The organism is Micromonospora sp. NPDC005237, assembly GCF_040607775.1.
Lineage (GTDB): Bacteria > Actinomycetota > Actinomycetes > Mycobacteriales > Micromonosporaceae > Micromonospora.
Genome location: NZ_JBEXHJ010000002.1, coordinates 664,335 through 719,716 on the forward strand (window position 1 = coordinate 664,335; position 55,382 = coordinate 719,716).

The following is a 55,382-nucleotide window of genomic DNA, read 5'->3' on the forward strand; positions in this document are numbered from 1 at the left end:
GGTCGAGCACCGTGCCGTCGAGGGTGCTGATCTGGTAGCCCCGCGAATCGTCAGTCGGCGGGTGGCCCACCAGCGCGACGACCTCGGGCAGCAGCAGGCCGAGCGGCTCGTCGGCGGGCAGCACGAGGTCGATGCGTCGGTGTGGCCCGGCCAGGGTCACCCGACTGAGGTGACCGGCGGAGGCGAGGGTCCGCGGTTGGGTCATCGCAGACCCGTGGGTTGGATCGGTGCCGGGTTGCGGGCCCTCTGCTGCTCGGCGACGACGTTCTGAAGGAAGGACCAGCCGACACACACGGCGCAGGCCACCGCCGCCAGCACGAGACCGGTACGCAACCACCGGAACCCGTCACCCGTGGCGCGGACCCGGCGCTGCCTGCCCCACAGCAGCAGCTCACGCATGCGGGCGCGACGAACCGCGACCGACTCGATGAGCTGCGTGTCGAATTCCCGAGCCACGGCTCGATTCTATCCACGGCCGCTAATCCGATCGGGGGACGTGATCTCGCGGGTGCCGGGTCGGCACGCCGCGACTGCGCGCTGATGGTGACTGTCGCAGCCGCGTTCTATGGTGGCCATACCTCAGAGATCCCGGAGCGTCAGCCCATGACATTTGCGCCCCTGACCATCAGTCTGCCCATCGCCGACCGCACGACCTCGTACCACTTCTACCGCGACGGTCTCGGCCTCGAAGCGGTGGGCGAGCTGGCCGACGACGGAATCCCGGAGCCGTTGCAGTTCGTGGTCAACGACGGGCTGCGCCTGATGCTCGTCCCGACCGGCGGCTTCGGGTGGGTGATCGGCCCGCGCGAGGTCGCCCCGAGGGGGCAGAGCGAGTGCCTGCTCGCCCTGGGCGCCGCCACCGAGGCCGACGCGGGGGCGATCGTCGAGCGGGCGGGCGCCGCGGGCGGCGAGGTGGTCGCCGAGCCGACCACGCGACCCTGGGGGTACGCGGGCGTCTTCGCCGACCCGGACGGTCACCTGTGGATGGTGTCGGTCACCCCGGGGTGACCGGCGCGGAGGCTCTGGCGCTGCGGCGAGCCCTCGTCGAGCGCGACCCGGGAGGACATCCACGAGTTGACCGCGCCCGGTTCGGTTCGTGGCCGGAGACCGGCTCCGGCATCTCCCGCGAGTCGTTCGGCAATCCGTCCGGCTGGTCGAGCTGACCGGCCTGCGTCAGACGTAGATCTTCGTGGCGTACTCCGGGCCGTAGTGCCTCTCCAGGTCCTCCAGGCTCTCGGAGGGCGTCTCGACCTCCTTGATCAGGCGGGCGCGGGACGGCAGCACGTCGGGCTGCCAGGTCTCCGGCTGCCACAGCGCGGACCGCAGGAACGCCTTCGCGCAGTGGTAGAAGATCTGCTCGATCTCCACCACCACGGCGAGTACCGGTCGGTGCCCCTTGACGACCATGTCGTCGAACCAGGGCGCGTCGCGTACCAGTCGGGCCCGCCCGTTGATGCGCAGCGTGTCGGTGCGACCCGGGATCAAAAAGAGCAGCCCGACGTGCGGGTTGTCCAGGATGTTGCGGTAGCCGTCGGCGCGCTTGTTGCCTGGCCGCTCCGGCAGCGCGATGGTCGTGTCGTCCAGCACCAGCGCGAACCCGGCCGGGTCGCCCTTGGGCGAGACGTCGCAGCTGCCGTCCGCGCCGGCCGTCGCCATCAGGCAGAACGGCGCGGCGGCGAGCCACTGCCGGTCCCGCTCGTGCAGGCGGGCGCGATCCTTGTTGGCGGCGCGCGCGCTCGGCGTGCCGAGCAGCTCGCGCAGTTCCTCGTGCGAAGTGATCTCCACCGTCACGCGATCCTCCCCCAGCCGTTGACCCGGGTGGCGGCGCCACCGTCGCCAGCCTAGGCCCGCGTGGCCAGCGCGAGGTTTGCCCCCGGTCGCCCGGGGTACGGCCTCACCCGACACGCCCGCCGCTCGTACCGTCCGCAGATGAAGCCGACCAGTGGAGGCCGGGAGATGGAGAGCCGACTCAAGGTGCTGGGGCACCCAGTCCACCCGATGCTGGTCATGTTCCCGGTCGCGCTGCTGGTCACCGCGGTGCTCTTCGACATCATCGACACGGTCGGCGGGCCGGACTTCCTCGGCGAGGTCGCGTACTGGAACATCACCGTCGGCCTGATCGGCGGCCTGCTCGCCGCGGCGGCCGGCTCGTTCGACCTGCTGGCGATCCCGACCGGCACCCGCGCGAAGCGGGTGGGTCTGCTGCACGCGGGCGCCAACGTCGCGGTGATCCTGCTCTTCGCCGCCGTGTGGGTGGTCCGGCTCAACGCCGACTCGCGGGCCGCCGGCGGCGCGCTGATCGCCATCGAGGTCGTCGCGGTGGCGATCCTCGGCATCAGCGCCTGGCTCGGTGGCGAACTGGTCGACCGGCTCGGTGTGGGCGTCGACCGCGACGCCGGTCTGGATGCGCCCAGCTCACTGCGGCCCACCACGGCCACCCGGCGGATCGGAGACGTGCGATGAGCGAGCAGCAGCAGACCGGCGGTTTCGGCCGGGGGTGGCGCGGCCGGCAACAGGGCTGGGACCCGATGGGCGAGTTGCAGTCGCTGCGCGCCGAGCTGAGCCGGCTGGTCGGCGGCCGGGCCGGGTCGTCCGACGTCGAGCTGACCGAGACCGCGGACGGCTGGCAGGTCGTCGTCCGGCTGCCGGGCGTCGCGCCCGAGGAGGTGGCCGTCGAGCTGGACGACCGCGAGCTGTGCGTGCGGGCCCGCTCCGAGGCGGAGGTCAACGCCGATCAGGGCATTCCCGGGGGCTTCGAGACGCGCGGTTTCGAGTACCGCATCGACCTGCCGTCCCGGGTCGACCCGGAGGGCATCGACGCGGTGATGGACCACGGGCTGCTGCGCGTCCGGCTGCCCCGGGCGGCGCGACCCACGGCGCGCACCATCACCGTCGGCCGCGCCGGGCCGCGCTCGGGCGGCCTCTCCGGTGGTACGCCGATAGCGGCCGATCCCGCCGCGGACCGGGAGCTGCACCACCCGGACAGCGTCGGCGAGATCGACCGGGAGTAGCGCGCCACGTGGTCACCCCGTCCCTGCTCGGCCCGACGGCGGGGCGAGTCGAAGACGTGCGCCGGATCGCGGTGCTGCGCGCCAACGCCCTCGGCGACTTCATCTTCGTTCTGCCGGCGTTGGACGCGTTGCGCGCCGCGTACCCCTCGGCGGAGATCGTGCTGCTCGGGGCGCCGTGGCACGCGAAGCTCTGGCGCGACCGGCCCGGCCCAGTGGACCGGGTGCTGGTGGTGCCGCCGGGCCCCGGCATCCGGGAGCCGGAGGCCGGTGAGCCGGCGTCCACGATCGACGACTTCGTGGCGGCGGCCAGCGGCGAGGGTTTCGACCTGGCGGTGCAGGCCCACGGCGGTGGCGCGAACTCCAACCCGTTGATCAGCCGCCTCGGTGCCCGGGTGACGGTCGGGTTGCGCGCCGAGGACGCGCCGCCGCTGGACCGGTGGGTCCGCTACGTGTACTACCAGCACGAGGTGATCCGCTATCTGGAGGCGGTGGCCCTGGTGGGCGCTCCGGCGACCACCATCGTGCCGACGCTCGCGGTCACCGACGCGGACCGGGCCGAGGCCGAGCAGGTGCTCGGTCCGCCGGCCCGCCCTCGGGTGGCGCTGCATCCGGGCGCTTCCGACACCCGCCGCCGCTGGCCGGCCGAGCGGTTCGCCGAGGTGGCCCGTGCGCTGCACGGCGACGGGTACGAGGTGCTGGTGACGGGTACGCCCTCCGAGCGGGAGGTGGTGGACCAGGTGGCCGCGGCGGCGGGGGTGCCGGTCCGGCCGCAGGTGGGCACGCTCAGTCTCGGCGGGCTGGCCGGCTGCTACGCCGGTTGCGCGCTGGTCGTCTCCAACGACACCGGCCCGCTGCACCTGGCCGCCGCGGTGGGCACGTCGACGGTGGGCATCTTCTGGGTCGGCAACCTGATCAACACGGCGACGCCGTTGCGTGGCCGGCACCGGCCGATCAGCTCCTGGACGGTGCACTGCCCGGTCTGCGGCGTGGACTGCACGCCGGGCATCTACCCGCACCGGCCGGGTGACGGCGAGTGCCCGCACCGCGACTCGTTCGTCATCGACGTGCCGGTGGCCGAGGTGCTGGAATCGGCCCGCGAACTGCTCAGCCCGTAGGCGGCGCTCAGGCCGGCTGTGGGGTGTCCTCGTCGGCGAGGACAACCTCCCACGCCTCCACGTCCCGTTCGGTGACCGTGGTGGGGGTCTCCAGGTGGTAGGCGCCGCTGGGCAGGATGCCCGCCCCGCCGTGGCGGGCCAGCACCGCGAGCTGGGCGGCCACGTCCTCGCCCTGGTGTCTCTCGTGCACCCGCCGCCAGAAGTCGAAGCCCCCGGAGTCGACGAGCTTGGCCCGGTCGTAGAGCACGCATCCGCCGATCCAGGACACCTTGTACGCCCGCCACGCGCCCGGCGGCAGCGCCAGCTCGGCGGTGACGTGCAGCAGGTTGGCCGCCGAGTGGATGCGGGCCCGGTCCCACTCGGCGGTGCCCGGCCGGATCCGCTCCGGGACGGGCCGCCCGGCCCACTCCTCGTAGTGCCGGTGCGTGTCCGGTCGTACGTCCTCGGTGTACGACAGGCCGTGCACGCCGTTGCCGACGAACCCGCAGTCCAGCTCCTCGATCGCGGTGACCAGCCGGTGCAGCGCCCCGGGCTCCAGCCAGACGTCGTCGTCGAGGTTGAGCACGTACCGGGCGGAGGACGCGGCGAGCAGATAGGCGCGGTGCTCGGCCAGCCCGCGGCGCGGCAGCCGGCGGGTCAACAGCACCGGGTGGCCCGCGTGGCGTAGCGCCCGGACCATGGTGGCCGCGGCGGGGTGGGCGTACGCCGGATCGCCGTCGGACTGGTCGCTGACCACCACGCCGAAGCCGGGAACCCCGCCCTGGGCGGCGAGCCCGGCCAGGGTGACGGCCAGTTCGGCGGGCCGGTTACGGGTCGGGACCAACACGTCGACCAGCCGGTCGGCACGGAACTCCGCCGGGGTGCCGAGGGCGAGGGGCCGGTTCACGACGCCTGGGTGCGGGGGCTCAGCGACGGGTCGGTGGCGTGCGACGACGGGTCCTGGCTGTGTGACCGGATCCGGTCGATGATCGCCGAGGTGGACCGGTCCGGCACGTACCCCAGCGTGCGCACCTGACCGCCGAGTCGGCGTACCAGCGGCGCCTCCGGCACCAGCTCCGGCGGATAGTCGCCGCCCTTGACGTACACGTCGGGCCGGACCGCCTCGATCAGCGCGGCGGGCGAGTCCTCCTCGAACACCACCACGTGGTCCACGCAGGACAGCGCGGCCAGCAGGGCGCCTCGGTCCTCGACCGGGTTGACCGGTCGGTCCGGCCCCTTGAGCCGGCGTACGCTGCCGTCCGAGTTGACCGCCACGATGAGCAGGTCGCCCAGGGCGCGGGCCTGTTCCAGGTAGCGCACGTGCCCGGGGTGCAGCACGTCGAAGCAGCCGTTGGTGAACACCACGGACCGGCCCGCCTCGCGATGCTCGGCGACGATCGCGTCCAGTTCGTCGGTGCCGACCACCGCCGGGTGCCCGACGGTCTCCGGTGGCATGTCGAGGGCGGCGAGCAGGTCGTTGCGCAGGCACACGCAGGTGCCGGTGTCGGAGACGGTGATGGTGGCCGCGAGCTGGGCGAGTTGCGCGGCGGTGGGCAGCGGCGCGTCGGCGGCCAGGGCCAGCGTCATCGCCGCCAGGTACGCGTCTCCCGCGCCCACCGCGTGGCTCGCGGGGACCGGGGTGCTGTGGCTGCGTCGCCGTTCCCCGTCCGCGCCGCCGACCACCGCGCCGTCGGTGTCCAGGGTCACCGCGACCACGTCCGCGCCGGTGTGCGCGCGCAGCTCGGCGAGGCGCGACTCGGCCAGTACGGCCCGGTCCACGCCCGCTCCGGCCTCGGTGTTCACTGTGACGCCGGTGCCGGTGACGCTGAGGCCGTCGCCGGTGAGGGCCACCCGACCCTCGCTCGGGGTGGGCTCGCCGACCGGGCCGGGCCGGTCGTCCGCGCGGGCCCCACCCGGAGCGGCGCCGACGCTCAGCTCGGACGGCCCGTCGGCCGGATCGTTGTCGGGGTGTTCCAGGTGCAGGTCGGTGCCGGCGGTCGAACGGTTCGGGCCACCGGCACGGGCCAGCAGCCGGGTCGCCTCGGCGAAGCTGGGGGTGACCACGGTCGGCGCGAGCCCTCGCCAGTCGGCGAGGTCGTGGGCGTCCAGCGCGACCGTGGCGTACCGCTCGCGCTGTTCGACCAGCCACGCGCGGACCGGCGCGGACAGCGCACCCAGACCGTAGTCGCAGACCACCAGGGTCGGCGCCTCTCCGCCGGCAGCGGCGCGCAGCTCCTCGGTGGCGCAGTCCAGCGCCGTGAGCAGCTGGTCCACCCCGTCCGGGTCGAGAGCGTCGTCCGCGTCGCCGGAGTCCTCCCGGAGCAGGATCTGGTTGCCGGCGAGCATCCGCCGCTTCACGGGGGTGGGCCGACCGGGCTGGTTGACCGTACGGTCCCAGACGCCGGCCCGGTCCAGACAGTCGTGCAGTTCGTCACCGGCGACGTCGGCGCCGACCGGCGCCACCAGCACGGCCCGACCGCCGAGGGTGGCGACGTTGACCGCGGTGTTCGCGGCCCCACCGGCGGCGGAGATCCGTCGGCGCAGGGTGAGGACCGGGGCGGGCGCCTCCCGGCAGAGCCGGTCGGAGTCGGCGAACCGCCACTCGTCCAGCATGGCGTCGCCGACGATCAGGACCGGGCGCCCGAGCCAGCTCTCCACGACGGTGGCGAGCCGGCGCTGTTCCGCTGCTGCTCCTGCCATGCCTCCCCGGGTCCCCAGCGGCCCTCCGGACAAACCCCGCGCCGGGACCGGCTGCGCCGCGGGTCCGCGACCTTTCGTCCCACCCTCGTCGACGGGGTGCCCGTCGTACCGACGTGGGGTGTTTCGGGCGTTGGAGGCCGGGAAGGGAATTGCGGTACCCCGGAGAGGAGATGTACCGAGATGGCAGCGACACTGCAGGGCAAGAGGATCGCCTTCCTGGCCGCCGACGGCGTCGAGGAGGTCGAGTACGTCCAGCCGCGCGAGGCGGTCGAGAACGCCGGCGCGACTGCCGAGCTGGTCTCGCTCAAGGCCGGTTCCATTCAGTCCTTCAACCACCTGGACCAGTCCAAGACGTACGACGTGGACGTCACCGTGGACAAGGCGGACGCCGCCGGGTACGACGCGCTGGTGCTGCCGGGCGGGGTGGCGAACCCGGACTTCCTGCGGTCCGACCCGGACGCGGTGCGGTTCGTGAAGGTGTTCTTCGACGCCGGCAAGCCGGTCGGGGTGATCTGTCACGGCCCGTGGACGCTGATCGAGGCGGACGTGGTCCGTGGCCGGCGGATCACCTCCTGGCCCAGCCTGCGCACGGATCTGACCAACGCCGGCGCCACCTGGGTGGACGAGGAGTGCGTGACGGACGGCAACCTGACGAGCAGCCGCAACCCCGACGACCTCCCCGCCTTCTGCGCAAAGATCACCCAAACCTTCGCCACCCCCTGACCCCCCACCCCCACCCTGTTGATCATGAAGTTATTGCCGGCTCACCCGGCGTGTCGTGGCAACAACTTCATGATCGACCGGGGTGGCGGCGGGGTGGCGGCGGGGTGGCGGCGGGGTGGGGGTATGGGACCGGTGGGGTTTTTCTCGGGTATCGGGCATGTTCTCCGGTGGTCGGGAAAGAGGGCTTGATGACCACCGAAGCCTCTGCCGCGCCGGTACTGAATCGCCAGCAGATCCGGCTGCTGATGCTGGGCCTGATGACGGGCATGCTGCTGGCCGCCCTCGACCAGACCATCGTCGGCACGGCCCTGCCGACCATCGTCGGTGAGCTGGGTGGAATCAACCACTACTCGTGGGTGGTCACGGCGTACCTGCTCGCCTCGACCGCGTCGACCCCGCTGTACGGCAAGATGGCCGACCTGTACGGGCGTCGCCCGGTCTTCCTCTTCTCGATCGGCACGTTCCTGCTCGGGTCGCTGCTGGCCGGCCTGTCGCAGAACATGACCCAGCTGATCGTCACGCGGGGCATCCAGGGGCTCGGTGCCGGTGGTCTGCTGACGCTGGCGTTCACGATCATCTCGGACGTGGTCTCACCTCGGGAGAGGGGCCGCTACCAGGGTCTGTTCGGGGCGGTGTTCGGCATCGCGTCGGTGGCCGGCCCGCTGGTCGGTGGGTACTTCGCCGAGACCGACTGGCGGTGGATCTTCTACATCAACGTGCCGCTGGCGATCCTGGCCATCGTGGTCTGCTACCACGTGATGCGGCTGATCCCGTTCGAGCGCCGGGACCACGCGATCGACTGGCTCGGCGCCGGCCTGCTGGTGGCCGCGGTGAGCTGCCTCCTGCTCGCGCTGAGCTGGGGCGGAAACGAGTACCCGTGGGGTTCCGGGCTGATCATCGGCCTCTTCGTCGCCGGTGCGGTGCTGGCCGTGCTCTTCGTGCTCCAGGAGGCGCGGGTCGCCGAGCCGATCCTGCCGCTGCGGCTGTTCCGCAGCGCCACGTTCGCGCTGGCCAACTCTGCCGGCTTCGTGCTCGGTCTGGTGATGTTCGGGTCGATCATCTTCATCCCGCTGTACCTCCAGATCGTCAAGGGCGCCTCGCCGACCCGCAGCGGTCTGCTGATGCTGCCGATGATGGCCGGCATCATCGTGACCTCGATCCTCACCGGCCGGGCGATGAGCCGGATCGGCCGGTACAAGTGGTTCCCGGTGGCCGGGGCGGTCACCCTGCTGGTCGGCATGCTGCTGTTCACCCGGTTGCAGGTGGGTACGTCGCTCTGGGTGGCGTTCGGCTTCATGGTGGTGATCGGCGTCGGCCTCGGTCTGTGCATGCAGTCGCTCGTCCTCGCGGTGCAGAACGCGGTCTCCGTCCGCGACCTGGGCGCCGGTACCTCGTCGGCGACGTTCTTCCGGTCGCTGGGTGGTTCGTTCGGGGTGGCGATCCTCGGCACGGTGCTCTCGTCGCGGCTCAACTCGCAGCTCGCCGACCGGTTGCCCGGTGCGATCGCCCAGCTTCCACCGGAGCAGCGGGCCGCGGTCGCGGCGAGTGGCGGCACGAACATCTCGATCAACGACCCGGCGACCATCATGGCCCTGCCCGGCGCCGTCCGGGCCGCCATCCAGGCGTCGTTCGTGGAGTCGCTGCACCTGGTCTTCCTGACCACCGGGCTCGTCGCCATCGTGGCGGTGCTGGTCACCCTGGCGATGCCGAACAACGAGCTGCGGGGTGCCGGTCCGCAGGGCGCCAAGGGCGGGGCCGACCCGCTCGGCGGTGAGGCTCCGGCGCCGGGCGGCAAGCCGCTGACCCGCGAATCCAAGGACGAGGCGGCCGCCGACATGGAGGCCAAGTCCCAGACGATGATCTGACCGTCCTCGGCCGATCGCCGGGACGGCTCCGCGACGACGGGCACACTCCCGAATGAGCGGTGCCCCGTCGCGCTCCGACTCCAGCCAGATCAGACAGCTATTTCTGGAACATCACCGAAGCGACGGCCCACCGTGCCGTCAAGGAGTTGCACGAGCGCACACCACCGCCCTACTTGAGGATCAGCCGGTTGGTCTGCTCGAAGACGTCCAGGTCGGCCAGGGTTTCCAACACCGATCCGGAGAGCGGTGTGGGGAACCTGTCGCGGGGGAAGAAGCCGGCGTCGGTGGTCTCGTCGGTGACCCGGGTCAGCTGCCCGTCCCACTCCTCGACCTTGAACGCGGTGGTGAAGACCTGGTACGTGTGCCCGTACATGTTGGTGCTGGTCCGGTCCGGGCCGGTGTAGAGGGCGAACGCGCAGACCCGCAGCGCCCGCAGTCCGGTCTCCTCGCGGACCTCGCGGACCGCGCAGTCGGCGATCGACTCGCCCAGCTCCATGGCCCCGGCGGGCATGGCCCACTGGCCGTTGTCCGATCGTTGGATGAGCAGGATGCGCCCCGCGTTGTCGCTGACCACGGCACGGGCGCCGACGAACATCAGCGTCCGGTCCCCGGCGAGCGCGCGCAACTGCCCCACGTATGAGTCGGCCCAGGAGATGCTCACCTGCGACAATTTACGGGGGTTCCCAACGTGTGACCGCCGACACTAGCTTGTTACCCATGCGTAGCACGATGATGGACGCCCCCCTGCAGGTCTCCCGGATCCTCGACCACGGCGCAGGGGTGCACGGCACGGCCGAGGTGGTCACCTGGACGGGCGCCGAACCCCGCCGGATGACGTACGCCGAGGTGGGCCGCACCGCCGCCCGGTTGGCCCACGCGCTGCGCGACGAGTGCGGCGTCACCGGCGACGAGCGGGTCGCCACCTTCATGTGGAACAACAACGAGCACCTGGTGGCCTACTTCGCGGTGCCGAGCATGGGCGCGGTGCTGCACACCCTCAACCTCCGGCTCTTTCCCGACCAGCTCACCTACATCGCCAACCACGCGCAGGACCGGGTGGTGCTGGTCGACAGCACGCTCATCCCGCTGCTGGCCAGGGTGATCGGCGAGCTGAACACGGTGCGGCACGTGGTGGTGGTCGGCGGTGGCGACCCGGCCCCGCTGGTGGCGGCCGCCGGAGACCGGATCACCGTGCACCACTGGGACGCGCTGCTGGCCGACCGGCCCGAGGTGTACGACTGGCCCGAGGTCGACGAGCGCGACGCCGCGGCGCTCTGCTACACCTCGGGCACCACCGGCAACCCGAAGGGCGTGGCCTACTCGCACCGGTCCATCTACCTGCACTCGTTGCAGGTCTGCATGCCGGAGGGCTTCGGTCTCGGGCCGACCGACCGGGAGCTGGCCATCGTGCCGATGTTCCACGCCATGTCCTGGGGCCTGCCGTACGCGGCGTTCCTCTCCGGCGCGTCGTTGATCATGCCGGACCGGTTCCTCCAGGCCGCGCCGATCGCCGAGATGATCGCCGCCGAGCGGCCCACCCTGGCCGGCGCGGTGCCGACCATCTGGACCGACCTGCTGGCCTACCTGGACAGCCACGAGGTGGACACGTCCTCGCTCACCGAGGTGATCGTCGGTGGTTCGGCCTGCCCGCCGGCGTTGATGCACGCGTTCGACGAGCGGCACGGGATCGACGTCATCCACGCCTGGGGGATGACCGAGATGTCGCCGCTGGGGTCGGTCTCCCGCCCGCCCGCCGGGGCGACCGGCGAGCAGGCCTGGCGCTACCGCTACACGCAGGGTCGCGTGCCGGCCGGGGTGCAGGCGCGCATCGTCGGGCCGCTGGGCGAGCCGCTGCCCGCCGACGGCACGGCCGTGGGCGAGTTGGAGGTCCGCGGGCCGTGGGTGACCGCGCGGTACGTCGGTGACGACGCCCCGGATGAGGAGAAGTTCCGCGACGGCTGGCTGCGTACCGGCGACGTGGGCATGCTCTCCTCGGACGGGTACATCACGCTTACCGACCGGGCGAAGGACGTGATCAAGTCCGGCGGCGAGTGGATCTCGTCGGTGGAGCTGGAGAACGCGCTGATGGCGCACCCGGCCGTGCTGGAGGCGTGCGTGGTGGGCGTGCCGGACGAGCGGTGGGACGAGCGGCCACTGGCGACCGTGGTGGTCCGCGAGGGTGCGTCGGTGACCGCCGAGGAGTTGCGGGACTTCCTGGCCGGTTCGGTCGCCCGGTGGCAGTTGCCCGAGCGGTGGGCGTTCATCGACACGGTGCCGAAGACCAGCGTCGGCAAGTTCGACAAGAAGGTCGTCCGTTCGCGGTACGCCGACGGTGAGCTGACTGTCCGGGAGCTGACAGCACCGTAACGTTTTACCGGGCACTGTCGCCTGTTGGGCAGAGGAGTACTCCTGACATTCCTCCCCAGGGGCGGCCCCGGCGTTCGCACCGCGCCGGGGCCGCCCGCTCCACACGGGGTGATCCCGCACCGTCATTGTTGCGAAACTTGTTCGCGTCTGTCCTGATGACGGGGAAATCGGGTGTCCAGCGACCCGTTCAGGCGTCGCTGGTGGTGATCAGCACCTTGCCCACCGCCGAGTCCTCGACCGCCTGGTGCGCGGCGGCCGTGTCGGCAAGCGGATAGTGGTGCAGCGGCAGACCGGCGTCCGCGCCGACCCGGAGGCCGCCCTGGTTGGCCGCCGCCGCCACGTCGATCACACCCTGCGCCTTGGCCGCCTTCGGCTCCGTGTAGACCAGCACGAACTGCCAGCGGGCGTTCGGCGCCATCATCGGCCGGATCGGGATGGTCACCTCGCCCCCGCCGTCGTCGGCGTACATGCAGACCGCGCCGCCGTGCCGCAGCACCTGGGCGTCGACCGCGGCGTTCCGGCCGGGGGAGACCTCCACGATCGTGTGGACACCGTCGGGGGTGATCCTGCGGACCTCCTCGACCACGTCCTGCTCTCGATAGTTGATCACGTAGGAGGCGCCGGCCGCCGCCGCGAGCTGTGCCTTCTCCGCGCTGCTCACCGTGGCGATCACCGTCGCGTCGGCCCAGCGGGCGAGCTGGATCGCCGCGTTGCCGACCGCGCCCGCCCCGCCCTGCACCAGCACGGTGTGATCGGCCAGCGCACCGGCGCGCAGCGCGTCGGGCATGAACTCGCCGGCCGTCAGACAGCGGTGCGCGGTGAGGAACGGGATGCCCAGGCTGGCTCCCAACTCGAACGAGGCGTCGCCCAGGGGAACCGCCTGCCGCACCGGCACCAGCGTGTACTCCGCCGCGGTGCCCCACGGCCGCTGCCAGGCCGCCTCCCAGATCCAGACCCGCTCGCCGATCAGCTCACGGTCGACCCCCTCGCCGACCGCCTCCACCACGCCCGCGCCGTCCTGCCCGGGGATCTGCCACCCGTCCGGCGGAGAGGCACGCCGCGACTTCCAGTCCGTCGGGTTCACCCCGGACACCGCCAGGCGGACCAGCACCTCGCCGGCCCCCGGCTCCGGCACCGGCCGGTCGACCAGCTCCAGCACGGAAGGGTCGCCGGTGCGCTCGTACACGATGGCTTTCATTCGTGGCTCCTACCCCGCTCGGCCCGCGTCAACCCAGCCCCTCCACCAGCTCCGGCGTCAACTCACCGATCGACCCCAAAGTCACGACCGCGAGCCCGGCGGCGTCCGGGTCGAGGGGGTACGACCCGTGGGGCACCGCCACCACCTTCATCCCCGCCGCCGCGGCCGACCGCACGCCGTTGGACGAGTCCTCCACGGCCGCGCAACGGGTCGGGTCGACGCCGAGGCGCCGCGCGACGGTCAGGTACACGTCCGGCGCCGGCTTGCCCCGCTCGGTCTCCTCGGTGGAGAGGGTCGCGCCGAACGCGCCGGTCAGGCCGGTGGCGTCCAGCGCCGCCGCGATCAGCCGGGTCGGCGACGAGCTGGCCAACCCCAGCGGCCACCGCGCGGCCAGCCGGCGTACGACCTCGTCGGCGCGGTCGATCAGCGGTACGTGCTCGGTGTAGCGCCGGGCCATCTCCCGCACCACCTCGTCGGCGACCTGCTCGGGGCTGCGGCGCACGCCCAGCTCACCGCTGAGGTAGCGGGCCCACTCCCCGGTGCTCATGCCCATCAGCCGGCGCTGGGTGTCCGGCTGCCAGGACCCACCGTGTGCCGCCACGTACGCCCGCCGGACCTCCTCCCAGACCGGTTCGGAATCCACGATCACGCCGTCCAGGTCGAAAACCACCGCATCCACCACGGGCCCATCCTGCCCGAGAGGCGGACCGCCGGTCAGCCGGGCAGCGCGGGTAGGCCGATCGGGCTGTTCGGCGGGATCACCGTGTGGCAGGACCGGGCCATCGGCTCCAGCAGCTCACGCAGCCGGTCGGTGTCGTCCGGGCCGAGAGCCCGCCACGGATGTGCGGCGGCCCGGTCGGTGGCGTCCTCGATCGCCTGGAACCCGGCGTGACCGACGTCGGTGGCCGTGCCGTCCCCGGTCAGCCAGCCGCGCTGGGCCAACCGTTCGCGGGCGGCCCGCCACTGCTCCTCGGACCAGCCCCGGCCGAGCAGGTTCTCCGCCGACATGTCCACCGCGACCCGCCAGGCCAGCGTCTCCACCGGGTCCAGGCCGGCGGCCACCAGGGCGGCGATGTGCCCGTCGCCCCGCAGCTCCCGCAGCGTGGTCGCGGCCTGCCAGAGGCGGGCGAGAGGGTATTCCCCGACCGGCAGCGCCGCGTTGGCCGCGCCGAGCACCCGACCGGCGGTCTGCGCCGCCGAGGCGGCCCGTTCCAGCAGGTCGGCGGCCTCGGCCAGGTGCGCCTCGGGCAGCTCGTAGGTCAGCTCCGCGAGGGCCTGCACGGCGCCGGTCAGCCGGGCGCGCAGCGCCTCCTGCGGGGTGGCCAGCCGCCAGACCGCCGGCAGGGCCCGGCTCACCATGGGTGGTGCGAAGTTGAAGAACGCGGCGATGACCGGGGCGGCCTCGGCGGCGCCCAGCGGCGCGGCCCGGCCGGCGAAGTAGCCCCGCCAGTAGCCGCGCAGCCCGACCGCCTCGTGCGCGGCCCGGGCCCGAGGGTGGAAGTAGGTGACCGCGTGCACCGGCTCGAAGTGCGTCCACATCAGCCGGGCGGTCCGCCCGGGCTCGTCCAGCGCCGTCACGTGCACCTCCGCGTCCCGGGTCCGCATGGTCACCCCGGACGGCGGGCCGCCCGGGGTGACGCCGAACCTACTGCCGGAGGGTGACGGGCAGGAAGCCCCATGTGAACAAGTCCATCGCGCCGCGGCGACAACCGGGGCGATCCGGACGGGTCACTGGGCGGCGAGCACGTCCACCACGAAGCGCAGCGGACCGGTCGGACGCCCGTTGGCGTTGGCCTCGTCGTTGCCGTACGCCAGCTCGCCCGGGATGTCGAGCTGCACCCGGCTGCCCACGGTCACGCCCACCAGTCCCTGGTCCCAGCCCGGGATGACCTGGCCCACGCCGATGGGGAAGCTGGCCGGCTGGCCGGCGTTCCAGGACGAGTCGAACTCCTTGCCGTCCTTGAAGAAGACGCCCACGTAGTTGGTGGTGATGGTCTGGCCCTTCTTCACCGCCGGGCCGGTGCCCTTGATCACCGGGGTGACGGTGAGCTTCTTCAGCTCACCCTTGCCCGCGGCCACCGTCGGCTTGGTGCCCAGCGCCGGGTCGGCGCCCGCGGGCAGCTGCGGAGCCGGGGGCGCGGTGGGGGCGTCCGCGGCCGGGGCGGAGGCGGACGGGGTCGCGCCTGCCTGGTTGGCGGGCTTGTCGTCGCTCCGGTTCCGGTCGATCCACACGAAACCGCCGATCAGCAGCGCCATCACGGCGACGCCGGCGAGGCCACCCGCCCACGCCTGGCGGCGGCGCTTCGCCTCGGCGGCCTTCTGCGCCGCCAGCTGGGCGGCCAGCCGCCGACCCGCCTTCGTCGCCGGGCTCTGGCCCTCCGACCGGTTCTCCTGCGTGCGCTCGCTCACGTCGTCGACTCCCTGCTGCGAAGGTGTGGCCGGCACGCGGTGCCGGGGGGAAAGCCGACGCACACGGTACCCGCCCGGCGGCCTGCCGTGCCCGCCCCGGATGCCTCGGATCGCCCAGCGACGCCCTCGCGGGACGTTATTTCGGGATCACCATGAAGTCGGTCACGAACGACGTCACGGCCCCGTCGGCCGCGCGCCCGATCCAGGTGCCGTAGCAGCCGTCCCCCCAACCCGTGGCCACGGTGACGACATTGGCGCCGGTGGCCTCGTCGAGGACTGCGGTGATCAGACCCCGGACCGGCGACATGGGCAGCTCGTCGGGGATGAACACCTCCTCCACCTGGTCGTGGTCCCAGCCGTCGAGGACGGCGAGCGCCGTCGGGTCGGCGAGCGTGCCGGCGCCCGCGTCCACCCCGTACCCGAAGTAGTCGTCCGGGCCGAGCGCGGCGACGTCCTGGTCGCCCGCGACGGCCGGCTCCCAGCGAATCGCCGGCTCGTCGGAGACCACCAGTTGCAGCGCGGCCACCCGCCGGTCCACCTCGGCGCCCTCCCGGAGCACCACGGCCACCCAGGCGCGGGCGGGGTACCGCCCCGGCGCGACAGTCACCGTGTACGGCTCGGCCTCCGGGCAGACCAGCGGGTCGCACCCGACCACCCGGCCGGTGGGCAGCACGACGTCATCCACGGGATGGGCCTCGATCAGGTACGCGCCGTACTCGTCGGTGAAGCGGGCACCGGGCGTCAACAACCGGTCCAGGTCAGGGGTGTACGGCATGGGGGGCTCCTCCGGTGGCCAACGGCCGGCGGAGCGTACCCGGTCCGGCGGACACCCTTCGTCGCCGCCGTACGGTCAGGCGCTCTTGCGGGGTGCGGTCTTGCGCGCGGCCGTCTTCTTTGCCGGCTCGGCCTTCTTCGCGGCCGTCTTCTTCGCTGGCTCGGCTTTCTTCGCGGCGGTCTTCTTCTCCGCCGTCTTCTTCGCCGTGGTCTTCTTCGCGGGCGCCTTGGCGGCCTTTTTCTCGGCCGCCTTCTGGGCCGAGCGGGCCGACGAGATGGGCGTCGGCTCGCCGCCGCCGCCACCGCGCGCGGGCTGTTCGCCGCGTGCCGCCCGGGCCCGGTCCACCGATGCCTTCAGCGCGGCCATCAGGTCCACCGCCGCGGCCGGGGCCTCCTCGACCTCCTCCGGCTGGACGACCTCCCGACCCTCCACCTTGGCGTCGATGACCTCCTGCAACGCGGCCCGGTAGTCGTCGGTGAAGACGTCCGGCTCGAACTCGCCGGTCATCGAGTCGATCAGGGAGCTGGCCATGGCCAGCTCCGGTGGGCGTACCTTCAGGTCCTCGTCGAGGAAACCGAAGTCCGGCGTACGGATCTCGTCCGGCCAGAGCATCGTGTTGAGCAGCAGCACGCCCTCGCGGACCCGCAGCGTGGCGAGCTGTTCCCGCTGGCGCAGCGCCACCTTGACGATCGCCACCCGCTCCGAATCGATCAGGGCGTCGCGCAGCAGCACGTACGGCTTGGTAGCGGTGCCCTCCGGCTCCAGGAAGTACGCCTTGTTGTAGAGGATCGGGTCGACCTGATCGGCGGGGACGAACTCCAGCACGTCGATCGCCCGCGAGCTGGTCAGCGGCAGGTCGGCGAAGTCCTCGTCGGTGAGGATCACCATCTCGCCGCCGCCGATGTCGTAGCCTTTGGCGATGTCGTCGTAGGTGACCTCCTCGCCGCAGACCGAGCAGGTGCGCTTGTAGCGGATCCGGCCGCCGTCCTCGCGGTGCACCTGGTGGAACCGGATGTCCTTCTCCTCGGTCGCCGAGTAGAGCTTCACCCCGATCGAGACGAGCCCGAACGACACGGCTCCCTTCCAGATGGCACGCATCCTGCGCTCCCTTCCCCGGTATCGACCATGCTCGCATCCGTTGGAACTCCACGCGAGGTGTTCGGCCTGCTACTACAGTCGGGTCGTGCCCGGCGCGCCGCTCAAGCCGATGCTCGCGATGACCGGGCCGCTCCCGGCGGGTGACGGCTGGGCGTACGAGTTCAAGTGGGACGGGGTCCGCGCGCTCGCCGACATCTCCGGCGGCGTCCAGCACCTGTACGCCCGCTCCGGCGTGGAGATCACCGCCGCGTACCCCGAGCTGGCCACCCTCCCCGAGCAGGTCGACGACGTGCTGCTCGACGGCGAGGTGGTGCTGCTCGGCCAGGGCGGGCAGCCCTCGTTCACGGCGCTGGCCGAGCGGATGCACGTCCGGGATCGCAACAAGGCGGCCCGGCTGGCGGCGGTCATGCCGGTCACGTACATGATCTTCGACCTGTTGCGCCGCAACGGCGACGACCTGACCGGCTGGCCGTACGAGCGCCGGCGGGAGGCGCTGGACGCGCTCGCGCTCGGCGGCGCCCGGTGGGCGGTGCCGCCGGTGTTCGCCGACGGCCCGGCGACCTACGAGGCGGCCGGGGAGCACGGCCTGGAGGGCGTGATGGCCAAGCGGGTCGGCGCCGTCTACCGGCCCGGGGTGCGCTCCCCGGACTGGGTGAAGGTCAAGCTGGAGGTGACCGGGGACTTCGTCGTGGGCGGCTGGCGGCCGGGTGCTCGCCGCATCGGCGGGCTGCTGGTCGGGGTGCCCGGCCCGGACGGCCGGTTGATTTACCGGGGCCGGGTCGGTGGCGGGATCGGGGCGGCCATCGAACGGCAGCTCCTCGCCGAGCTGGAGCCGCTGCGCTCCGGCGTGTCACCGTTCGCGCCGGGAGTGCCGCGCGAGGATGCCCGGGGCGCCATCTGGGTAGAACCCCGGGTGGTGGTGGAGGTGAAGTACGGCCAACGCACCCCGGACGGCCGGCTGCGCTTCCCCCGGGTGCTGCGGTTGCGCCCGGACAAGCCGCCGGAGGAGGTCGACGATGCCGGCTGAAAAGGTGCGGGTGGACGTCGAGGGTCGCCCGCTGGAGCTGTCCAACCTGGACAAGGTCCTCTATCCGGCGGTCGGCTTCACCAAGGGCGAGGTGATCGACTACTACACCCGGATCTCGCCGGTGCTGCTGCCGCACCTGTGCGACCGGCCGGTGACCCGGATCCGCTTTCCCAACGGGGTGGACGACAAGTCCTTCTTCGAGAAGAACAAGCCGGCCGCGACCCCGGACTGGGTACGGGTGGAGACGCTGCCCGCGCCCGGGTCGACGAAGGGTCGGGAGACCATCGACTACGTGGTCGCCGACGACCTGCCCACCCTGGTCTGGCTGGCCAACCTCGCCGCGTTGGAGCTGCACACACCGCAGTGGAAGGTGGGCCAGGACCCGGACATGATGGTCGTCGACCTGGACCCGGGGCCGCCGGCCGGGCTCGCCGAGTGCTGCCCGGTGGCGGTGCTGATGCGCGACCGGCTCGCCGACGACGGCATCGACTCGTACCCGAAGACGTCCGGCAAGAAGGGCATGCAGCTCTGCTGCCCGATCGCCGGCACCCAGTCCGCCGACGACGTCTCCGCCTACGCGCGCCGGATCGCGCAGGAGCTGGAGAAGGCGCACCCGAAGCTGATCGTGTCGAAGATGGCGAAGAACCTGCGCCCCGGCAAGGTCTTCATCGACTGGAGTCAGAACAACGCGGCGAAGACCACAGTGGCGCCGTACTCGCTGCGCGCCCAGCGGACCCCCTCGGCCTCGACGCCGTTGACCTGGGACGAGGTCGAGGCCGGCGCGCGCGGCCGGACACCCGCCGTCCGCCAGTTCACCGCCGCCGAGGTCCTGGAGCGGGTCGAGGAGTACGGCGACCTGCTGGCCGCACTGCTCGACGGCGGCCCGGAACTGCCGGCCAAGGGCTGACCCTGGCTGGTGCTGTGGGCGCAGTCGAAGGTCGACGGTGACCGTCGGTCACCTTCGTGGGGGCGGATGCGGTGGTAAGCGGTATTCCTCAGAGTCATATTCATACCTCTGAGGTATGCCGCTCAACAGCGCATCGACACGGCGGGCCCGCCGAGCCGCCACCGGACGCCGCGACGGCGTTTCGTCGCTAGAGTTCGCCGATGCAGATGAGTGAACTCGTCGGCGCGCTGAGTGAGCTCCGCGCGCTGCGGGTTGAGCACGACGGCTCCGCCCTGCTCGTCACCGTGCCGGCGATCGACGTGAGCCTGCGGCTCTACCCCGAGGCGGTGGTGTGGCTCAACCACCGGACGCTGCCGCATGGTGAGCCGATCCTCCAGGTGGTGGTCCGCCAGCACGGCCGGGATCTGCGGATGATCCTGCTGAACGACGACGTCGCCTGGGAGCCGGCCGACCTCGACTCTCTGCTCGACTCCCCGATCCCGGTGCGTCTGACGGACCTGCCGGAACTGGTGGCGTACACCGAACTGGACCGGAACTCCGTCGGCGCCCTGCGGGCCTGCGACGAGCCGGGGGCGAACCTGGCGGCGCTCGCCGCAACGCTGCACCTGCACCGGTGCGTCCTCGTCGCAGCCATGCGGCTCGGCCTTCGACCGCTTGGCGCGGTACGGCTGTGGCACGAACTGTGGTGCCGCGTCGGCGAGTTCGCGCCGGCCCCGTACTGGCCCGACCCGGACTTCGACCGGCTCCTGGTCGAGGCGGGAGTGTCGTTGACGCCGTACGAGGAGGTCCGAGCCGGGGAGCGACCGGTCGAGATCGAGGCGCTGACCGTGGTCGACCTGCGGGCGGCGGAACCGGCGCTGACGGTCGGCCGGGCGGACGAGGCCGCGCTCGCCGCCTGGCGACAGTGGATGAAGCTGACGCCGCGGCAGTTCTACGAGGTGTTGACGGCGGAGCTGCCCGACGCGCGTGTCGAGATCTCGCTCTACGCCGACGGCGGCGCCGCGGTCTCGCTGCGCATCGCGCCGTCCGACGTTCTGCGGGTCCTGCTCGAACTGCGGCTCTCCTTCCCCCGGCGGTTGGCGATGCTGGACGAGATCCGCATCACCGAGGAGGCCACCGGCACCGGGCTCTTCCAGCGCATCATGTCCAACCTGGAAAGGCTCACCCGGTCGCTGGGCCTGAAAGCGATCAAGGTGTACGCCACCGGGGACGGCAGCGTCGCGTTCGCCCGCGCCGGCTTCGACTGGGACCGGGATCCGGGCGACTGATTGCGCTCAGCGGTGCTGCTGTCGGGGCGTCAGCGTCCGTCGTATCTGGGCGGTGGCCGCTGGACCGATGGCCTCCTGCGTCGCCGCGAGCAGCCGCGCGCACAGCGCCCGGGCGGCGGCCAGGTCGGCACGGGCCCGGCTCGCGTCCCGCAGCAGCGTGGCGCGCTCGTCGTCCGCGACGGCTCGGATGTCCGCCACCTCCCGCCGGCGAGCGCTGCGTACCTCGTCCGCCATCACCAGCACGAACTCCGTCCGGTTCCGGTCGATTTCGGTGGTGGTCGAGGCGGTCGGACTGGCCGCCACCACCCGGGTGACCGCCTCGGCGGGTAGGAAGAACAGCGTCGTGGTGGAGTACCGGCTGAGGGCTGCCTGTTGCTGCCAGCGGGTCAGCAGCCCCGACTTGCCATCGAGGAAGGGCGCCATCGCGAACGCGAAGTCCACGTCGACGGTGGCGAGCAGCGCGCGGGAGTCGTCCATGCTGCGCCGGAGCTGGTTGATCAGCACGGACTGCCGGTGCAGCAGCGCGGCGAACTCCGCCTGGTCGTCTGCCCGGGGGTCGGTGTCGGAGATCAGGGCGTCGGCCAGGCTCAGGAGGCGGTCGCCGTTGAGGCACAACTCCTGCAACGTGAGGACCACGTCCAGCAGGTGGGCGCCGACCTTCGCATCCTGGAAAACCGTCCGCCGATCCAGCAGTCTGCTGACGTACGAGTTGACGATCTGGACCACCGCCGACAGCAGTTCACCCACTGCGCCGCCCCCTCCAAAGTGGTGTGGGGGCGAGTGTAATCGCCAGGTCGCGCCACCCGGTCCGTCGCCGATCGTGATCAGCGTGCCGCCTGCGGGTGGCCGGCGGCGAGCGACGCGGCGGCCAGCGCCCGACCCATCGGGCCGAGCCCCAGGACGGCGACGATGGCGGATTGATTGTCCTGGTTGCGGTGAGTCACAGCGACGACGCTAAACCTTCACGTTGACGTGAAGGTCAAGCCCTGATCTGCTGTCGGTGTGCGGATCAGCGAACTGGCGCGGGAGGCGGGCACCACCCCACGTGCCCTGCGCTACTACGAGGAGCAGGGCCTGTTGCGTCCCGCCCGTCTCGCCAGCGGCTACCGTCACTACGACCCGCAGGCGGTCGGCACGGTGCGGCACATCCAACTGTTGTTGTCCGCCGGCTTGAACACCGCGGCGATCGCCGAGATCCTTCCCTGCATCCCCGACGACGTAACCGTGCTGGCCCCCACCTGCCCGGAGCTCCTCGACGCTCTGGCAGTGGAGCGCACCCGCATCACGACGTCCATGGATCGGCTCGCAGCCGCTCGCGATGTCCTGGATCGACTCATCCAGGCCGGCCCTGCTGCCGGCGACCGGTCCTGAGCATCGTCCGCTGCCGGCAGCCGCGTGGCGGTGCTGCTGCCGCCGCACTGGCAAACGGCCGCGCCCCGACCCGCTACCTCGTCGGCACCGGGCCGGCACCGCCAGGGAGCATCAGCTCGCGGCGACGTGAACAGCGGGCGAAGCGCGGCGCAGACGCCACCAGGCGCCAACGACCAGGGCCACGGTGATGACGGTGACCGCGACGTCGCCGGCCAGGGCCGCCGCCGGGCTCGCCGGGGAGTACGGCGGCACCAGGTACGCGAACGCGGCGGCGCTGACCACGCTCGCCGAGCCCGCGGCGAGCACGTGCCGCTGCCCCCAGCGAGCGCCCCCCGACAGGTACGCGAGCACGGCCCCGACGGTGGCGGCGAGCGCCAGCGCGACGGCCACCCCCGGCCAACCGGGCGTCGGGTCGGTGAAGAGGCGGGCGAGGACGACCAGCAGACCCACCCAGATCGGGTGCGGCACCCGGCGGACGCGGCGCGGGTGGGGGCGACGCCAGCGGGGCAGCAGGGCCGTCGCGACCAGGGTGAGGACCACCGCGGTGGCGAAGGCCAGTTGCAGCGGGCTGGCCAGGAAGTTCTTCCGGCCCTCGGGAGTGGTGAAGATCAGCAGGCTGCCGAGCAGGTAGAGCACCGCGACCACCGCCAACCCCTGTCGTCCGAGCCACGGCCGAAGCCGCCGTTTCGCACCGAGGAACGACTCGACGAACACGATCGGCGCGCAGATGGTCAGCAGGATGTGGTTGCCCACGTAGTCGAACGCCTGCCGGAGGCTGAAGCCGAGCCCCGGCACCAGCGACGCCTCGGCGGCGGCCCGGGTGTCGGCGTACTGGGTGTCATCGAGGTAGCCGGGGTTGAACAGGGACTGGTCCACCAGGCCGGCCTGGAGCACACCGAAGGCGGCGGCGAGCAGCACGATCGTCGGCCATCCCGCGCCGAGGTGCCGGGCGGTCTCCCGGATCAGGATCGCCGCCCCGCCGTACATCGGGCCCAGGAAGATCACCACCGGGAGGAAGCCGTCGAGGGCGAAGCCACCCCACGAGCACTCGGCCGCCCAGGGCGCGAGCAGCAGCAACGCGACCACCGGCACGAGCCGGCGGCGCAACGGGGGACGGTCGGCGAGGTCGGGCGCGGTCGGCATGGGCACTCCTCGGTGGCGCTGCGGGGGTCGTCCGTAGCGTCCGTGGGCCACCCGGCCAGCCGCTACGGCCATCGGCCGACGAGGGGTACGACCAAAGTCGTTGCGTAGGGTGGTGGCGACGTCGTCACCCGGGGAGCGCGCGGATGCAGCCACACGCCACGGCCGACCTGTCGGACCCGTCCACCGCCACCGAGATTCCGCTGCTCAGCTACCGCGACGAGGCGACCGGCGAGCGCGTCGACCTGACCGCGCAGCAGGTCGGCGCCTGGGCCGCGCGCAGCGCCAGCCTGCTGCGGGACGGCTGCGGACTCGGCCCCGGCAGCCGCGTAGCGGTGCTGCTGCCGCCGCACTGGCGTACCGCCGCGGTGTTGTTGGGCGCCTGGGCCTGCGGCCTGGCGGTGTCGTTCCGGCCGCGCGCCACGGCGGGCCTGCCGGTGCTGGAGCCCGGCGGTGACCGGCCGTTCGACGCGGTCTTCGTGACCCCTGAACGCCAGGACGACTGGTTGGAGGACGTGCCGGACGCCCCGCACCGCTACCTCGTCGGCAGCGGGCCGGGTCGGTTGGCCGACGTGCCGCTGGGCTGGTTGGACTGGTCCGCAGAGGTGCTTCGCTACTCGGACGTCACGCCCGACCACACCGCCATCCACCCGTCGGATCCCGCCAGCGCGGACGGCACGACCTACGGTCAGTGGGAAGCGCTCGCCCGGGAGGTCGCCGGGATGCTGGACCTGCGCGCCGGTGACCGGCTGCTGGTCGACGCCGCCGAGCACGAGCAGCCGTTGAAGTGGTTGCTCGCGCCGCTGTCGGCGGGCGCGTCCGTGGTCATCAGCGCCAACCTCGACCCGGCGCGACGGGATGCGATCGTCGCCGCCGAGCGGGTGACCCGGGTCCTGTAGACCGCTGCCGGGCCGGCCTAACAGCGCTGGCCGATTCTGTTCCGTTACCTCGGCATCTGCCCTGCTCAGAGGGTCTTTTGTCGATGCCGTCGGCATGTTCTCATACCCGAACAACGACGTCATCGACACCGCACCGCTCCCTCACTGAAAGGTGCACCGATGCACAGGAGATCGACCTTCCGACTGGCGGTTCTCACCGCCACCGCCGCCACGTTCCTGGCGTCCGGCGGGGCCTCCGGGGCGCTGGCACGTCTACGAGGCGAAATGGTGGACGCGCGGCCAGGAGCCCGGTGACAACAACGGCCCCTGGAAGCTGATCAAGTAGTCAGATTGGCGTGACGCCGGCCCGGGACCGTTTCTGGTCCCGGGCCGGTGCGCATCTCGTCACCCGTCCGGTGGAGCGGCAGTCTTCCGCCGGCTCTCACGTTTTTCCTGCTCATACGCTGCGCCGAAAGCAGGTGGCACTCTCACACCCGACGGAGGGCAGCGGTGGCGTCGAGGCGTACACGTCGGATGGTGGTGTCGGCGGTTGCCGGCGCCCTGTTCGCCCTCGGCGTGGTCGCGCCGGGTCCGGCGGCGGCGCCGCTGCCTCGCGCGGCCCGGGCGGACGGCGACGTGACCCCCGAGCCGCGCGAGCCGCGCCCGCCGCTGCTGCCGGCGGACTTCCGGGGCACCGGCCGGTACATCGTGCGGGACCTCGGCATCGACGTCCCGTTCACCTGGCAGGGCCGCGACGGCAACAGCCAGATGATCGCCGGCGGCCCGGAGTACCCGATCTGGTTCACGAACCTGATCTTCGAGAACACCCTCTACACGCTCACCTACAAGTGGCCGAACATCCCACTGTTCCCGCCCCGTGCGTGCAGCAAGGTGCCGGGGTTCTTCAACCGGCAGATCTTCAACGACAAGCTGAAGACCGCCCGCTTCGTCGGGCCGGAGATCCTGCAGGGGGAGAAGGACCGGCACGTCGACCACTGGCGGGTCGGGGTCGTCGGCGGCTCGACCGTGCCGGGAGAGTTCTTCCGGTTCCCGCTCGCGCTCGGCGACATCTACGTCGACCAGCGCGACTCGACCCGGTGGTGGCAGGTGTTGCAGTTCGGCCTGCAGAACCTCTTCGACCCGGAACTCGACGAGTGGTTCACGATGGACACCTTCGAGCTCCGCCCCGGCGAGGTCCAACTCCCCGACCGCTGCCCACCTCCCACGTCCTGACCCCCCGACCGCGTTGATCAAGAGGTTTGCGTCACCGATCGGCCCGTCGATGACGCAAACCTCTTGATCACCACATGCGGTGGGGGGGTCAGAGGGCGAAGAGCAGGGCGGCGTTCAGGAGGACCACTGCGGCCGTCGCGAGGTGGATGCCGAAGGCTACGGCCTTCGTCCCGCCGTTGCGGAGCACGATGAGGGTGTCGCCCAGCGGGACGAGCGCGACGATCAGCATGAACCACGCGACCGCGTCGGCCGTGGTGAAGGCGATCAGGGCGAGGCCGAGTAGGCCGTAGCTGAGATCGCGTAGGCCCTTGATCGTCAGGTAGGCGGGGTCGCCATCCGGCCGGGCCGGTACGCCGTACCCGGCGGCTGCGGCCTGCGGCACCAGCAGGAACCGCGCACCGATGAAGGCGACGAAGAGGCTGAGGACGACGGCGAGCCCGTAGGCGAGGGGTGACAACATGGTCCGCTCCAATTCCTAGCGTTGCTAGATATGGGAGCGACGCTAGCAGAGCAGCGGCAGGTTTGCTAGCGGTGCTAGGATTTTGTCATGTCGACTCAGACGCGCCGGGAGCGCGAGCGGGCGGAACGGGAACGGGCCATCGTCGCCGCCGCCCGCGACCTGGCCCTGGCCGAGGGCTGGGACGCGGTGACCACCCGGCGGCTCGCCGCCGAGATCGAATACAGCCAGCCCGTCCTCTACAGCCACTTCAAGGGCAAGGACGCCATCATGGCGGCGGTCGCCGTCGAGGGCTTCGCCGAGCTGGCCACCGCCCTGGCCGCGGCCCGAACCTCGGCCGCCGACCCCCGGCAGGCCGTCGCCGACGTCGCCGCGGCGTACACCACCTTCGCCGAACAGCGGCCCGCCCTCTACGACGCGATGTTCACCCTCGCCGTGGACCTGCCGTTCGCCAGCCAGGACGTCCCGACCGACCTGGCCCGGGGTTTCGCCGAGCTGGCCGACGCGGTGCGTCCGATCGCCGGGAACGACGACCTGGAGGCGGTCACCGAGACATTCTGGAGCGGCCTGCACGGGCTGGTCACGCTGATGCGCAGCGGCCGGCTCCGCCGCGCCGACCACGACCGCCGGCTCGCGGTCCTGGTGGACCGCTTCTCTCGCTGAGCGTTGCCGTTACGGCCGTGCGCGCCTGGCGCACGGCGCGAGGTGGTCGACCGGCAGGGCGCACCGCGCGCCGCCAGGCAGTGGCCGGTCACAGAACACCCAGTGTCGTACGCCCTGCTGGTCCTCCGCCGACACGGTCACCCCGCCCGGCTCGACCCGCGCGCTGAGCCGGACCAACACCCGAGCGGCGGTACGCGCGAAGATCCGGGCGCGCAGCAGGTCCGGAGCGATGATCGGCAGGTGGATCACCCAGCGCTCGCTCATCGGGGACGGTGGTTCGGGTCGCGGGGGCTCGCCAGCCCTCTCCTCGGGTAGCGCACGGTGACTGCCCTTCGTCGGATGGGATCGACGGTGAGGGGCGGCCCCCGCCGGTTGCGCACGGCGGAGGCCGCCCGCCCGCAGCCGTTCCGGAGGTACGGCAGCAGGGCCGCGCCGGGGGAGCGCGGCGGATGGGGCCTCGGTGGCGATGCGAGACCGGTACGAGAGGCGCCAACCGACCGCAGCAGCACCGCATCACCGAGAGCGACGCTATTGCCACCGAGTCACCTATGTCAAGCATGTCTTTGAGTCATTAACCCACCTATGTCATCCGCGTTACATGCGTTGCCTGTGCCGATGGAGTCGATCAATACTGGGCGAGCCAACCGACTGCAAGGGGCTCCCCGTGCCTATCCCGCCCACGATGGACGAACTGCTCGACGATCTGTTGCAAAAGATCAAGAGCGGGACCTACGCGCCTGGATCACAGCTTCCGTCCGGGCGCGTTCTGGCCGACGAGTACGACGTCTCGCAATCCACGATCAGCCGTGCGGTGGCGACGCTTCGGAAGCAGGGAGTGCTGGTCGGTCGACCGGGGCGGGGTGTGTTCGTGGCGGAGTCCGGCCGGCGCTGATCCGCCTGCCGCCTGCCGCCTGCCGCCCGCCGTCCGCCGAGGGAAGGTGTGCGGCTCTTGGGCTGGCACGCGCCTTGGTCAACTCGGGTTTCAGGAAGGCGGGGTGTCCGGGCGCTCGGGACACCCCGGTTTTCAGGAATCCGAGTCGATCAAGCGGGGCGGAACCCGCGGCGGGGCCAACCCTTTGATCGACTCCGTATCGCCGATGTGGGGGCATCAACCTGCTGGGATACCGCCACGTCGGCGATGTGGAGTCGATCAAGGCGCCAAGGCGTCAAGGCGTCAAGGCGTCAAGGCCGAGCGTCGCGTCAGTCGAAGGACGGCAGGGACGGGCCGAGGACGTCGTCGGCGTCGACGATCGTGTACGCGTACCCCTGCTCGGCCAGGAACCGCTGGCGGTGCGCCGCGTACTCGGTGTCGATCGTGTCCCGGGACACCACCGTGTAGAAGTGCGCCTGACGCCCGTCGGCCTTCGGCCGCAGCACCCGCCCGAGCCGCTGCGCCTCCTCCTGGCGTGACCCGAACGTCCCGGACACCTGGATCGCCACCGCCGCCTCCGGCAGGTCGATCGAGAAGTTCCCGACCTTCGAAATCACCAACGTCCGCAGCTCACCGGAGCGGAACGCGTCGAACAACCGCTCCCGCTCCTTGTTCGTGGTCGAGCCTTGGACGATCGGCGCGTCGAGGTACTCGCCGATCTGGTGCAACTGGTCGATGTACGCGCCGATCACCAGCACCTGGTCGTCCGGGTGCCGGTCGACAAGCGCCTTGACCACCGGCAGCTTGGTGCGGGCGGTCGCCGCCATCCGGTAGCGCTCCTCGGCCTCCGCCGTCGCGTACGACATGCGCTCCGCGTCGGTCAGCGTCACGCGGACCTCGACGCACTCGGCCGGGGCGATCCAGCCCTGCGACTCGATGTCCTTCCACGGCGCGTCGTACCGCTTCGGCCCGATCAGGCTGAACACGTCGCCCTCGCGGCCGTCCTCGCGTACCAGAGTGGCGGTGAGGCCCAGCCGACGGCGGGCCTGGAGGTCCGCCGTGAAGCGGAAGATCGGCGCGGGCAGCAGGTGGACCTCGTCGTAGACGACCAGGCCCCAGTCGCGGGCGCCGAACAGGTCCAGGTGGGTGAACGCGCCGCCGCGCCGCGAGGTGAGCACCTGGTACGTGGCGATGGTGACCGGGCGGATCTCCTTGCGCTCGCCGGAGTACTCGCCGATCTCCTCCTCGGTCAGCGACGTGCGGGCGATCAGTTCCCGCTTCCACTGCCGGCCGGCGACGGTGTTGGTGACCAGGATCAGCGTGGTCGCCTTCGCCTCGGCCATCGCCGCCGCGCCCACCAGGGTCTTGCCGGCGCCGCAGGGCAGCACCACCACGCCCGACCCGCCGGCCCAGAACGCCTCGACGGCCTCCCGCTGGTACGACCGCAGCGTCCACGGCTTGCGCCCGTCCTTGCCGGCCTCGGCCAGCTCGATCGGGTGCGCCTCGCCGTCGACGTAACCGGCCAGGTCCTCCGCCGGCCAACCCAGCTTGAGCAGCGCCTGCTTGAGCCGGCCCCGCTCGGACGGGTGGACCCGGATCGTGTCGTCGTCGATCTTGTCGCCGAGCATCCCGGCGAGCTTCTTGCTCTTGGCCACCTCGATCAGCACCAGCCGGTCGAGCGCGCGCAGCACCAGCCCGTGCGCCGGGTCGTTCGCGAGCTGGAGCCGGCCGTAGCGGTCCATCGTCTCGGCCACGTCCACCAGCAGCGCGTGCGGCACCGGGTACCGCGAGTACTTGATCAGCGTGTCGACCACGCCCTCGGCATCGTGCCCCGCCGCACGGGCGTTCCACAGCCCGAGCGGGGTCAGCCGGTACGTGTGCACGTGCTCCGGGGAGCGCTCCAGCTCGGCGAAGGGGGCGATCGCCATCCGGCAGGCCTGCGCGTCGGGGTGGTCGATCTCCAGCAGCAGGGTCTTGTCCGACTGCACGATCAGGGGTCCACCACTCACGCCAGCGTCCTCTCCTCGGTTGGCCGTCCAGCCGGAGCGGGTCGCAGACCCGCCGCTGGCTGACCATCCAGTGTTGCACGGCGGAGAACGTGGAAAGAAAGATGAGCACCGGGTGCAACCAGGACGGCACTCACGAACGTCTAGCAAAGGGACGACCGTCCAGGGGAGGTGCCATGAGGCGTGTCCGGAGCACTTCCCGGTTGGTTGCCCTGGCGGTGGTCGTGCTGGTCGGGGCCGGCGCGTGCACGTTCGATCCGCAGTCCGGCGGGAGTGGTGGCGGGGGAGCCGCCCCGGTCGGTGCGGCGGAACAGGCAACGGGGGCGAGCGGCACGTCCGGGCCGGGCCAGCGCGGCCGGCCCACGCCGGCCGCGCCGACGTCGAAACCCAGCCCGAAACCCTCCGGGAAACCCACGCCAAAGCCGACCCGCACGGCGTCGACCCCGACCCCGAGCACCGGTACGCCGACCGTCGCCGGCTGCCCGCAGGGCCAGCACCAGCGAGCCGTGGAGACCTACCTCGCCCGGCTGGGCGGGTTCGGGCCGGTCACGGTCGACGGGCGGCAGTCCGCCGCCGACTGCGCCGCCATCAAGAAGTTCCAGAAGAGGTACGGCATTCGCCCCGTCGAGGGACGCGCCGGACCAACGACCTTGGACGTGGCCCAGCGACTCGCCACCACCGACACGACCCGCTGCAAGGCCGGCACCGGCACCACCTTCTGCGTGGACCTGACCCGGCAGACCGTGTGGGCGGTCCGGGGCGGCAAGGTGATCATGGCGCCGACGGTGACGCGCACCGGCATGTCCGGCTACCGGACCCCGTCCGGCACCTACACGGTCAACTACCGCAATCCGAAGGAGTGGTCCAACCCGTACGAGGTGTGGCTGCCGTACTGGCAGCACTTCACCCAGGGCATGGGGTTCCACGAGACCACGACCTACCTGCACGACAAGTCGATCGGCTCGCACGGCTGCGTCAACCTGCTGCACGCCGACGCCGTCCGGATGTGGGAGTTGGGCAAGGTCGGCACCCGGGTGGTGCTGATCGGCCGCCGCCCCGGCACCTGAACATCCCGCCCGACTCGGGGTTTATCCCCTGTCACACCCGTCCCGGGAGTGACACTCTTGGGAGTCCAGGGCCGCACCGGGCGGGGAGGCTGGGCATGACGGTCGACCGTGACGTGATCGCAGAGCATGAACAGGCGCCACCCGACGAGGTGTCCCGCGTGACCGTGGTCGCGTACGCCCTCGCCGCGGCGCTCCTCGTCGGGTGGTTCCTCTTCGGCTGGCTGGTGCTGCGGCAGGGCTTCGTCGACTCGGTCGGTGAGTCCGCCGGCGCCGGCTTCGCACTGTTGCTTGTCGTCTCGGTGGTCGGCACCTTTCGGCGCAGCCGCCGCTGACCGAGCAGCGGCGGCGTCGCCCCGTCAGTCCGCCAGCACCGCCGCCGTGATCCGGTGCAGTGCGAAGGTGTGCAGCATCTCGGTCCGCTCGTCCTCGGCTCGCAGGTAGCCGGCACCGATCGAGACCGGCTTGACCAGCCGGGACGCGGTCGCCCCGTGCGCGTCGACATACCCGACCCAGACCAGCGCCTTGTCGCGGACCGCCTGCTGGAGCACGGCAAGGGCCTCGCTGTGCGTGTGCGCGGGCACCGGGCCTCCGCCCAGCCCTGCCGCCCCGCCCCGGACGACGGCCGGCGCCCGGCGGGCCGCCCGCGCCGCCGCGTCACCCCGGCGGATGTGCTCCACCACCCCGAGCAGCCGGGGCATCGGCAGCTTCGGGGCGGCCAGCGGGTCGAGCGTCCTGGTGGTCACCGCGACCCGCGCCGGAGCACGCCTGATCCGGGGACGGGACAGCATCGTGCCGCCCGTGCCGTCCTCCTGCACCGGCGCGTACCCGGCGTCCCGCAGCGCGCCCAACAGCCGGCTGACCTGGTACGGGGTGCTCAGCACCGTCGGCGCCAGCCGGCGCAGCGTCAACGACTCCAGCCGCCGGTCGGCCAGCACCTCGGTGAGCAGCGCCTCGTCGTCACTGCGCAGGTACGCCCCGGCCGACCCGACCCGCAGCCCACCGTGCTTACGGGCCACGTCGTCCACCAGGTAGCTGAGTCCCTGCGGCACCGGGGTACGCGACCGTCGCCGGAACAGCTCGTGCAGATCGTCGGCCGTGTAACCGGCGTCCAGCGCCCTCCGCACGCTCGCCGTGGTGACCCGGTGCACACTCGCCCCGCCGGCCGACTCGGGTTCGGTCGTGGCCTCCAACTCGGCGGCCAGCGCCGGCTCGGGCGGCCCGGGCACCACCACGGTCAGGTCGGCCTGCACCAGGAAGTGGTCGACCGGGGCGGGCAGCAGCGCGTCCAACGCCCGCGCGGCACTGGACGGATCGCCGCTCTCCGCGTCCGCGTGCAACCCCAGCGGGTCGCCGCCCGGCTCGTCGGCCGACGTCAGCTCGCCCAGCAACAACCGCCCGTACGAGGTGAGCGCCCCCAGGCCGGTCACGCCGAGCTGCGCCGCCTCGGCAAGCACCTCCCGGTGGGCGGCCTCCCGACCCCGGCTGCGTCGCGGCGCCCGCCAGTCCAGCAGGGCCTGCACCTCCTCCGGGGTGGGCGCGGTCGCCGGCTCCAGGTCGGCGAGCACCCCGAGCACCGCCCGCCGGGTGGCCGGCGCGCCGGCCCGCTCGGCCTCGGCGGACAGCGCGGTGATCGGCCGGTCCCGGTCGTCCCGCCGACCGACCAGGCCGACCTGCCGGGTCATCGTCAACCAGGCGCGGGCCAGGTGCTCCCACCGCTGGGCCAGTGAGGCGGCCCGCCACACCTCGTACCCGCCGGTCGGCAGCACCTGCTGATCCGCGCCGTACCGGCCCGTGGTCGAACCGGGCATCTCCAGCTCACCGGCGAGCCCCGCCGCGTACGCCACCTCCAGCAGCAGGGCGGTGGTCGGCTCGTCCAGGCCGGCGGTACGCGCCAGCCGGCGCAGGTCCCGGACGCCGATGCCGCCGGAGCGCAGCACCGCCGCGGGTTCGGCGGCGAGCTGCTCCAACAGCCCTTCGGTGTGCCGGACCACCTCCATGGTCTGCCCGGCGCCGGCCGAGTCGACCGCCTTGGGCTCGCGGGGCGCGGTGGCCACCGGCGGCGGGCTGGTGCGCATCGGCCCGAGCGGGCCACTGTCGCGGCGCAGCAGCAGCCCCACCTCGCGGGGCAGCTCGACCGTGCCGCTGGCCGTCGACGAGCCGGCCGAGACGGCGACCAGCAGCCGGTTGTCGACCAGCCAGCGCACCGGCGAGCCGGTCGGCGCGCCACCGTTGGTCGGGTCGGCGAGGACGGCGTCCTGCGTGCCGATCGGCGGTGCCTGCAACGCGCCCGGGGGCACGCTGCCCACGGGTGGTCCGGCCGCCAACCGGTCCAGGATCGCCCGGGCCGACGAGGGCGCGGCGAGCAGCGTCCGGCGCAGTTTCGCCGGGTCCGCGCAGAGCGCGGCCGTGCGCGGGTCCAGCTCCGCGGCGGGTCGGCCGAGCCCAGCGGGGTACGGGGAGACCTCGTCGACGGCGGGCACCACGTGCAGGGCGTGCTCGGGGCCGTACAGCAGGAAGAGCGCCCTCAGCCGGCCGAGGGCGGCCCGGACGGCCGTCGGTGCCGGCGGGTGCGGCCCGGTGGTCGCCATGGCGAGCACGGCGTCGGTGGCCGTGGTGCCCTCGTCCGGATGCCGGGTGAGCCGGGCGGCGTCGAGGATCTGGAGGGTGAACTGGTCCAAACCGTCCAGGGCGCGGGCCACCGAGACCCGGGACTGGGCGCGGATGGCCAGGGCGGAGACGTCTGCCGGCACGGGCACGACGAGGTCCGGCCGGAGCTGGAGGAGCGCGGCCAGCGACTCGTCGGGCAGCGACCGCAGGTGGTCGGCGAGTGAGGTGGTCATCGTCTTTCCACGCTAGCCCGGGGTGGGGCAGTCGCGCCCCTCGGACGTCCGGGCGGTCAAAGGTCGCCGGGTACGTTTCTCGACATGCCCGCGCTGACCGTCGGATTCGATCTCGACATGACCCTGGTTGACTCCCGCCCCGGCATCGCCGCGGCCTACCGGGCGCTGACCGCCAGGACGGGCGTACCGGTGGACGCCGACCTGGCCGTGTCCCGGCTCGGCCCGCCGCTGCGCACCGAGATCGCGCACTGGTTTCCGCCGGAGCAGGTCGAGTCGGCCGTGCAGGTGTACCGGGAGCTGTATCCGGCGTACGCCATCACACCGACGGTGCCGCTGCCCGGCGCGCGGGAGGCGATCGACGCGATCCGTGCCCGGGGCGGAAGGGTGCTCGTCGTCACGTCCAAGATTGGCCGACTGGCCCGGTTGCACCTGGATCACCTCGGCCTCGTGGTGGACGAGCTGGCGGGTGACCTGTTCGCCGAGCAGAAGGCGACCGCGCTGCGGGAGCACGGCGCGACCCACTACGTCGGTGACCACGTGGCGGACATGGTGGCGGCGGGCGTGGCAGGGGTGCCGGGAATCGCTGTCGCGACCGGGCCGTGCTCCCCGGATGAGCTGCGTGCGGCGGGGGCGAGCGTGGTGCTGGACGATCTCACCGGATTCCCAGCGGCGCTCGACGGCATGATCCAGCTAGCCTGGGAGCAGTAGCGGCTCAAGTGAAGCAGGGGTTTTCAGGTGCCTACGGGTCGAGTGAAGTGGTACGACACGGCCAAGGGATACGGCTTCGTCACCAGTGATGAGGGCGGCGACGTGTTTCTGCCCAAGGGTGCTCTGCCGGCGGGCGTCACCGACCTCAAGGGTGGTCAGCGGGTCGACTTCAGCGTGGTGGACAGCCGCCGGGGCGCGCAGGCCATGGGCGTCAAGCTGCTGGACGCGCCGCCGTCGATGGCGGAGCTGCGACGTCGGCCGGCCGAGGAGCTGCACGGCCTCGTCGAGGACATGATCAAGGTGCTGGAGGCGAAGGTCCAGCCGGACCTGCGCCGGGGCCGGTACCCGGACAAGAAGACCGCGCAGAAGATCGCTCAGCTGGTCCACGCGGTGGCGCGCGAGCTGGAGGTCTGAGGCACCAGGCCGGCGGTGGCGGCGCGGTCGAGGAGCGCCGTCACCGCAGCGAAGCCGGCCTCGCCCAGGTCGGCGGTGAACTCGTTGACGTAGAGGCCGATGTGCCGGTCCACCACGTCGAGTTCCATCTCCTGGGCGTGCGCGAGCACGTACTCCCGGCTGGCCGCCGGATCCGCCCAGGCCTGCCGGACGGATTCGCGAATCCATCCGGCCGCTGCCACCGGGTCCACCGCGCCGCGCCGGGCCAGGATCGCGCCGAGCGGGATGGGCAGCCCGGTGTCGGCTTCCCACCACTCGCCGAGGTCGACGAGCGCGGTCAGCCCGTGCCGGTGGTAGGTGAACCGGGCCTCGTGGATGACCAACCCAGCGTCGTAGCGACCAGCCGCGACGCCCGGCATGATCTCGTGGAACGGCACCACCTCGATCCGGGCCGGCGACTGCCCGGCCGACCAGAGCCGGAACAGCAGGTACGCGGTCGTCCGATCACCGGGCACCGCCACCGTGGCGCCGGTCAGGTCGGCGCGGTCGCCCCTGGTGAGAACCAGCGGCCCGCACCCGCGGCCGAGCGCGCCCCCGCAGGGCAGCAGGTGGTAGTCGTCGAGCAGCCAGGGCAGCGCCGCGTAGCTCACCTTCACCAGGTCGAACGCACCCCGCTCGGCCGCCGTGTTGGTGACGTCCACGTCGGCGTACGTCACCTCGACCGGCGGCGCACCGGGCACCCGCCCGTGCACCAGGGCGTCGAAGACGAACGTGTCGTTGGGGCAGGGCGAGATCGCCAGGGAGAGCGCCACGCCCTCACGTTAGCCCCGCCCCCGGGCAGCAGCCCGCGCACACCCCGCCCACTGTGATCCACGACGGCCGGCCCGGCCCGCCCGGAGCCAGCCTCCCAGCCTCCCGGCGGGCTGCGGCGGTATCGCCGTCGGGCTCGGCGGGGTGCTTCCGTTCAGCTCAGGCGGGGTGGCCGGTCGGGCTTCGGTCCGGGCTGGGTGAGGTCACGTCGCGCCCTGTCGAGCTGCCCCAGATATGGGGCGAGGTCAGCGCCCGCGGCGAGCGGTGGCGGCGGTGGCGTGGCCGTGATCGGGCACCGAGGGGCGATCCTGGTGGCGGTGTCCCGCCCCAGGCAGCCGCCCCACACATGGGGCAGCTCGACAGGGCCCGACCGAGGGGGGATACCCACAGCGGCGGTGACGTTTTCCACATGGTTATCCACAGGCGAAAGGGGGGCTGTTGACGGCGTTCGCCGTCGCAGAAAACCATGAGCGGGTGGCAGCCGGAGGGGATGCGATCGATGTGGGCGCGGCGCTGCGTGATCTTCGTCGACGTGCCGATCTGAGCCAGCGGGAGTTGGCCGAGCGGTCCGGGGTCCCGAAGAGCACGCTGGCACGCATCGAGGCCGGCCAGGGTGGCGGGCCCGCCTTTCGAACGGTGGCGCGGCTGGTCGCGGCCGCGGGCGGCGAGCTCGCGCTCCGCTTACCCGGGGACGGCGACGGGTCCGCGGGCGGCGGGCTGCTGGGCATGCCTGCCGACGAGCCACGGGACGAGGCTGACCGCCGGTACCCCGCCCACCTCGACGTCCGCCGGGTCCGAACCCTCAAGGACTGGCCGGGCGCCTGGTGGGTGCACTCGTACACGCTCCCGGAGAAGTTGTGGCCGGTGAAGGTTCCGGAGTTGACCTACGACCTGGATCGGGCGCGGCGGGACAGGCGGCGGTGGCGGTCGGAGGCGCGTGCGCAGATGATCTTCCGGCGGGTATCCGACGGGCTGCCGGCCACGTCCTGGCGGTTCCTCGCCGAGGTGCCCGGCGGTGGGCCGGTCGGTGAGCTGCGGGCTCATGAGCGGAGCGTCGATCTGCTCCTCGGCGAGGATCTGGACGACCGGCGTGAGTTGGTGCTGGAAGGTGTGGTCGTCGCTCCGGGCCTGCGGGCGCTTGGCGTCGGGCGGCGGCTTGTCGAGCTGTTGGCGGAGGAGATGACACGTGCCGGCATTCGCGCCGCCCACGCGGTCGCCGAGTTCGGCAACGTCGAGTTCCTTCTCGCCTGTGGGTTCGAGCTGCAGGCGAGCAGGCCGTCGGCGCTGATGCTCGAGGTGTGACGGGTGCCCGTGGTCAGCGCAGCGCCGGAGCTGCCGCGGTCAGCGCGGTGAGGGCCTCGCGCAGCCGCCAGGCGTCGCGGTCACGGGGGCCGATGGGGTTGGAGATGGTGCGCAGCTCGACGAAGGGCACCCCGGCCTGCGCGGCGGCGACCGCGACCCCGTACCCCTCCATGGCCTCGGCGACCGCCTCCGGATGCCGGCGGCGCAGCTCGTCGGTGCTGGCGGCGGTGCCGGTGACCGTGCTGACGGTGAGCACCGGGCCGGTCGTCGCCGACGGCAGGGCCGCCCGGAGTGCCGCGAGCAGGCCCGGGTCCGCGGGCACCACGCTGCCTCCGCCGAGCAACGCGGGTGGCATGCCCAGTTCGTCGACAGGGATGAAACCGTCGGGTGACTCGGCGCCCAGGTCGGCGGCGATGCTGGCGGTGCCGAGCACCGTGTCGCCGACCGCGGCCCGCCCGATGAAGCCGCCGGCCACGCCGGCGCTGACCACCGCGCGGTACGGGCGACCGGCCGCCTCGGCCAGGGCCAGCAGCCGTGCGGTGGCGGCACCAGCGACCGCCGGGCCCACCCCGATCGGGGCGACGGTGACGCTGGCGTCGGTCAGCCCGGCCCGTACGGCGTCCGCCTCGGCCGGCACCGCCGTCACCACCAGCAGGCCGGTCACGAGAGCGAGCCGGGGGATTCCCGGCGGGTCTCGTCGTCCGCTCCGCCGCCCGGGCCGCCGACTGCCGAGGAGGGGCGGTAGATGTGGTAGCCCGGCGGTGCCAGCCCCGGCTCGTCGTGCTGCGGCGAGTTGGCCTGGTTTGGAGCCGGCGAGGTGGGGGCGACGTCCGCGGGCTGGGCAACCGGCTCGTCCTCGGCCGGCTCGTCCTCGGTCAGTTCGTCGTCACCCAGCGGCCGGCCGGCGAGCTTCTCGGCGCGCAGCCGGGCGGCGACCACCACCCCCCGGACGGCGGCCAGGATGCCCACGCCGGCGGCGACCGCGATGCCGGTGCGGCCGTCGAACGGGACCAGTCCGAGCCCACCGCCGACCACGAAGGCGAGCATCAGCACCGTCTCGGAGTGCGCGAAGGAACTGGCCCGCAGCCGTTCCGGGATGCGCTCCTGGATCGAGGCGTCCACGGCGAGTTTGGCCACCCCGCTGACCAGCGCGGTGACCAGACAGAGCAGGGCCACCATCGACAGCGAGAACTGGATGACGGCGAGCACCGCCACCCCCGCCACGATGATCATGCTGCTGGACTGGATGGCGGTCGGCCGGTGGATGCGCAACCGGGTGCCGACGGCGGTCGCCAGGAAGCTGCCGACGGCCAGCGCGCCGCCGATCAGGCCGAGCGCCCACTCCGCGCCCAGGTCCCGGCCGAACACGGCGGTGGTCAGGTCACCCTTCTTGATGGCGAAGGCGAGGAACAACAGCAGGAAGCCGTACACCGCGCGTAGCGTCGCGGCGCCGATCAGGGTGGCGATCACCAGCCGCCCGGCGGGTCGGCCCCGGCCCAGCGGCCGGTCTTCGCGGCGGCCCAGCGCGCGCAGCGCGCGGGGGACCCGCTCCGGTGGCTCCGAGTCCGCCTTCGGTGGCAGCCGCAGGGAGATCACCATGCCGATCAGGAAGATCACCGACGCGACGCGCAGCGGCCACTGCGGCCCGAACCAGAAGGCCGCCAACCCGATCGGGGCCACGAGCGCCCCCGCCACCGTGCCGTAGACGCTGGCCCGTGCGCCCACCTGGGAGAGGCCCAGCCCTTCCGGCAGCAGCCGGGGCACCGCCGCAGACCGTGCCACGCCGTAGGCACGCGACAGCGCGAGCACACCGAACGCGGCCGGATAGAGCCCGAAGCCGTGGATGTAGTCGGAGATCAGCCAGGCCAGGAACGCCCGGCCGAGCATGGTCGCGGCCAGCGCGTACCGCCGGCCGTGCCGGAAGTGGTCCAGCAGCGGGCCCACCACGGGGGCGAGCATCGCGAACGGCACCATGGTCACCAGCAGGTAGAGCGCGACCTTGCTGCGGGCCTCGCCGAGCGGCACGTTGAAGAAGATCGTCCCGGCCAGGCCGATGGCGATCAGTGTGTCGCCCGCGCAGGAGACGGCGTGCAGATCGAACAGGCGGACCATGCCGACCTCGCCGCCGGCGCCCCGCGTCCGGGCCCGACCGGCCCGGCGGGTCACCCAGCGGCCGCTGCCCACCGAACCACGCAGGAGCAGGCGGACGGCCCGAATGCCGGTGCCGACGGTCCGCCCGAGGACGGATCGCCCGGAGCGGGAGTACGGCGGCATGTGCACCATCCTCGCCCATCTGATCCAGGTACGCCGCACCACTGCGGTGAAAGGTTCCCCGGGAGTCCCTGTCACCTCTGCGGGGAGCATGGGGAACAATGGTCGGGTGACCAGGCCCGCCTCCACCCGTGCCGCCCGTCTCGACCAGGTCTGCGCCGCCGCCGTCGAGGTGGCCCGCGCTGGCATCACCGAGGTGGACGCCGACGATGTCGGCGACCACCTGCAGGTCGTGGCCGAGGGTGAACGGCTGGTCACCCACTACTTCGAATGCCGCCTCGCCGGCTACCGCGGCTGGCGGTGGGCGGTCACCGTCACCCGCGTTCCGCGCAGCCGCACGGTGACCATCTGCGAGACCGTGCTGCTGCCCGGCCCGGACGCGCTGCTCGCGCCCGGCTGGCTGCCCTGGCAGGAGCGGCTCAAGCCGGGTGACCTCGGCCCGGGTGACCTGCTGCCGACCTCCCCGGAGGACGAGCGGCTGGCCCCCGGTTATCTGCTCTCCGACGACCCGGCGGTCGAGGAGACGGCCTGGGAGCTTGGTCTCGGTCGGGCCCGGGTGCTCTCCCGGGAGGGTCGCGCCGACGCGGCGCAGCGCTGGTACGACGGCGACCACGGCCCCACGGCGGCCATCTCCGTCGCCGCCCCGGCCGCCGCCCGCTGCGGCACCTGCGGCTTCTACCTGCCGCTGGCCGGTGCGATGCGGCAGGCCTTCGGCGCGTGCGGCAACTTCTACGCTCCGGATGACGGCCGGGTGGTCAGCGCCGACCATGGTTGCGGCGCCCACTCCGAGACGCTGATCGAGGCCGCCGAGACCGCGGTGGAGGATCTTCCGACGGTGTACGACGACAGCGCGGTGGAGGCCATGTCGGTCAGCCGTGCCCCGGGTTCGGTGGAGGCAGCCGAGCCGGCGGAGCCGTACGGGCACCCCTGAGCGTTCGCTCCGGCGCGGCCGGGTGCCGTCAGCTCGCGCGGCGGCGGCGTCGGTTGGCGTCGTGACGCATCATCACGGCGAGGCCGGGGAACCCCCACAGGAAACCGGCCAGGCAGGTCCAGAGCCAGTTCTCGTGGTCGTGCTCGGTCAGCCAGCCCCGGAAGAAGACCAGCAGCACCAGCCCGACGACCGCCCATGCGATCAGCCCGGCGACGGCGAACGGCACCATCGGTGGGTCCAGCGGCGCGGGACGCGGTGGCTGGTCGTTCGGCATCGGGCAAGCGTACGCGATCCGCTTCCCCTGCCCGTCGGTGATCTGGGACGATGCGCGCGACAACTGGAAGATCACCTGCGAGGACCCTGATGGCAGTAGCGCCGCCCGAGAACGGCACACCTCCCGACCCCGCTCACCCGCGTAACGGCTTCGACCGGTTCTTCGAGATCTCCGCCCGCGGCTCGACGTTGAGCCGTGAGGTACGCGGTGGCCTGGCGACCTTCTTCACGATGGCGTACATCGTGGTGCTCAATCCGTTGATCCTGGGCGGTGCCGTCGACGGTGACGGCAAGTCCCTCCCGATTCCGGCGCTGGCCGCGGCGACCGCGCTGGTCGCCGGCCTGATGACCATCCTGATGGGTGTGGTCGGCCGGTTCCCGCTGGCGCTCGCCGCCGGTCTGGGCGTCAACGCCCTGGTGGCGTACGAGATCGCCCCCGAGATGACCTGGGCCGACGCGATGGGCCTGGTGGTGATCGAGGGTGTGCTCATCGCCGTGCTGGTGCTCACCGGCCTGCGTACCGCGGTGTTCCGCGCGGTGCCCACGCAGATGAAGACGGCCATCGGCGTCGGCATCGGCCTCTTTCTGACCATCATCGGCCTGGTGGACGCCGGCTTCGTCCGGCGGATCCCGGACGTCGCGAACACCACCGTGCCGGTCGGCCTGGGCATCGGCGGCAAGCTGGTGAGCTGGCCGCTGCTGGTCTTCGTGGTGGGCCTGCTGCTCACGTTGGTGCTCGTGGTGCGCCGGGTGAAGGGCGCGATCCTGATCGGGATCCTGACCTCCACCGTGCTGGCGGTCATCGTCGAGGCGGTCGCCAACATCGGCCCGTCGTTCGTCGACGGGAAGCCCAACCCGAAGGGCTGGGCACTGAACGTGCCGGAGCTGCCCAAGACGGTGGTGGACGTGCCGGACCTGTCGCTGCTCGGCAAGTTCAACGTGCTCGACTCGTGGGGCCGGGCCGGCTGGGTGGTCGTGCTGATGTTCGTCTTCACCCTGTTGATCACGGACTTCTTCGACACCATGGGCACGATGGTGGCGGTCGGTCAGGAGGGTGGCCTGCTCGACGAGCGGGGCACCCCGCCGAAGGCCAAGGAGATCCTGCTGGTCGACTCGATCGCGGCGGCGGCCGGTGGTGCGGCCAGCACCTCCAGCAACACGTCGTACATCGAGAGTGCCGCCGGTGTCGGGGAGGGCGCCCGGACCGGCGTGGCCAGCCTGGTCACCGGCGTCCTCTTCCTGCTGGCGATGTTCCTGGCGCCGCTGGTGGTGATCGTGCCGTTCGAGGCGGCGTCGACGGCCCTGGTGGTGGTCGGCTTCCTGATGATGACCGCGGTACGGACGATCGACTGGTCCGACTACGAGATCGCCATCCCGGCGTTCCTCACCATCGTGCTGATGCCGTTCACCTACTCGATCTCCAACGGGATCGGCGCCGGTCTGATCACCTTCGTGGTCGTCAAGCTGGCGAAGGGTAAGGCCCGGGAGATCCACCCGCTGCTGTACGGGGTGGCCGCGCTCTTCGTGCTGTACTTCCTGCGCGGGCCCATCGAGTCGTTGGTCCTCTGACGCGTCGTCCGGGCGGGGAGTCGAGGGTGATTCCCCGCCCGGAACAGCACGAACATCCTCGTGAGCCTGGTCATAACGGATGTCGTTAGCCAGGCTCATTAGTTAAGCTAACTAACGTGACGGAGCGGACGGTGACGGCGGAACGCGTGCCACCGGCGCAGCTGGCTCCCCAGTTGCGAGATGCGATCACCCGACTCAACCGGCGGGTCCGACGGGCCCGGCCGGTCGGCGACCTCACGGTCACCCAGGTGTCCGCGCTCACCAGCCTGCGGCTGGCGGGCGCGATGACGCCCCGGGAACTGGCCGATGTCGAACGGGTGCAGCCACCGACGATGACCAAGATCGTCGCGAAGTTGGAGGACCGCGGCCTCGTGCAGCGGACCCCCCATCCGACCGACGGTCGCCAGGTCATCCTCGCGGCGACCGAAGGAGGGCAGGCCGTGCTCGACCAGTTCGAGCGGGCCCGCGACGAATGGCTGGCCCACCGGCTGGCCGCGCTCGACGAGGACCAACGGGAGACCCTGCACAGGGCTGCCGAGATTCTCCAGCAGCTCGCTCGCGCCTGAGCCCGCGCGCGCCACTTCCGGCCGTGCCGTCACCTGTCGATGACGCGTACGTCCTTGAGGAGGCGCACCGAGAGTGCAGGCCAAGCTGAGCACGATGTTCCAGTCCCTACAGGTTCGCAACTACCGGCTCTTCGCATCCGGGCAGCTGATCAAGCTGATCGGCGTCTGGATGATGTTCATCGCCCAGGACTGGCTCGTCCTCGAGCTCTCCGACAACTCGGCCACCGCCCTCGGCGTGGTCACCGCGCTCCAGTTCACCCCGGTGCTGCTGCTCACCCTGCTCTCCGGCCGGCTCGCCGACCGGTACGACAAGCGGGTGCTGCTCTTCGCCGCCAACGCCTTCTGGACGGTGCTGGCGCTCGGGATGTCCCTGCTGGTGCTGACCGATCTGGTGCAGCTCTGGCACGTCTTCGCGTTCGCCGCGCTGCTCGGCACGGCCAACGCCGTGGAGACCCCGGTCCGCCAGGCGTTCGTCTCCGAACTGGTCGGCACGCCGCTGCTGCCCAACGCCCTGTCGCTGAACGCCGCCGTGTTCAACTCCGCCCGGATCATCGGCCCGGCGGTCGCCGGTCTGGCTATCGCCGCCTTCGACGTGGGCCCGGTCTTCCTCTTCACCGCCCTCAGCTCCATCGCGCCGCTGGTCAACGTGGTCCGCATGCGGACGGCCGACCTGCACCGCGACGCCCTGCTGCCGCGCGACGAGCGAGCGTCCGCGAAGGTCGTCGACGGGCTGCGGTACGTGTGGCGCCGGCCGGACCTGCTGTTGCCGATGGCGGTCATGTCGGTGATCGGCATGTCGCTGTTCAACTTCCAGCTCACCCTCGCCGCGCTGGCCAAGACGGTCTTCCACACCGGCGCGGCCTCCTTCGGCCTGTTCAGCACCGCGCTGGCCGTCGGCGCGCTGGGCGGGGCGCTCAGCGGCACCGGCCGGCGCAGCCGCCCGTCGGTCTGGCTGGTGCTCGGCGCCGCGATCGGCTGCGCCAGCTTCGGCACCCTGGTCGGCTTCGCGTCGACGTACTGGCTGGTCGTGGCGCTGCTCGTGCCCACCGGCTTCTTCATGGTCTTCTTCGCCCAGGCCGCCAACCAGCGCGTCCAGCTCGGGGTGGACGCCGCCTTCCGGGGCCGGGTGATGGCCCTGTGGGTGCTGGTGTTCCTGGGCACCAACCCGGTCGGCGCACCGCTGATCGGCTGGGTCGCCGAGCACTTCGGCGCCGGCGCGAGCATCTGGATGGGCGGGCTCATCTCGCTGGCCACCGCGCTGATCGCGCTCACCTGGCAACTGCGCCGCTCTGGTGCGCGACTGCGCTTCCGGGTGCTGCCGATGCCCCGCTTCTACGTCACCTCCACCGACTGCTGAGCTACGCGAAGGGCCCTTTCCGGTCGGAACGGGCCCTTCAAGCACGTTCGGAGAACACGGCGAAGTCCCGATCGGCGGATAGCGCGGATGCGGCCAAATCGCTGGCGAGGTGGCACGACGGGGCTTAGCGTCGATATGTGGGAGTCGAACGCGCGCTGATGCTTGCCCTGGCGTTCCTCGCCGTGGCCAGCCTCCCGGCGGCGTTCGCCCTGCTCTTCTGCGCCGACGAGATCATCGACCGGGTGGTCTGCGCCTGGTCCGAGTGGCGCGAGCGCCGGCGGGAGCGACGCACCATCGCCCGCCTCGACCGGGCCATCGAAGCCGACGCGCTGACCCGCGACATCGACCTCAGCGAGTTCGACCGCACCGACCGTCGCCCATTGGAACAGCTCGCCGCCGACCTGCGTCGCCTCGGCGGTCAGCGGCTCGGCGGCACCGGCCGGTCGATGGTCTGGCACGGCGCGGTGGTCCAGGCGTACGACGACCGGCTCCGGCTGGCCTGCCGCGCCCTCGGGATCACCGAACACCTCACCGAGTTGACCGGCGTCGACCAGGAGATCGAACGGGTACGGGTGGAGGGCGTCCTGCACGCCGCCGGTCTGACCCTGCCGGCGGCCCGGGCCGGGCACCGGCAACGGCACCGCTGAACGGTCCAACAGTTTGCGGCTCTTCGTCGCGGTCTATCCGCCCGTCGGGGCGGTCAGCCATCTCGGCGCGCAGATCGCGCGGCTGCGGGTCGGCGCGGCGGCGGCCGCCGGTGTCCGGGTGCGGCTTGCCGACCCGGCGGACCTGCACATCACCCTGGCGTTCCTCGGTGACGTCGAGGCCGCCCGGCTGGTCGACGTGGTGAGTGCGCTCGGGCTCGCCGCCGACCGGTTCCGCGATGCCCGGGACGCCCCGCCCCGGCTGCTTTTGGGTGGCGGTGGCGTGTTCGGCGACGGTCGCCGCACGGTGCTCTGGGTGGACGCCCGGGGCGATGTCGAGGCGCTGCACGAGCTGGCCCAGCTCGTCCGGGAGCGGCTACGCGTGGCCGGGTTGCCGTACGACGAGAAGCCGTCTCGGCCGCACCTGACCGTCGCCCGGCCCGGTGACCGGGTGGAGTTGGCTGCCGTCGAGGCCGACAGGGTGACCCTGGACGACTACGCGGGCCCGGAGTGGCCGGCGACGGGGTTGCTGCTGATGCGGAGCCACCTCGGGTCGGCACGCCCGCGTTACGAGCGGCTCGCCGCCTGGCCGCTCTGATTCGTCGAGCCGGCTTGAACGGCATCGGCCGGCAACGTCGTGCGCCTGAGCTTGCCCTGGCTAGACGAGTAATGCCTAACCTCGCTGGGGCGGTGGGCGCAGCCGGCTGCCGACGGTCACCCTCGGTCACCTCCATGGGGGCGGATGCGGTGGTAAGCGGTATACCTCAGAGTCATATTCATACCTCTGAGGTATACCGCTCACCAGCACATCGACACGGCGGGCACTTCGGAGCGCCGATCTCGGGGTATCAAGCGCAGGGGACACCGCGACATCGGCGATCTCGGGAGTGGACCGTGGACGTCGAGCGTCAGGAGGACTCGCGGGCGGCCGGACCGCTGCCGAAGAGCACGTCGTCCCAGCTCGGCAGGCGCTTGCGCGGCTTGCCGTTGGCGTCGGTGGACTCGCCACCGGCCGCCGCGGCGGCCGTACCGGTCCGGCGGGGCCGCAGCACCGCCAGCGACGGAACGGCCGGGACCTCCTTGGGCGCGTCCGAGTCGTCGTCGAAGGCCGAGCCCTGGCCACCGCCGAGCAGCGCGGCAGCGCCGCCGCCGACCGGCCGCTGCCGGGGCGCGTCCGACCCGGCCAGAGCGGCCGGGGTACGCGGCTCAAGGCCGCGACCCGACGAGCCGCCGAGCGGACGGTCCAGTGAAGCGAGCAGCGCGTCCCGGCCGGCCCGAATCGGATCCCGACCAGGGCGCGGGTGTTCGGACGCGGCCGGCAGCCCGTGCCCACCACGGCTCGGCTCGCCACGCGACGGACCAGGCAGGGCGTGCCCGCCCCGCTCCGGCGCCGGCTCCTGGCCGAGGATCGGCGTGGGCCGCTCGGCGCACAGGTACTGCGCCATGTCGTCGTGCGGGGTAACCACCTGCCGGGCCTTGTCCATGTCCCAGATGGCCTGCGCGGTGGCCTTGCCGGACGGCCAGGTGGCGATGATCCGCCAGGTGCCGTCGTCGCGCCGGTACGCGTCCCAGGAGATCTTCTCGGTGTCGATGCCGTGCTGGCTCAGTCGGCCGTTGACCACCTCGGCGAGCGGGGTGGGCTTCTCCGCGCCCTTGAGTCGGGTGCGACGGGCGTGCTGGGCGAGCATCGCCCGTTCCTGGAGCACCGGGCCGGCGTAGCGCAGCACGCGGTCGACCGGCACCCCGGCAATCCGGGCGACGTCCTCGGCGGACTCACCGGAGCGGATGCGGGCCTGGATGTCCCGGGGAGACAGTGAGGGAGTCGGGTCGACGGTGCTCGGTGCCACCGCGAGCGGCGGGGCACCCGGCTCGGGGTGCATCACGCCGGCGATGCGTTCGTCGATCGGCAGGGCGAGGAGTCGCCCGACCTCGTCGGCGAGCACCAGCGCCTGGCCGTCCTCGGAAAGGGCGACGAAGCGTACTGGGCGCATAGCGTTGCCTCCGTCCCGCTTCGCTGGCCGCACGCCACGAGTCGGCCACCCAGGCGTCTCGGACCACCGTACGCGCATCTGTCTCGGGGTGGGGGAAGCGACACCCCGCATGTCGCGACTGAGCTGCGGCGATGATCACGGTGGGTGTCCATCGAGGCCCCGACGGACACCCACCGTGACGATGCTCAGAGGCGCTCGACGACGTAGTCGATCGACGCGGTCAGCGCCTCGACATCAGCCGGCTCGACGGCCGGGAACAGCGCCACCCGCAACTGGTTGCGGCCGAGCTTGCGGTACGGCTCGGTGTCGACGATGCCGTTGGCGCGCAGCGCCTTGGCGATCGCGGTGGCGTCCACCCCGTCGGCGAAGTCGATGGTCGCGACCACGTTGGACCGCAGCGCCGGGTCGGTGACGAACGGGGTGGCCACCGTGGACCGCTCCGCCCAGCCGTACACCGTCGCGGCGCTCTCCGCCGTGCGCTTGGCCGCCCAGGCCAGACCACCCTGCGCGTTCATCCAGTCGGTCTGCTCGGCCGCGAGGAAGATGGTGGCCAGCGCCGGGGTGTTGTACGTCTGCTCCAGCCGCGAGTTGTCGATCGCGGTCACCAGGTCCAGGAAGGCCGGGATGTAGCGCCCCGACGCCTTGATCTCGGCGGCCCGGTCCAACGCGGCCGGCGACATCAGGGCCAGCCAGAGGCCGCCGTCGGAGCCGAAGCACTTCTGCGGCGCGAAGTAGTAGACGTCGGTCTCGCCGACGTTGACCTCCAGGCCGCCCGCGCCCGAGGTGGCGTCGACCAGGAGCAGCGACCCCTCGTCCGCACCGGCGACCCGGTTGATCGGCACGGCCACGCCGGTCGAGGTCTCGTTGTGCGGCGTCGCGTACACGTCCACGCCGGCCTCGGCGACCAGGGTCGGCGCGCTGCCCGCCGCGGCCTTGCGGACGGTCGGCTCACCCAGGAACGGAGCGTCGGAGACCGACTTGGCGAACTTCGCGCCGAACTCGCCGAAGCTGGCGAACTGCGCACGGTCGCGGACGAGGCCGAAGGTGGCGACCTCCCAGAACGCGGTGGTGCCGCCGTTGCCGATCACGACCTCGTAGCCCTCGGGCAGCGAGAAGAACTCGGCGATGCCGGAGCGCAGTCGGGCCACCTGGTCGCGGACCGTCTTCTGCCGGTGCGACGTGCCCAGGTAGCTGGTCGCCACCTCGGCGAGCGCGGACACGGCCGCCGGACGGACCTTGGACGGGCCGCAGCCGAAACGTCCGTCGGCGGGCTTGATCTCGTCGGGAATCCGGATGATCGGTGCGTCAGCCACGGTACTGAAGATCCTTCCGCAAGGGCGAGGGCGGGCCCGGCGACACTGCCGGCCCTCATCCTCGCACCCGGGGCGGATGGCGACCGCCGGGGTCCCGACGGCCGGTCTGAGTCCTTCACCACATCGAGCGGCCCACGAGGTCGACAGCGGTCGAAAAGGGCCCCCGCACCACGCCTCGCGGCTGGTGCGGGGGCCCTCCGGGCAGCTCCGGCTTCCGGGCAGCTCAGACGCCGTGCGGGATGGCGGCCCAGCCCTCGACGTCGGACGGCTTGCGGGTGTTCGGGCCGACGTAGCGGGCGGACGGGCGGACCAGCCGCTGCAGACGCTTCTGCTCCAGGATGTGCGCGCTCCAGCCGCCCATCCGGGCGCAGGTGAACATCGAGGTGAACATGTGCGCCGGCACCTCGGCGAAGTCCAGCACCACGGCCGACCAGAACTCGACGTTGGTGGCCAGCACCCGGTCCGGGCGGCGGGCCTGAAGCTCGGCGAGGGCGGCCTTCTCCAGCGCCTCGGCGATCTCGAAGCGCGGTGCGCCCAGCTCCTTGGCGGTGCGCCGGAGCACGCGGGCGCGCGGGTCCTCGGCACGGTAGACCCGGTGGCCGAAGCCCATCAGCCGCTCGCCGCGGTCCAGGACACCCTTGACGTAGCCCTCCGCGTCGCCGCTGCGCTCCACAGCCTCCAGCATGCTGAGCACGCGGGACGGTGCGCCGCCGTGCAGCGGCCCGGAGAGGGCGCCGATGCCCGACGAGATGCAGGCCGCGGCGTCGGCCCCGGTGGAGGCGACGATGCGCGCGGTGAAGGTGGAGGCGTTCAGGCCGTGCTCGGCGGCCGAGATGAAGTACGCGTCGACGGCCTTGACGTGCCGCGGGTCCGGCTCACCCCGCCAGCGCTTCATGAACCGCTCGACGATGGTCTGCGCCTTGTCGATCTCCTTCTGCGGCACCGCCGGCAGGCCGAGGCCACGGGCGGACTGCGCGACGAAGGAGAGCGCGGTCACCGAGACCCGGGCGAGGTCCTCACGGGCCTGCTCGTCGGAGATGTCCAACAGCTGGCTGAGCCCCCAGTACGGCGCCAGCATCGCGACCGCCGACTGCACGTCGACCCGGATGTCGCCGGAGTGCACCGGCACCGGGAACGGCTCCGCCGGGGGCAGGCCCGGCCCGAACCGGCCGTCGACCAGCAGCGCCCACACGTTGCCGAACGAGACCTGGCCGATCAGATCCTCGATGTCGACCCCGCGATAGCGCAGCGCGCCACCCTCGCGGTCGGGTTCGGCGATCTCGGTCTCGAAGGCTACGACGCCCTCCAGACCGGGTTTGAAATCGGCCATGTCGCTCTCCTGGATCTGGTCGGTGCGCCTGATCAGCTGAGCCGGCCCGGTCGGCCGAGCGCCTTAGGCGACCCTCAGGGATGTGTTCGGAACATCTTGCCTGCTGCGTAACCGGATATGCGACCCGCTGCGACTGTGCTGCACACGACATCTGAGGACGCGCATTCTCCGCGCCACTCGGTGAGACTGGGCGATGCGGACTGGCCAGCGCGGAAGGGTGCATGTCGGGCCGCCGAGAAGGAGTGGGGACGTGACGGGCGACACACCCGCCCCGGCCGCGATGCGTAACGAGTACGCCGCGGACCTGGGCCTGACCGAAGCTGACCTGGCCGCCGACTGGCACCGCCAGTTCGACAGCTGGTTCGCCGACGCGGTGGCCTTCGGGCTGCCCGAGCCGAACGCGATGGTGGTGGGCACCGCCGACGCCGCCGGCCGGCCCAGCGGCCGGACGGTGCTGCTCAAGGGGTACGACCCCGAGGGCTTCGTCTTCTTCACCAACCACCTCTCGCGCAAGGGTGTCGAGGCGTCCGCCAACCCGTACGCCAGCCTGGTATTTCCGTGGTTTCCCATGCAGCGGCAGGTGGTGGTCGCCGGGTCGATCGCCCCGGTCGAGCGGGCGGTGACCGAGTCGTACTTCGCGAGCCGGCCACGCGGCTCGCAGCTGGGCGCCTGGGCCAGCCCGCAGTCGCAGGTGGTGCCGGACCGGGCCACGCTGGAGGACCGCTATCGGGAGGTGGCCGAGCGGTTCGCCGACGCGACGGTCATCCCGCCCCCGCCGCACTGGGGTGGTCTGCGGGTCCGGCCGGACTCGGTGGAGTTCTGGCAGGGGCGGGCGGGTCGGCTGCACGACCGCCTGCGGTTCCGTCGCGTCGACGGAAGCGACTGGATCGTCGAGCGGCTGGCGCCGTGACGGGTGTGCAGGAGGCCCGGCCGCGCGGAGCGCGCCGCTGGGCGATCGACGTCCGTCCGCTGCGGGTTCCGGCGTACCGGCGGTTGTGGCTCGGCAACACCGTGGCGATGTTCGGCTTCCAGTTCACCGCCGTGGCGGTGCCGGTGGAGATGTACGCCCTGACCCGGGACTCGTTCTGGGTCGGTCTGCTGGGTGTGGCTGCCTTCGTACCCCTGCTGGTCTTCGGGCTCTGGGGTGGCGCGGTCGCCGACGCCCGCGACCGCCGTGCGGTGCTGCTCGGCGGCTCATTGTTGCTCTGGGCATCCACCCTCGGGTTGCTGGTCCAGGCGCTGCTGAACGTGGGCAGCCCGGTGCTGTTGCTGGCGTTGATGGCGGTGCAGTCGGTGGCCTTCGCGATCACCTCGCCGGCCCGCAGCGCCATGCTGCCCCGGCTGGTGCCGGACGACCTGGTGGCGTCCGCCACCACCCTGAACTACACGACCTTCACCGCCGCCTCGGTCGCCGGCCCGCTCGCCGCCGGTCTGATCCTCTCCGCCTCGCCGGACACCACGGTGGTCCTGCCGATCGCGTACGGGTTGGACGCGGTGCTGTTCACCGCCATGCTCTGGGCCGCGCTGCGCCTCCCCTCGCTCCCGCCCGAGCCGACCGCCGACGGCCAGGCCCGACGTGCCGGCCTGGCCAGTGTGATCGACGGATTCCGGTACCTCGCCACCACGCCGGTGCTGCTGCTCTCCTTCGGCGTCGACCTGATCGCGATGATCCTGGCCATGCCGAGGGCGCTGTTCCCGGAGATCGCCCAGGAGCGGTTCGGCGGCGGTGGCGCGGTCGGCCTGCTCTACAGCGCCATCGCGATCGGCTCGATGATCGGCGGGCTGACCTCCGGCTGGATCGGTCGCCTCCGCCGGCAGGGGGTCGGCCTGGTGGTCGCGGTGGTCGGCTGGGGCCTGGCGATCGCCGCGGCCGGGTTGGCCCACCAGCTCTGGCTGATGGTCCTGCTGCTCGCCGTGGCCGGCGCCGCCGACCTGGTCAGCGCCGTACTGCGCCAGTCCATGCTGCTGGTGTACGCGCCGGACCGGATGCGTGGTCGGCTCCAGGGCGTCAACACGGTGGTGGTGGCCGGCGGTCCGCGCCTGGGTGACCTGCGGGCCGGCACCATGGCCGCCGGGTTCGGCGGCGGGGTGGCCTGGGTCGCCGGTGGGCTCGCCTCGGCGGTGCTCGTGGTGGTGCTCGCGGTCGCCTTCCCGGCGCTGCTGCGCTACCGGGCCACGACGGCGTCGAGCGGCGACCGGCCGTGACCGGTTAGGGTCGCCGACATGGAAAGCCCCGACCAGCGCCCCTTCTCCGGCGCACAGTGGACCATCGCCGCCGCGGGCCACGAGGCAGTCATCGTGGAGGTGGGCGGCGGGCTGCGGACGTACCGGCACGAGGGTGTCGACCTGGTCGACGGGTACCAGACCGACGAGGTGTGCCCCGGCTGCGCCGGGCAGGTGCTCGCGCCCTGGCCGAACCGGATCCGCGACGGTCGCTACCCGTTCGCGGACCGGACGCACCAGCTCGCGCTGACCGAGCCGGAGCGGCACGTCGCCATCCACGGGCTGGTCAACTGGGTGCCGTGGCGGCTGCTGGAGCAGTCCGCGGATGCGGTGACGGTCGGCTACGACCTGCCGCCGCAGCCCGGCTACCCGTGGCCGCTGCGACTGGTCAGCCGGTGGAGCGTCGGCGCGGACGGTCTGCGCGCCGAGCACGAGGTGACCAACATCGGCGCCGAGGTGGCCCCGTTCGGCTTCTCGGTGCACCCGTACCTGCAACTGCCGGGTGTTGCGGTGGACGACCTGGTCATGCGGCTGCCGGCGCGTACCCGTGTGCTGGTGGACGGTCGGCTGCTCCCGGTCGGGGCGACCCCGGTGGCCGGCACCGAGTACGACTGGACCAGCCCGCGCCGGATCGGCGGCGCGGAGTTGGACCTCTGCTTCGGCGAGGTGGTCCGGGACGCCGACGGCGGTTCCTCGGTGAGCCTGGCCGCGCCGGACTCCTCGTCCGGGGTGAGCATCTGGGCGGACGCGGAGTTCGGCTGGTGGCAGGTGTTCACCGGGGACGCGCTCATCGGCGAGCGGCACCGGCGCTCGGTGGCGATCGAGCCGATGACCTGCCCGCCGGACGCGTTCCGCTCGGGCAAGGACCTGCTCACGCTCAAGCCCGGCACGACCTGGCGGGGTGCCTGGGGCATCCGTCCCGGGGCCTGATGGAGTTCGCCGAGGTCGTCCGCCGACGGCGGATGGTGCGCAACTACGACCCGGACCGTCCCGTCCCGCCCGACGTGGTGGATCGGCTGCTCGACCACGCCGTCCGCGCCCCCTCGGCCGGGTTCGCCCAGGGCTGGGGCTTCCTCGTGCTGGAGGAGCCGGCCGACCGGGAGCGGTTCTGGGCCGCCACCACGCCGGAGGGTGGCGGGCGGGAGCGCTGGCTGGCGGGGATGCGCAGGGCGCCGCTCATCGTGGTGCCGCACGCCAACGAGTCGGCCTACCTGCGGCGGTACGCCGAGCCGGACAAGGGTTGGACCGACCGGTCGACCGACCGCTGGCCGGTGCCCTACTGGTACGTGGACACCGGCTTCGCCGCGCTCCTGATGCTGCTCACCGCCGTGGACGAGGGGCTGGGGGCGTGCTTTTTCGGGATTCCGCCGCAGCGGCTGGGCGCGTACCGGGGCGCGTTCGGCGTGCCGGAGGAGTACCACCCCATCGGTGCCGTCACAATCGGTTACCGTGCGCCGGACCATCGGTCACCATCGCTGCGCCGAGGGCGGCGCGAAATGGACGAGGTGGTGCGGCGCGGGCGGTGGAGTTGAGTGGCGCGTCCCGTTCGTCGGAGTTGAGGATCGGGCGAGCGGTAGCGAAACTGACATCAGGGAGCAGAACGTCGCGTGCGCTGGACGGCTAGGCTGGCACGGTCATCGGTGCCGCGCCGCGCGGTGCCCGCCGCGGCCCGGCTCGGTGTCGTCGGTCGGCCCGGCCACGGGGAGGGGAGCGTGCCGTCGTGATCTTCAGAGCGGTCCGGGACGGGCGTCCCTATCCGGAGCACAACCTGACGCTCAAGCAGTGGGCGGAGATTCCGCCCCGTCCGCTGCGCCTGGACCAGTTGATCACCACCAAGCGCGAGCTGGCGCTCGACAAGCTCCTCGCCGAGGACTCGACCTTCTACGGCGACCTCTTTCCGCACGTGGTCCAGTGGAACGGTGGGCTCTACCTGGAGGACGGGCTGCACCGCGCCCTGCGTGCCGCCCTGCAACAGCGCAACCAGATCCACGCCCGTGTGCTGGTGCTCTCCGGGCCGATCGACTGAACGGCGTGAGCTGAGGCTTCGTTAAGGTGACGGCATGACTGCCCTCGATCTGCTCGACCTGGACCCGTCGCTCAGCGAGGAGGAGCGGCAGATCCGCGACGTCGTCCGCCAGCTCGTCGACGACCGGGTCCGCCCACACGTCGCCGAGTGGTACGAGGAGGGTCGCGTGCCGGCCCGCGAGCTGGCCCGCGAGTTCGGCAAACTCGGTCTGCTCGGCATGCACCTGACCGGCTACGGCTGCGCCGGCGCCTCCGCCGTCGCGTACGGGCTGGCCTGCCAGGAGCTGGAGGCCGGTGACTCCGGGCTCCGCTCGCTGGTCTCGGTGCAGGGCTCACTGGCGATGTACGCCATCTGGCGCTACGGCAGCGAGGAGCAGAAGCAACGCTGGCTGCCGGCGATGGCGACCGGCGAGGCGATCGGCTGCTTCGGCCTCACCGAACCCGACCACGGCTCCGACCCGGCGTCCATGACCACCCGGGCCCGCCGCGACGGCGACGACTGGGTGCTCACCGGCGCCAAGATGTGGATCACCAACGCGCCGATCGCCGACGTGGCCGTCATCTGGGCACGCACCGACGAGGGCGTCCGCGGTTTCGCCGTACCCATGGACACGCCCGGCGTCACGGCCCGCGAGATCGGCCGCAAGATGTCCCTGCGCGCGTCGGTGACCGGCGAGATCGTGCTCGACGACGTCCGGCTCCCCGCCGACGCACGGCTGCCCGAGGCGGTCGGGCTCAAGGCGCCGCTGAGCTGCCTGACCGAGGCCCGGTACGGCATCGTCTGGGGCTCACTCGGCGCGGCACGGGACTGCCTGGAGACCACCCTGGCGTACGCCACCAGCCGTACCCAGTTCGGTCGGCCGCTGGCCGGATTCCAACTCACCCAGGCCAAGCTCGCCGACATGGCCGTCGAACTGGTCAAGGGCCAACTGCTCGCGCTGCACCTCGGCCGGCTCGCCGACGGCGGCCGGCTCCGCCCCGAGCAGGTCAGCGTGGGCAAGCTGAACAACGTGCGGGAGGCCCTGGCCATCGCCCGGCAGTGCCGCACCATCCTCGGCGCCAACGGCGTCTCCGGGGAGTACCCGGTGATGCGGCACGCGAACAACCTGGAGAGCGTCCTGACGTACGAGGGCACGTCCGAGATCCACCAGCTCGTCGTCGGGCAGCGGCTCACCGGGCTCTCCGCGTTCGCCTGACCTGCCCGTTTACGCATTCCGGCCGCTCGCCGCGCGGCTGTCGTACCGGGGCCGTACCGTCATTGACAGACGACGTGTCTGACGAGGACGGTGAGTGTGATGGCCCGCGACGCTGGCATCAACGAGCCCACGAGGGAGTTCCCCGGTTACCCGACCGGCGACGACCTCAAGGAGCGCTCGGCCGCGACACCCGACCCGACTCCGGGCGGGCCGGGTGGCACCGATGGTCCTCCGGCCGGCGGGGGTGGGGGTGCGGCCCGTGGGCTGCTCCTCCTGCTCGGTGCCGCCGCGCTGGCCGTGGTGGTGCTGCTCGGCGTGCAGGCGACCGGCTTCCTGCCCGATTTCCGTAACCCGTTCACCAAGGAGCAGACCGACCGCAGCCAGCCGCCGCTGCTGAAGTCGATCCAGGATCTCAGCCGCTACGTGGCCGCCGAAGGCAACTTCCAGGTCGTGGTCGACACCCAGAACGACCGGCGCAACGTCCCGGACTTCCTGCTCAACGAACGCACCCTGTTCGTCGGGGCCGGCAGCGTCGAGGCGTACGTCGACTTCACCAAGATCGGTGAGGGTGCGATCGTGCAGTCCGCCGACGGCAAGTCGGTCGAGATCAAGCTGCCCGCGCCGCAGCTCGGCGAGACCAACCTCGACATGGAGAAGAGCTACGTCTTCGCCGAGCAGCGCGGCCTGCTCAACCGGCTCGGCGACCTGGTCGGCAACGACCCCAACCGCCAGCAGCAGGTCTACCAACTGGCCGAGGAACGGATCACCGCCGCCGCCCGGGACAGCGGGCTCTCCGCCCGCGCCGAGGAGAACACCCGCAAGATGCTGCAGGGGCTGCTGCGCTCGCTGGGCTACCAGCAGGTCACGGTCACCTACACGGCCCCCTGACGCTCGACGCTTCGGCAGTAGGTCGCTGCGGCGCTCGGACGCCCCGGCACCTCCGTGCTCGGTGATCCGGCCCCTCGGCGCCTGGCGGTCCGGCATCTCCACGCTCGGGGCTTCGGTGCCGGAATCCGGTGCCCGGCGCTCCAAAACTGCAGCCGCGCCCGCCCCGACCACCGTCGGGGCGGGCGTTTTCACTGGCCCGCCGCCCGCCGCCCGCCGCCCGCCGCCTGCTGCTCGCCGCCCGCTGCCTGGCGCCTGGCGCCTGGCGCCTGACGCCTGGAGCCCGCCGCCTGGTGCTCGCCGCTCGCCGCCTGCTGCTCGCCGCTCGCCGCTCGCCGCCTGCTGCTTGCCGCTCGCCGCCTGCCGCTTGCCGCTCGCCGCCTGCTCCTCGCTGCTCGCTGCTCGGTGCCCGCACCGACCCGGGCCGCGTTGCTGTGGCTGCCTCCGCGCCGTGCTCGTCCTGCGTCCCCGCTGGCAGGTCGGCAATTACCCGTGCACGCCGCTCGTCGGCGTCGGCCAGGGCGATTTGTCGGGTCCGCGCCATCCTCTGGCTGCGGTATGAGCAGATCTTGGACAGTTTCCGTCAGCAGCTAACGGAAACTGTCCAAGATCTCGGAGTGGAGGGCC

58 protein-coding genes (1 of these 58 only partly in view) are annotated in these 55,382 nt (G+C 72.2%); 33 read left to right on the forward strand and 25 right to left on the reverse strand.

What is annotated here, in order from left to right; translation table 11 throughout:
• A protein-coding gene (gene eccD, locus ABZT87_RS08040; protein ID WP_355134387.1) for a type VII secretion integral membrane protein EccD crosses the window boundary here: on the reverse strand, positions 1-205 show its beginning. Its footprint begins 1,124 nt before the window's first position; 205 of the gene's 1,329 nt are visible here — the first part of the coding sequence; the start codon lies at positions 203-205; its stop codon lies beyond the left edge, outside the window.
• A complete protein-coding gene (locus ABZT87_RS08045; RefSeq protein ID WP_355134389.1) occupies positions 202-456 on the reverse strand; it encodes a hypothetical protein in 255 nt (84 codons plus the stop codon). Before ABZT87_RS08045 ends, eccD begins: the two co-directional genes overlap by 4 nt.
• A gap of 147 nt (positions 457-603) precedes the next feature.
• Between ABZT87_RS08045 and ABZT87_RS08050 the strand changes: the two genes are divergently transcribed.
• Positions 604-1,008 carry a VOC family protein gene (locus ABZT87_RS08050; protein WP_354854708.1) on the forward strand — a complete coding sequence of 135 codons (405 nt, stop codon included), beginning with the start codon at positions 604-606 and terminating at the stop codon, positions 1,006-1,008.
• Positions 1,009-1,173: 165 nt separating this feature from the next.
• Here ABZT87_RS08050 and ABZT87_RS08055 read toward each other — a convergent pair whose 3' ends face one another.
• Positions 1,174-1,791: a pyridoxamine 5'-phosphate oxidase family protein gene (locus ABZT87_RS08055; RefSeq protein WP_355134391.1), complete on the reverse strand. Its 618-nt coding sequence runs from the start codon at positions 1,789-1,791 to the stop codon at positions 1,174-1,176.
• Positions 1,792-1,956: 165 nt separating this feature from the next.
• Here ABZT87_RS08055 and ABZT87_RS08060 point away from each other — a divergent pair, with 165 nt between their 5' ends.
• From ABZT87_RS08060 to ABZT87_RS08070, 3 genes are read left to right on the forward strand one after another with little or no spacing between them, the layout of a single operon-like run.
• Positions 1,957-2,463, forward strand: a complete 507-nt coding sequence (locus tag ABZT87_RS08060) for a DUF2231 domain-containing protein (RefSeq protein WP_354854714.1) — start codon at positions 1,957-1,959, stop codon at positions 2,461-2,463.
• Positions 2,460-3,011 (forward strand): Hsp20/alpha crystallin family protein, encoded by a 552-nt coding sequence (locus tag ABZT87_RS08065; RefSeq protein WP_354854716.1) that lies wholly within the window; start codon positions 2,460-2,462, stop codon positions 3,009-3,011. Before ABZT87_RS08060 ends, ABZT87_RS08065 begins: the two co-directional genes overlap by 4 nt.
• 8 nt (positions 3,012-3,019) lie before the next feature.
• On the forward strand, positions 3,020-4,126 hold the full coding sequence (locus ABZT87_RS08070) for a glycosyltransferase family 9 protein (RefSeq protein WP_355134393.1): 1,107 nt from the start codon (positions 3,020-3,022) through the stop codon (positions 4,124-4,126).
• Positions 4,127-4,133: 7 nt separating this feature from the next.
• Here the strand turns inward: ABZT87_RS08070 and ABZT87_RS08075 are convergent, their stop codons facing one another.
• Both ABZT87_RS08075 and rfaE2 read right to left on the reverse strand, forming a co-directional pair.
• Positions 4,134-5,012: a glycosyltransferase family A protein gene (locus tag ABZT87_RS08075; RefSeq protein ID WP_355065475.1), complete on the reverse strand. Its 879-nt coding sequence runs from the start codon at positions 5,010-5,012 to the stop codon at positions 4,134-4,136.
• A complete protein-coding gene (gene rfaE2 / locus ABZT87_RS08080; RefSeq protein WP_355134395.1) occupies positions 5,009-6,805 on the reverse strand; it encodes a D-glycero-beta-D-manno-heptose 1-phosphate adenylyltransferase in 1,797 nt (598 codons plus the stop codon). Before rfaE2 ends, ABZT87_RS08075 begins: the two co-directional genes overlap by 4 nt.
• 180 nt (positions 6,806-6,985) lie before the next feature.
• Between rfaE2 and ABZT87_RS08085 the strand changes: the two genes are divergently transcribed.
• Both ABZT87_RS08085 and ABZT87_RS08090 read left to right on the forward strand, forming a co-directional pair.
• Positions 6,986-7,528: a type 1 glutamine amidotransferase domain-containing protein gene (locus tag ABZT87_RS08085; RefSeq protein WP_355065479.1), complete on the forward strand. Its 543-nt coding sequence runs from the start codon at positions 6,986-6,988 to the stop codon at positions 7,526-7,528.
• A 188-nt stretch (positions 7,529-7,716) separates the two neighbouring features.
• On the forward strand, positions 7,717-9,393 hold the full coding sequence (locus ABZT87_RS08090) for an MDR family MFS transporter (protein WP_355134397.1): 1,677 nt from the start codon (positions 7,717-7,719) through the stop codon (positions 9,391-9,393).
• A 169-nt stretch (positions 9,394-9,562) separates the two neighbouring features.
• Here ABZT87_RS08090 and ABZT87_RS08095 read toward each other — a convergent pair whose 3' ends face one another.
• Complete coding sequence (locus tag ABZT87_RS08095) at positions 9,563-10,054, reverse strand: NUDIX domain-containing protein (protein ID WP_355134399.1); 492 nt, start codon at positions 10,052-10,054, stop codon at positions 9,563-9,565.
• Between the two features lie 56 nt (positions 10,055-10,110).
• On the opposite strand from ABZT87_RS08095, the gene ABZT87_RS08100 reads away from it, so the two are divergent.
• Positions 10,111-11,760, forward strand: coding sequence for a fatty acid--CoA ligase (locus ABZT87_RS08100; protein WP_355065481.1), 1,650 nt, complete (start codon positions 10,111-10,113; stop codon positions 11,758-11,760).
• Between the two features lie 187 nt (positions 11,761-11,947).
• Here ABZT87_RS08100 and ABZT87_RS08105 read toward each other — a convergent pair whose 3' ends face one another.
• From ABZT87_RS08105 to ABZT87_RS08130, 6 genes are all read right to left on the reverse strand, one after another.
• Positions 11,948-12,958, reverse strand: coding sequence for an NADPH:quinone reductase (locus tag ABZT87_RS08105; protein WP_355134401.1), 1,011 nt, complete (start codon positions 12,956-12,958; stop codon positions 11,948-11,950).
• Between the two features lie 28 nt (positions 12,959-12,986).
• On the reverse strand, positions 12,987-13,640 hold the full coding sequence (locus ABZT87_RS08110; protein ID WP_355134403.1) for an HAD family phosphatase: 654 nt from the start codon (positions 13,638-13,640) through the stop codon (positions 12,987-12,989).
• Positions 13,641-13,672: 32 nt separating this feature from the next.
• Positions 13,673-14,497, reverse strand: coding sequence for a hypothetical protein (locus ABZT87_RS08115; RefSeq protein ID WP_355134619.1), 825 nt, complete (start codon positions 14,495-14,497; stop codon positions 13,673-13,675).
• Between the two features lie 189 nt (positions 14,498-14,686).
• Entirely contained in the window at positions 14,687-15,403 is a 717-nt protein-coding gene (locus ABZT87_RS08120) for an FKBP-type peptidyl-prolyl cis-trans isomerase (RefSeq protein ID WP_354854735.1), read from the reverse strand.
• 100 nt (positions 15,404-15,503) lie between these two features.
• Positions 15,504-16,142, reverse strand: a complete 639-nt coding sequence (locus tag ABZT87_RS08125) for a DUF4241 domain-containing protein (protein WP_355134405.1) — start codon at positions 16,140-16,142, stop codon at positions 15,504-15,506.
• Between the two features lie 75 nt (positions 16,143-16,217).
• Positions 16,218-17,240, reverse strand: coding sequence for a Ku protein (locus ABZT87_RS08130; RefSeq protein ID WP_355134407.1), 1,023 nt, complete (start codon positions 17,238-17,240; stop codon positions 16,218-16,220).
• An 85-nt stretch (positions 17,241-17,325) separates the two neighbouring features.
• Between ABZT87_RS08130 and ligD (ABZT87_RS08135) the strand changes: the two genes are divergently transcribed.
• From ligD (ABZT87_RS08135) to ABZT87_RS08145, 3 genes are all read left to right on the forward strand, one after another.
• Positions 17,326-18,267, forward strand: a complete 942-nt coding sequence (gene ligD / locus ABZT87_RS08135; protein ID WP_355134409.1) for a non-homologous end-joining DNA ligase — start codon at positions 17,326-17,328, stop codon at positions 18,265-18,267.
• Positions 18,257-19,174, forward strand: a complete 918-nt coding sequence (ligD, locus tag ABZT87_RS08140; RefSeq protein ID WP_355134411.1) for a non-homologous end-joining DNA ligase — start codon at positions 18,257-18,259, stop codon at positions 19,172-19,174. The genes ligD (ABZT87_RS08135) and ligD (ABZT87_RS08140) overlap by 11 nt, the downstream gene beginning before the upstream one ends.
• A gap of 200 nt (positions 19,175-19,374) precedes the next feature.
• Positions 19,375-20,442 carry a hypothetical protein gene (locus tag ABZT87_RS08145; RefSeq protein ID WP_355134413.1) on the forward strand — a complete coding sequence of 356 codons (1,068 nt, stop codon included), beginning with the start codon at positions 19,375-19,377 and terminating at the stop codon, positions 20,440-20,442.
• A gap of 6 nt (positions 20,443-20,448) precedes the next feature.
• Here the strand turns inward: ABZT87_RS08145 and ABZT87_RS08150 are convergent, their stop codons facing one another.
• A complete protein-coding gene (locus ABZT87_RS08150; RefSeq protein WP_355134415.1) occupies positions 20,449-21,189 on the reverse strand; it encodes a hypothetical protein in 741 nt (246 codons plus the stop codon).
• A gap of 255 nt (positions 21,190-21,444) precedes the next feature.
• Here ABZT87_RS08150 and ABZT87_RS08155 point away from each other — a divergent pair, with 255 nt between their 5' ends.
• Positions 21,445-21,813, forward strand: coding sequence for a MerR family transcriptional regulator (locus tag ABZT87_RS08155; protein ID WP_355134417.1), 369 nt, complete (start codon positions 21,445-21,447; stop codon positions 21,811-21,813).
• Between the two features lie 111 nt (positions 21,814-21,924).
• Here ABZT87_RS08155 and ABZT87_RS08160 read toward each other — a convergent pair whose 3' ends face one another.
• Complete coding sequence (locus tag ABZT87_RS08160; RefSeq protein ID WP_355134418.1) at positions 21,925-22,956, reverse strand: hypothetical protein; 1,032 nt, start codon at positions 22,954-22,956, stop codon at positions 21,925-21,927.
• 143 nt (positions 22,957-23,099) lie between these two features.
• Here ABZT87_RS08160 and ABZT87_RS08165 point away from each other — a divergent pair, with 143 nt between their 5' ends.
• Positions 23,100-23,852, forward strand: coding sequence for a TIGR03089 family protein (locus tag ABZT87_RS08165; RefSeq protein WP_355134419.1), 753 nt, complete (start codon positions 23,100-23,102; stop codon positions 23,850-23,852).
• A 489-nt stretch (positions 23,853-24,341) separates the two neighbouring features.
• Positions 24,342-25,064 (forward strand): hypothetical protein, encoded by a 723-nt coding sequence (locus ABZT87_RS08170; RefSeq protein WP_355134421.1) that lies wholly within the window; start codon positions 24,342-24,344, stop codon positions 25,062-25,064.
• 88 nt (positions 25,065-25,152) lie between these two features.
• Here ABZT87_RS08170 and ABZT87_RS08175 read toward each other — a convergent pair whose 3' ends face one another.
• Complete coding sequence (locus ABZT87_RS08175; RefSeq protein ID WP_355065521.1) at positions 25,153-25,524, reverse strand: DUF4267 domain-containing protein; 372 nt, start codon at positions 25,522-25,524, stop codon at positions 25,153-25,155.
• An 87-nt stretch (positions 25,525-25,611) separates the two neighbouring features.
• Between ABZT87_RS08175 and ABZT87_RS08180 the strand changes: the two genes are divergently transcribed.
• Complete coding sequence (locus tag ABZT87_RS08180; protein ID WP_355134423.1) at positions 25,612-26,184, forward strand: TetR/AcrR family transcriptional regulator; 573 nt, start codon at positions 25,612-25,614, stop codon at positions 26,182-26,184.
• A gap of 9 nt (positions 26,185-26,193) precedes the next feature.
• On the opposite strand, the gene ABZT87_RS08185 is transcribed toward ABZT87_RS08180, so the two are convergent.
• Entirely contained in the window at positions 26,194-26,448 is a 255-nt protein-coding gene (locus tag ABZT87_RS08185) for a hypothetical protein (protein ID WP_355134425.1), read from the reverse strand.
• 418 nt (positions 26,449-26,866) lie between these two features.
• Between ABZT87_RS08185 and ABZT87_RS08190 the strand changes: the two genes are divergently transcribed.
• On the forward strand, positions 26,867-27,076 hold the full coding sequence (locus ABZT87_RS08190) for a winged helix-turn-helix domain-containing protein (RefSeq protein WP_139581917.1): 210 nt from the start codon (positions 26,867-26,869) through the stop codon (positions 27,074-27,076).
• A gap of 308 nt (positions 27,077-27,384) precedes the next feature.
• Here the strand turns inward: ABZT87_RS08190 and ABZT87_RS08195 are convergent, their stop codons facing one another.
• A complete protein-coding gene (locus ABZT87_RS08195) occupies positions 27,385-29,064 on the reverse strand; it encodes a DNA repair helicase XPB (protein WP_355134427.1) in 1,680 nt (559 codons plus the stop codon).
• 173 nt (positions 29,065-29,237) lie between these two features.
• Here ABZT87_RS08195 and ABZT87_RS08200 point away from each other — a divergent pair, with 173 nt between their 5' ends.
• Both ABZT87_RS08200 and ABZT87_RS08205 read left to right on the forward strand, forming a co-directional pair.
• Positions 29,238-30,128 (forward strand): L,D-transpeptidase family protein, encoded by an 891-nt coding sequence (locus tag ABZT87_RS08200; RefSeq protein ID WP_355134429.1) that lies wholly within the window; start codon positions 29,238-29,240, stop codon positions 30,126-30,128.
• Between the two features lie 95 nt (positions 30,129-30,223).
• A complete protein-coding gene (locus ABZT87_RS08205) occupies positions 30,224-30,460 on the forward strand; it encodes a hypothetical protein (RefSeq protein WP_354854783.1) in 237 nt (78 codons plus the stop codon).
• A 24-nt stretch (positions 30,461-30,484) separates the two neighbouring features.
• Here ABZT87_RS08205 and ABZT87_RS08210 read toward each other — a convergent pair whose 3' ends face one another.
• Positions 30,485-32,968, reverse strand: coding sequence for a helicase-associated domain-containing protein (locus ABZT87_RS08210; protein WP_355134431.1), 2,484 nt, complete (start codon positions 32,966-32,968; stop codon positions 30,485-30,487).
• Between the two features lie 84 nt (positions 32,969-33,052).
• Here ABZT87_RS08210 and ABZT87_RS08215 point away from each other — a divergent pair, with 84 nt between their 5' ends.
• Both ABZT87_RS08215 and ABZT87_RS08220 read left to right on the forward strand, forming a co-directional pair.
• Positions 33,053-33,676 (forward strand): HAD family hydrolase, encoded by a 624-nt coding sequence (locus ABZT87_RS08215; protein WP_355134433.1) that lies wholly within the window; start codon positions 33,053-33,055, stop codon positions 33,674-33,676.
• A gap of 27 nt (positions 33,677-33,703) precedes the next feature.
• Positions 33,704-34,090: a cold shock domain-containing protein gene (locus tag ABZT87_RS08220; RefSeq protein WP_088986676.1), complete on the forward strand. Its 387-nt coding sequence runs from the start codon at positions 33,704-33,706 to the stop codon at positions 34,088-34,090.
• Here ABZT87_RS08220 and ABZT87_RS08225 read toward each other — a convergent pair.
• Positions 34,051-34,881 (reverse strand): 1,4-dihydroxy-6-naphthoate synthase, encoded by an 831-nt coding sequence (locus ABZT87_RS08225; protein WP_355065533.1) that lies wholly within the window; start codon positions 34,879-34,881, stop codon positions 34,051-34,053. The two genes, ABZT87_RS08220 and ABZT87_RS08225, sit on opposite strands and share 40 nt — an antisense overlap.
• Before the next feature lie 472 nt (positions 34,882-35,353).
• Between ABZT87_RS08225 and ABZT87_RS08230 the strand changes: the two genes are divergently transcribed.
• Positions 35,354-36,181 carry a GNAT family N-acetyltransferase gene (locus ABZT87_RS08230; protein WP_354854790.1) on the forward strand — a complete coding sequence of 276 codons (828 nt, stop codon included), beginning with the start codon at positions 35,354-35,356 and terminating at the stop codon, positions 36,179-36,181.
• Between the two features lie 13 nt (positions 36,182-36,194).
• Here the strand turns inward: ABZT87_RS08230 and ABZT87_RS08235 are convergent, their stop codons facing one another.
• Positions 36,195-36,845 carry a futalosine hydrolase gene (locus ABZT87_RS08235; RefSeq protein WP_355134435.1) on the reverse strand — a complete coding sequence of 217 codons (651 nt, stop codon included), beginning with the start codon at positions 36,843-36,845 and terminating at the stop codon, positions 36,195-36,197.
• Positions 36,842-38,455 carry an MFS transporter gene (locus tag ABZT87_RS08240; protein WP_355065539.1) on the reverse strand — a complete coding sequence of 538 codons (1,614 nt, stop codon included), beginning with the start codon at positions 38,453-38,455 and terminating at the stop codon, positions 36,842-36,844. Before ABZT87_RS08240 ends, ABZT87_RS08235 begins: the two co-directional genes overlap by 4 nt.
• Here ABZT87_RS08240 and ABZT87_RS08245 point away from each other — a divergent pair.
• A complete protein-coding gene (locus ABZT87_RS08245) occupies positions 38,454-39,383 on the forward strand; it encodes a DUF3027 domain-containing protein (protein WP_354854796.1) in 930 nt (309 codons plus the stop codon). The genes ABZT87_RS08240 and ABZT87_RS08245 overlap by 2 nt on opposite strands.
• 28 nt (positions 39,384-39,411) lie before the next feature.
• Here the strand turns inward: ABZT87_RS08245 and ABZT87_RS08250 are convergent, their stop codons facing one another.
• A complete protein-coding gene (locus ABZT87_RS08250; RefSeq protein ID WP_354854797.1) occupies positions 39,412-39,657 on the reverse strand; it encodes a DUF2530 domain-containing protein in 246 nt (81 codons plus the stop codon).
• Positions 39,658-39,746: 89 nt separating this feature from the next.
• Between ABZT87_RS08250 and ABZT87_RS08255 the strand changes: the two genes are divergently transcribed.
• From ABZT87_RS08255 to thpR, 5 genes are all read left to right on the forward strand, one after another.
• On the forward strand, positions 39,747-41,225 hold the full coding sequence (locus ABZT87_RS08255; RefSeq protein WP_354854799.1) for an NCS2 family permease: 1,479 nt from the start codon (positions 39,747-39,749) through the stop codon (positions 41,223-41,225).
• Between the two features lie 116 nt (positions 41,226-41,341).
• On the forward strand, positions 41,342-41,791 hold the full coding sequence (locus ABZT87_RS08260; RefSeq protein WP_354854801.1) for a MarR family transcriptional regulator: 450 nt from the start codon (positions 41,342-41,344) through the stop codon (positions 41,789-41,791).
• Positions 41,792-41,864: 73 nt separating this feature from the next.
• Positions 41,865-43,148, forward strand: a complete 1,284-nt coding sequence (locus tag ABZT87_RS08265; RefSeq protein WP_354854802.1) for an MFS transporter — start codon at positions 41,865-41,867, stop codon at positions 43,146-43,148.
• A gap of 137 nt (positions 43,149-43,285) precedes the next feature.
• On the forward strand, positions 43,286-43,795 hold the full coding sequence (locus ABZT87_RS08270; RefSeq protein ID WP_354854804.1) for a hypothetical protein: 510 nt from the start codon (positions 43,286-43,288) through the stop codon (positions 43,793-43,795).
• A 13-nt stretch (positions 43,796-43,808) separates the two neighbouring features.
• Positions 43,809-44,390, forward strand: a complete 582-nt coding sequence (gene thpR, locus ABZT87_RS08275) for an RNA 2',3'-cyclic phosphodiesterase (protein ID WP_355134437.1) — start codon at positions 43,809-43,811, stop codon at positions 44,388-44,390.
• Positions 44,391-44,700: 310 nt separating this feature from the next.
• Here thpR and sepH read toward each other — a convergent pair whose 3' ends face one another.
• The 3 genes from sepH to ABZT87_RS08290 all read right to left on the reverse strand — a co-directional run bounded on the left by sepH (position 44,701) and on the right by ABZT87_RS08290 (position 48,426).
• Complete coding sequence (gene sepH / locus ABZT87_RS08280) at positions 44,701-45,783, reverse strand: septation protein SepH (RefSeq protein WP_355065543.1); 1,083 nt, start codon at positions 45,781-45,783, stop codon at positions 44,701-44,703.
• 185 nt (positions 45,784-45,968) lie between these two features.
• Positions 45,969-47,096, reverse strand: a complete 1,128-nt coding sequence (gene serC / locus ABZT87_RS08285; protein ID WP_355134439.1) for a phosphoserine transaminase — start codon at positions 47,094-47,096, stop codon at positions 45,969-45,971.
• A gap of 223 nt (positions 47,097-47,319) precedes the next feature.
• Positions 47,320-48,426 carry a citrate synthase 2 gene (locus ABZT87_RS08290; protein WP_354862774.1) on the reverse strand — a complete coding sequence of 369 codons (1,107 nt, stop codon included), beginning with the start codon at positions 48,424-48,426 and terminating at the stop codon, positions 47,320-47,322.
• Positions 48,427-48,619: 193 nt separating this feature from the next.
• Here ABZT87_RS08290 and pdxH point away from each other — a divergent pair, with 193 nt between their 5' ends.
• From pdxH to ABZT87_RS08325, 7 genes are all read left to right on the forward strand, one after another.
• Entirely contained in the window at positions 48,620-49,336 is a 717-nt protein-coding gene (gene pdxH / locus ABZT87_RS08295; RefSeq protein WP_355134441.1) for a pyridoxamine 5'-phosphate oxidase, read from the forward strand.
• Complete coding sequence (locus ABZT87_RS08300; protein ID WP_354862778.1) at positions 49,333-50,631, forward strand: MFS transporter; 1,299 nt, start codon at positions 49,333-49,335, stop codon at positions 50,629-50,631. The genes pdxH and ABZT87_RS08300 overlap by 4 nt, the downstream gene beginning before the upstream one ends.
• Positions 50,632-50,649: 18 nt before the next feature.
• Entirely contained in the window at positions 50,650-51,579 is a 930-nt protein-coding gene (locus tag ABZT87_RS08305; protein ID WP_355134443.1) for an aldose 1-epimerase family protein, read from the forward strand.
• On the forward strand, positions 51,579-52,181 hold the full coding sequence (locus ABZT87_RS08310; protein WP_354862781.1) for a nitroreductase family protein: 603 nt from the start codon (positions 51,579-51,581) through the stop codon (positions 52,179-52,181). Before ABZT87_RS08305 ends, ABZT87_RS08310 begins: the two co-directional genes overlap by 1 nt.
• 188 nt (positions 52,182-52,369) lie before the next feature.
• Entirely contained in the window at positions 52,370-52,675 is a 306-nt protein-coding gene (locus ABZT87_RS08315; RefSeq protein WP_354862783.1) for a type II toxin-antitoxin system VapB family antitoxin, read from the forward strand.
• 34 nt (positions 52,676-52,709) lie between these two features.
• Positions 52,710-53,870, forward strand: a complete 1,161-nt coding sequence (locus ABZT87_RS08320) for an acyl-CoA dehydrogenase family protein (RefSeq protein ID WP_355134445.1) — start codon at positions 52,710-52,712, stop codon at positions 53,868-53,870.
• 99 nt (positions 53,871-53,969) lie between these two features.
• Positions 53,970-54,758: a DUF4230 domain-containing protein gene (locus ABZT87_RS08325; RefSeq protein WP_354862786.1), complete on the forward strand. Its 789-nt coding sequence runs from the start codon at positions 53,970-53,972 to the stop codon at positions 54,756-54,758.
• Positions 54,759-55,382: the final 624 nt, after the last annotated feature.

Excerpts from the sequence above, each read along its gene's own strand:
- ABZT87_RS08050 (WP_354854708.1), top strand. The coding sequence starts at position 604 with ATGACATTTGCGCCCCTGACCATCAGTCTGCCCATCGCCGACCGCACG.
- ABZT87_RS08060 (WP_354854714.1), top strand. The coding sequence starts at position 1,957 with ATGGAGAGCCGACTCAAGGTGCTGGGGCACCCAGTCCACCCGATGCTG.
- ABZT87_RS08065 (WP_354854716.1), top strand. The coding sequence starts at position 2,460 with ATGAGCGAGCAGCAGCAGACCGGCGGTTTCGGCCGGGGGTGGCGCGGC.
- rfaE2 (WP_355134395.1), bottom strand. The coding sequence starts at position 6,805 with ATGGCAGGAGCAGCAGCGGAACAGCGCCGGCTCGCCACCGTCGTGGAG.
- ABZT87_RS08085 (WP_355065479.1), top strand. The coding sequence starts at position 6,986 with ATGGCAGCGACACTGCAGGGCAAGAGGATCGCCTTCCTGGCCGCCGAC.
- ABZT87_RS08090 (WP_355134397.1), top strand. The coding sequence starts at position 7,717 with ATGACCACCGAAGCCTCTGCCGCGCCGGTACTGAATCGCCAGCAGATC.
- ABZT87_RS08100 (WP_355065481.1), top strand. The coding sequence starts at position 10,111 with ATGCGTAGCACGATGATGGACGCCCCCCTGCAGGTCTCCCGGATCCTC.
- ABZT87_RS08105 (WP_355134401.1), bottom strand. The coding sequence starts at position 12,958 with ATGAAAGCCATCGTGTACGAGCGCACCGGCGACCCTTCCGTGCTGGAG.
- ABZT87_RS08115 (WP_355134619.1), bottom strand. The coding sequence starts at position 14,497 with ATGTGGACGCACTTCGAGCCGGTGCACGCGGTCACCTACTTCCACCCT.
- ABZT87_RS08125 (WP_355134405.1), bottom strand. The coding sequence starts at position 16,142 with ATGCCGTACACCCCTGACCTGGACCGGTTGTTGACGCCCGGTGCCCGC.
- ABZT87_RS08130 (WP_355134407.1), bottom strand. The coding sequence starts at position 17,240 with ATGCGTGCCATCTGGAAGGGAGCCGTGTCGTTCGGGCTCGTCTCGATC.
- ligD (WP_355134411.1), top strand. The coding sequence starts at position 18,257 with ATGCCGGCTGAAAAGGTGCGGGTGGACGTCGAGGGTCGCCCGCTGGAG.
- ABZT87_RS08145 (WP_355134413.1), top strand. The coding sequence starts at position 19,375 with ATGCAGATGAGTGAACTCGTCGGCGCGCTGAGTGAGCTCCGCGCGCTG.
- ABZT87_RS08160 (WP_355134418.1), bottom strand. The coding sequence starts at position 22,956 with ATGCCGACCGCGCCCGACCTCGCCGACCGTCCCCCGTTGCGCCGCCGG.
- ABZT87_RS08165 (WP_355134419.1), top strand. The coding sequence starts at position 23,100 with ATGCAGCCACACGCCACGGCCGACCTGTCGGACCCGTCCACCGCCACC.
- ABZT87_RS08175 (WP_355065521.1), bottom strand. The coding sequence starts at position 25,524 with ATGTTGTCACCCCTCGCCTACGGGCTCGCCGTCGTCCTCAGCCTCTTC.
- ABZT87_RS08180 (WP_355134423.1), top strand. The coding sequence starts at position 25,612 with ATGTCGACTCAGACGCGCCGGGAGCGCGAGCGGGCGGAACGGGAACGG.
- ABZT87_RS08185 (WP_355134425.1), bottom strand. The coding sequence starts at position 26,448 with ATGAGCGAGCGCTGGGTGATCCACCTGCCGATCATCGCTCCGGACCTG.
- ABZT87_RS08190 (WP_139581917.1), top strand. The coding sequence starts at position 26,867 with ATGGACGAACTGCTCGACGATCTGTTGCAAAAGATCAAGAGCGGGACC.
- ABZT87_RS08200 (WP_355134429.1), top strand. The coding sequence starts at position 29,238 with ATGAGGCGTGTCCGGAGCACTTCCCGGTTGGTTGCCCTGGCGGTGGTC.
- ABZT87_RS08205 (WP_354854783.1), top strand. The coding sequence starts at position 30,224 with ATGACGGTCGACCGTGACGTGATCGCAGAGCATGAACAGGCGCCACCC.
- ABZT87_RS08210 (WP_355134431.1), bottom strand. The coding sequence starts at position 32,968 with ATGACCACCTCACTCGCCGACCACCTGCGGTCGCTGCCCGACGAGTCG.
- ABZT87_RS08215 (WP_355134433.1), top strand. The coding sequence starts at position 33,053 with ATGCCCGCGCTGACCGTCGGATTCGATCTCGACATGACCCTGGTTGAC.
- ABZT87_RS08245 (WP_354854796.1), top strand. The coding sequence starts at position 38,454 with ATGTGCACCATCCTCGCCCATCTGATCCAGGTACGCCGCACCACTGCG.
- ABZT87_RS08240 (WP_355065539.1), bottom strand. The coding sequence starts at position 38,455 with ATGCCGCCGTACTCCCGCTCCGGGCGATCCGTCCTCGGGCGGACCGTC.
- ABZT87_RS08250 (WP_354854797.1), bottom strand. The coding sequence starts at position 39,657 with ATGCCGAACGACCAGCCACCGCGTCCCGCGCCGCTGGACCCACCGATG.
- ABZT87_RS08255 (WP_354854799.1), top strand. The coding sequence starts at position 39,747 with ATGGCAGTAGCGCCGCCCGAGAACGGCACACCTCCCGACCCCGCTCAC.
- sepH (WP_355065543.1), bottom strand. The coding sequence starts at position 45,783 with ATGCGCCCAGTACGCTTCGTCGCCCTTTCCGAGGACGGCCAGGCGCTG.
- ABZT87_RS08290 (WP_354862774.1), bottom strand. The coding sequence starts at position 48,426 with ATGGCCGATTTCAAACCCGGTCTGGAGGGCGTCGTAGCCTTCGAGACC.
- pdxH (WP_355134441.1), top strand. The coding sequence starts at position 48,620 with ATGCGGACTGGCCAGCGCGGAAGGGTGCATGTCGGGCCGCCGAGAAGG.
- ABZT87_RS08305 (WP_355134443.1), top strand. The coding sequence starts at position 50,650 with ATGGAAAGCCCCGACCAGCGCCCCTTCTCCGGCGCACAGTGGACCATC.
- ABZT87_RS08310 (WP_354862781.1), top strand. The coding sequence starts at position 51,579 with ATGGAGTTCGCCGAGGTCGTCCGCCGACGGCGGATGGTGCGCAACTAC.
- ABZT87_RS08320 (WP_355134445.1), top strand. The coding sequence starts at position 52,710 with ATGACTGCCCTCGATCTGCTCGACCTGGACCCGTCGCTCAGCGAGGAG.
- ABZT87_RS08325 (WP_354862786.1), top strand. The coding sequence starts at position 53,970 with ATGGCCCGCGACGCTGGCATCAACGAGCCCACGAGGGAGTTCCCCGGT.